Source organism: Spirosoma aerophilum, assembly GCF_054782495.1.
Genome location: NZ_BAAGSJ010000036.1, coordinates 288,358 through 344,574 on the forward strand (window position 1 = coordinate 288,358; position 56,217 = coordinate 344,574).

Sequence of the window (56,217 nt, forward strand, 5' to 3'; positions counted from 1 at the left end):
TATTATTACATACAGCATGCTATTAAAAGCAGCTACCGTTATGATGGGCAGAACCGCCTGAGCCAGCAAACAACCGGCGGTTATCGCAATGATTCGGATTATGGGCGCACTCAATCCATTCGTACACATCAGTACCAGTACAATGCAAACCAATTAACGATTCGGACGACCCTCGACTGGATAAATAGCTGGAATGGGTCGGCGTCTTTTTCCGGGCAGCAACATCTCGCCCTGAATCAGGAGAGGTTGGTTGACCGTCAACCCCAATTGGGTGATGTGTACAGTCCGGGTGACAACGGGTATTCGGGAATCAGCAGGTTATTCAGCACGTGCCTGAATCCGTTTATTCGCGATACACTACGACGCTATGATGCCCAGGGCTATCTCATGGAAGCCGCCAATGGCCTACCCTCACTGGGGGCTGATTTCTGGCAACTCAGCCAATCCATTAACGTCGGCAACGTCGTTAGTCACCAGTTACTGACCAAGCCCACCTCACTCTTTACGCCTGATGCTGAGTCGACCCGCTGGGTTGAGGAGTATGACCGAAACCGGCCAACTATTCCTAACCCACACCAGTTTCTTGGCAGTACCAGTCGTAACCTGGTGGTTCGGACACTCCAGTATTACTCAAATCAGAGTAAGCCGTCCGTATTCGTTTATCGGTATGAATACGATGCCAAAGGGCGGGTAGAGCGCTATTTCATCAGCCTCGATCAGCAGGGTGTCAGTACCCTGCAAACGGTAGGAAAACTGACTTATTTATTAGATTAAAGGAGGTAAAAGGCGTGAATCAACCCTGACAACGCGCTGCTGTACAACGTGCTTTTGCTTCGAGCGGGCTGTTTTTCTGACCGGTGGCCCGGCTCGGAGGAGAGAAGGACTGCTTAATTTACCCCATCCATAAAGTCGTTCTCTCTCCTCGTTCAAGGTGCCCACTGGATGGGTTTCCAATAATCCAGACCAATTACTGTCGAGGGTATCTGACTGAAACTAGCGTGCCGATAATGCCCTGAGAAGTAGGTCATCCCACAAATCGGCAGAGAAGAGGCTGTCAAATCTAAAAAAATGCTCCATTAAATAGATAATGGTAACAAATGATATATTTACGAGTGATTACGGCACTTTTTTTGCGAAAAAAATTAATATTAAATTCTATCTGGTAAAATAAGGTATTGATATTTATACATAAATGGGTTGGTGGCTCAAACGTGGCTTAAAGTATAAAATCGTGTTTCAATGGCTTCTGGCCTTATGGCTGTTGAGTAGCTCCTCTGGCTATGCGCAACGATTTTTTGCCCAGGGAGGAGCTATAACGGAGTACAGTGGTATTCATCGAATTGACTCCTTCCCGATTGTGGTGCGGGGATTGTCGACAATTGCTTCCGATTCGATTGGCATAACGAAGGTGTGTCTGGATATTTTTCACCCGCGCGTTTCGGACTTGAAAGTCCAATTGCTTAGTCCGGACGGTACCAGTATCTGGCTCACGAACCGGAACGGGGGCGACGTGGGGCGTCATTACCGGAATACCTGTTTTCGGCAGAATGGCTTTTCCGGTTATATCCATGAGGCCAAAGCCCCGTTTGAAGGGGAGTTCACGCCCGACGGTCGATTTAGTTTTTTGCATAACGGGCAAAATCCCAATGGAATCTGGTATTTGCTCATTGAAGACCTGAAAGCAGGAGAGGCCGGTGCCCTAAATTATGTACAGCTTGAGTTTGACAAACTCCCGTCAAACAGCCGGAATACAGAGCCCTGCGCGTTTGAGTCGGCGGCCGGATGTGGGTGCCCGGATGGTCGGCGGCAGTGTGAATTGCTGCCCGATTTAATTATTCTGCCCCGGTTTACCCAGACTCAAATCAAGGAATATGCCCGAAATGATCCGAATTACCCAGGGCAGTTACGGTTTGCCGTTTCCATTGCGAACATAGGTGATGGACCCATGGAGACATTAGGGAAACGCGAATGGTTTTGTAACGGCCATTTGGTTGACTCGGCGCTCAAATGCCCGGATGGGTCGTATGCCCGACAAAAATTGTATCAGCGCATTTACCGTAAAGCAGGCGATACCCTGACCTGGACCGACCGGACGGCGGGGACAAATTATTACGATAGCAAGCCCGGTCATGATCATTATCACGTAGATGACTGGGTGGAGTTCAGACTCGTTAAGCTAACGCCCGCCAAAGACGGGAAAACGAAGCGAACCCTTATCTCAAAAGGTCGAAAAGTGAGCTTTTGCCTGTTTGATTCGGGCATTTGCCAAAGCCGGGATAGTCTGTGTGCGTACCGGAATCAGGTTTATGGCGAAAAGACACTGATCAATTACGGCATGGGTAATTACACCGATTGCAAAGCCCAGAAGCAGGGAATCAGCGTTGGGGGGTATGACACCTACGGAATGTTGTATGAAGGCCAATTCATTAATCTGCCTAAAGGGCTGGCCTCCGGCACCTATCAGTTTGAGGTGGAGATTGATCCGGGCCGGATCTACCGGGAAAAAGACAGAACGAATAACCTGTTCACCATGCTGGTGACGATTGCTCACCAGCAATAAGCAGTAACCCGATCGAGCGTCATGTTCATGATTTATTAGCACGACAGCGTCGAAAGGAGTTGATTTAAGCGGCTCAAAATTATAGGTTTATGAGAATACGTATACGCGTATGGGCCATAATGGCTGTGGTATGGATTGTTGGCCAGAGTGTGTATGCTCAGTGTACTACGGGCTGTACCTATACGGCTGCCAGTGGTAACGGTTACAATTTAAATGGAGGACAGCTGCTTTGTATTCCGTCGAGTGTAACGAACCTGAGCCTAAATTTTAACGGCTCCAGCAATTCGATTTGTGTAGGGACCTCGGCTACCTGGACCCAGTCGAATGGGGGTAACCTGAGCGGAGTGATCATTAACGTGTATGGCAAGTTCATTATGAACGGCGGCTACAATTTTAATGGACCTGTCGTTATTAACGTGCTGGCTGGCGGCACCCTGGAAACAAACTCAACAGGATTTGGCAGCAACCTGACCATCAACAATTATGGAACCGTAACTTACACATCAACCAGTTCCATTAATAATCAGGGAACATTTGTACTGAACAACTTTGCCGGTGCGACCTTGAGTGCCCTAAATACCACGCTCTTCAAAATGGATTCGGGCACCACCCTGATCAACAATGGAACGATGTCGTTCTCGAATTTGGAAAATCAGGATGCCAATATTCAGAATACGGCCTCCGGGATAATGACGGTAGGGCGGTCATTCAATAACCACGGAAATTTTGTCAATAACGGAAGCGTCGACGTGATTTGCTCGTCGGGCACCGGCACCTGCGAATTCATTGTCGGAAATAAAGGCCCCGGTAAAGAATTTACCAACAACACCTGCTTTAAAGTGAACGGCAGTGTGACGTTTAATGGGCCTGGCTACATCAACGGGACGCTTGAGATTACGACGCCAAACATTTTGAATCTGACTTTATTCAATAACCTTACCCTCAATGCCATTGTATCGGGCACGAATGGCCGGATTATCGTGAACAACGGGATCAGTACGATTGGCGTAGCTGGCCAGTATACGGGTACGAACATGAAGTTCTGTGACAGGAATACGATTCTCGGAGCCGGATTGATCGCGAACGGATTTGATTTTAACACAGGAAATAGCCCCTCTACGTATACGGTTGATTGTAGCGCGAACACCTGCAGTGCCGTGGCTACCTGTGCCCTGGCTATGACGGCTACACCGGGAAGCTGCGCGCCCGCTACAAATCAATATGCCCTGACGGGTACCGTTTCGCTCACCAATAACACAACAGGCGGGACACTAACCATTACGGATGGCAGCCGCACAACTACCGTTTCCGTTGCCGCCAGTACCACCGCTACCAGCTTTACATTGACCGGGCTCGTGTCAAATGGCGCCAGTCATACCGTTACGGCTAGTCTGTCGGGTTGTGGTACGGCCAGCCAGACCTATACCGCCCCGGTTTCCTGTAGCTGCTCACCACCAAGTGTTACGGCTACGGCGTCCAGCAATACCATCTGTCAGGGACAGTCAGTTCAGTTAAATGCTGTTGTCAGCCCGGCCGGTAGCTATACGTATACCTGGGCGGGCAGTGGAACCATTTCCAACGGCAGTACCGCCACCGCCACGGTAACAGGACTGCCAACGGGTGTATCCACGTTTACGGTGACTGTTCGAAGTAGTGCGACCTGTTCCACAACGGCAACAACAACGGTTACGGTCAGTGCACCTCCCACCACCAACTTAACGAGTACCAGTGCCGTCATTTGTGCTGGTCAGTCAACAACACTGACGGCAACGGGAGGCACCAGTTATGTACTCAATCCCGGTGCCCTAACATCAGCGACGGGGAGTTTTACCGTTAGCCCGACAGCAGGCACAACTTACACGGTAATAACAACAAATGCCGCGGGTTGCACGGCCAGTGCGTCAACAGCTGTTACAGTCAATACGTTACCGACCGTTACGCTTTCGTCGGCGACCATCTGTGCCGGACAAACGGCCAGTTTGACGGCTACAGCGGGTTATGCGAGTTATCGCTTTTCGTCAGGGTTGACCCAGACCAGCACGCCCAACGTGGCTACCGCTACTGTTGCCGGTACCTACTCCGTGACGGCCGTGAACTCAGCGGGCTGCCCGGCCAGTGCCACAGGCACCGTTACGGTCAACCCGTCGGTAACGGCGACAATTTCGCCCGTCAATACAACTGTCTGCCAGGGACAGACGGTACTCCTAACGGCTGGTGGTGGCTCAGCTTTCCGCTGGTCGACAGGGCAAACATCGGCCGCAATCTCCGTAACGGCCAGCGGAACCTATTCCGTAACCGTCAGTAATGCGCAGGGGTGTTCGGCGGTAACGGGTACAACGGTTACGGTGAACCCGGCACCCGTTTTGACCTTGAATTCAGCAACCGTTTGTGCCGGTCAGTCGGCGGTTCTGACCGTAGGCGGGTGTTCAACAGGAACCCTCACCTGGTCTACCGGCAATCAGACGCCAACACTTACGGTTGTGCCACTGGTAACGACGCTCTATTCGGCGACTTGTGTGTTGACAACGGGTTGCTCGACATCGGTTTCGTCGACGGTGGGGGTGACGAATGCTCCCAGTTATACCGGAACCATTACGGCAACATCTGCCAGTTGCAGCGGGGGGGTGCCATTGAGTAATGGGTCGATAACCATAACGGGACTTGTCAACACAGTACGGGCCGATTTATCAACGGGTACCGTTTACAGCGGCCCTGCCTATAATGCACCGAGCAACAGAGTGGTTAGTGGTTCGTCGATTACATTTAGTGGGCTCTCTAATCCAACGACCACGCAGGCATACACCGTTCGGTTATTTGGTACGGCTGGTACCTGCACTGCCGATGTGGCTATCAGTCTGAGTCCGGCAGTTTGCCCGTGTACAGACCCCGGCTGTGTACAGGTCAACGTCAGAAAGGCAGCCAGATGAGTTTCCGCCTATTCGTCTGCAACGGCATAGGGATAGTCCCGGTTTACAAGCTGTCGAATTTCCTGACGAGTGTAATCGCGTCGTTATCGGTTTTGAAATAGAGATTTTCCTGCTTCACGAAAGCTTTCAGTTCTTCTTTTTTATCGCCGAGGGCATCAATGATCGACTTATCGGAGAGTTTGACCTTGGTTAACGTCTGATCGGGTTTCAACAGATAATACGAGAAAGTGTCCCGGAAAGCGTCGTAACGAACATCGTTGGAGTAGGGATTTTTGTAATCTGCGGGTTTAAATGATTTGGATACCCGTTTGAGCAGTGCGTTTTTTCCTTCGTAGAGGACCAGAAAATACCCATCTTTCAGGGCCTGATCGTTTGTTTTTGCGGTTGGCAGTCGCTTGAAAACATACGTTTGCCCCTCATTATTTTTTAGCGTAAATCGTTTTACCTGCTCGGCATCGACAATGATCGAGTCATTGCCAGCCCAGGTTCGCAGGAGCATCAGGTGTTGCTGATAGGCGTTGAATTTAATGAGGACATTCGTGTAGTTCTGTCCGGCGGTCATCTCGATCTGGCCCTTGTTCCATTCCGGCAAAAAATAAGGGGTTCCGCGAAGTCCCTCATACCGATGATCGATGGTGTTGACCATACTGTTTACCCCATCCCCCACAATCTGGCTTGTCGACTGATAGGTTTCGTACCCGTTTCGGCGTTCGTTTGGATTTGCCTGTTGCGCAGCATTTACTTTAGTGGAATCGCGCGTTTGTGCGAAGCCAACGGATACCGACAGGACGGTTAGCGTAGTCAGGAAGAAGAGTCTCATGAATGTGAAAGGCTAGTGGATATGATTGATCGCCTAAATAACGGAAAATCCCGCCATCTACTGATAAGCGGGATTCTCATTTTAACAAATTATAATCTTTTCAGACGGGATTAGCATTGACGTTCGGCCCGTCTGAAAAAAAACGATCAGGCTTCGGGATATTCGTGGGGCAGCGGGATGTTTACGCGCTCCTGCACGGGTAAGCCCTGCTTGTTCATTTGCTCGATAAATGGATCGGGGTCCAGCTCTTCACAGTTCCAGACGCCGGGTTTCATCCATACGCCGGTCAGCATCAGCATGGCACCAATCATGGCCGGCACGCCCGTGGTGTAGCTTACGGCCTGACCACGCACTTCACGGTAGGTTTCGGCGTGGTCACAGTTGTTCCAGATGTAACAGGTGACATCTTCGCCATCTTTCACGCCTTTGATCTGGCAGCCAATGCTGGTTTGTCCCGTATAATTCTCGCCGAGCGAATCCGGAGCCGGCAACACCGCTTTTAGGAATTCGAGCGGAACAATGTCCATACCCTGAAACTGAACCTTGTCGATACGGGTCATGCCCACATTCTGAAGAACTTCAAGGTGAGTCAGGTACGCCTGCCCGAAGGTCATCCAGAATCGAGCCCGCTTCAGTGTCGGGAAGTTCTTTACCAGCGATTCCAGCTCTTCGTGATAGAGCACATACGACTCGCGCTCACCAATTTCGGGATAAGCGATGGGCTTATGAATGCTCATGGCCGGAATCTCGATCCATTCGCCATTTTCCCAGTAGCGACCGGGCTGAGTGATCTCACGAATGTTGATCTCGGGGTTGAAGTTAGTCGCAAATGCCTTGCCGTGGTTGCCCGCGTTGCAGTCGATGATGTCCAGATAATCCATCCGGTCGAAGTAGTGCTTGTTGGCATAGGCTGTAAACACCTGCGTAGCACCCGGATCGAAACCACAGCCCAGCAGCGCCATCAGACCGGCCTGCTCAAAGCGTTCTTTGTAGGCCCACTGCCAGCTGTACTCAAACTTGGCCACGTCTTTAGGTTCGTAATTGGCCGTGTCCATGTAGTGCACACCCGCTTCCAGACAGGCATCCATAATGGGCAGATCCTGATAGGGGAGGGCCACATTAATGACCAGAACGGGCTTGAATGACCGAATCAGCTCAACCATTTCTGACACTACATCGGCATCGACCTGGGCGGTCTGAATGCTGACGCCGTGCATTTCCTGAATTTCGGCCGCAATACGGTCGCACTTTGATTTGGTGCGGCTAGCCAGCATAATCGTTGTGAAGACATTACTGTTCATCGCGCATTTGTGCGCAACGACGCTGCCAACTCCACCGGCTCCAATAATGAGCACGTTTGCCATCTATCTGAATGATTAGTTTGTGTATTCTTTCGGGCGCAAAGATAAGGAAAGTGAATAAGTCAACAGGTTAGCAGAACATGAACTTACTGTATTGGGTACTTTCCCGTTGGATAGGATAGCCTATTGCTTGATTAAATAGTTGATTTATTGGGGAAAGATCTAACAACATATTTAGTATATTTGTTAAGTAGACAACAGTTGTCTCCCTGCTCTAAATCATACGTTTATGAAATTTGTCTCTTCTTCCGGCACGCTCGACTCCTTTGAATTAGCTATTCTGGGATACGGCAAGACCACGTCAAGCTGGCGTGATCGTAATCGGCTCCAATGCCGGTTTTCAACGCACTGGCGGCAGCAGGCCGATACACAATCGGCACGATTACATACCTGGGAGGTACGGCGATTACTGACTGGTTTACGCTCACTCTGGAACAAGGCTACCAATCATGTGGCCCTGAGTTTTTCCGAACCCGGCCTGAGAATGGACGCCAAAGCACTGCCCAACGATAATTATCAGCTTCAAATTCAACTGGGTCATGATTTGACCCCCGCCTGGCATGCGTATCCTGATTTTCCGGTGGAGATGGATATTCTCCTCAGCCGAACCCAGCTTCAGGAAGCCATTCAGGAATTGTCGGGGCAGGTAGAGACATTTCCCGAAAGATAACATAACCGTCAAGGCAACATTCCGTTTGCCGTCAACCTATTAACCGATCCATCAGGCTGTAGCTTGATGGATCGTTGCTTTTATAAGCACCCCCAGGCAACCTTTATTGATACCGGTACTGGGTAGGCACATCATTTGGTGAAGAGTTGAATTTGTCGGGTTCGGCTGCTGATGCCCACGGCCAGGTAGGTAGGTTTGGCCTGCAGCACATACCGCCCCGATCCGATCAGCCCCTTAAATTGTCTGATCCAGACCTCTACATCCTCGGGTTTGTAAAACCGGGCATTTCCAAACGATCCCGATGGTTTTAAATTGAACGCATCCCGCAGTCGCTCGAAGGCAACGGGAGTAATGTTATGCTTTAAACAAATCAACTGCTTACTCAAAAGCCCCGATGTCGACGTTGGCTTCGACGGCTTGTTGAGGGCAGGATTAAACCGGGCAATGGCTTCCTTCTCCAGCCGGTCCAGTTCCGTTTCGTCGCAGGTGAAATAGCGGAAACGAACAAAGTTTACGCCCGCCACCCGGTGTTCCAGCAGCCGCGACTGGAGGTTGCGCGCCTGCCCAACAAAGACAACTTCATTTTCATCATTAATCAGGCAGTAGATGCATGGCTGCGGGTTAGAGCGTGTTCCACTCGCCAGAATTTGCCCCAAATCGATGTGTTTCTTGGCTGTTTTTTCGGTCATTTTCATGTATTAAATATACTACAAACAATACTTATATACAACCAAAAATACATATATTTTTTATCTTTGTTTTCGATTGAAAAACGTGAAAAACGATGGCTGGACGACGGGAGAAAAAGAGCAATATTCAGGGCAAATGGCTCAAGGAAGCCCTGGCCGCACAGGAAATGTCGGTCTACCGATTAGCCAAAGAATTAGGATATAGCCGGGAGAAATTTTACCGGCACATCGGCAACAAAACCTATCTCAGCAGCGAATCACTGGCCGAGATCGCCGTCAAATTTCCCACCATGAACATGCGCTTTGTGCTGACCGGGGTGGGGAAGGCAGTGAGTGAGTAAGGAGCAAGTCGGTAAGCGGCTTCGCCTAAGTCGGTAAGTCGGTAAGTCGGTAAGTCAACAAGTCGGTAAGCGGCTTCGCCTAAGTCGGTAAGTCAACAAGTGGCTTCGCCTAAGTTAGTAAGTGGCTGGCGCAAGAGTATTGCTAACGCGTCAGCCACTTACCGACTTAAGCGAAGCCGCTTACTAACTTATCGACTTACCGACTTACTAACTTAGGCGAAGCCGCTTACTAGCTTACTAACTTACTGACTTACCGACTCAATTATCCACATCCTTCACGACCGGCCTGCTATCCATCTGCCGTTTTTCGTAAGGGAGGATAAATTCGTTCAGGATGGGCGTGTGTGTGCGTTTGCGGGTCAGCTCGTGCTGGTAGATCGTTTGACCCAACTGGTACATAAACGGATTGCCTATGCTTTCGTAGTCGTACTTGTCGTCGTTCAGAATACCGTCGCTGTTTACGTAAAGCGTTGCCGTCAACATGTATTCGACTTTATTGGTGAAGTCAACGACGTAGGAGGCATCCGTCAGAAAACCATACGCCCAACCCACTTTATTGAACACCCGAACGCCTTTGGGGAGCTGGTGATGCAGGCTGTCCATGAAAAAGAACTTTACGTAGGTGTCGTAATACTGACTGGCGTCGTACTTGGGGTAATTGGTTTCGCCGGGAAGCTGGGACAGGTATTGACGCAGAAACCGGTAATCGTCGGGGGTTAAGTTGAACCGTTGTTTGGCTGGAACTGAGGTCGGAAACAGCACCGATTGCAGCACCTGCTGGAAACTTTCCAACGGAAATTTGTTGCGTTCGGTGAAGTTGAACGGCTCACGGATCAAACTGTCTTTGACGTAATACCCTTTACCAAGCCGGGCCGTTCTCGAAAAATCGAACGGGTCCTGGTTGTAGGCGGCTGGTTGACTATACATCAGTTTTCCTGATTCATCAATAAACCGAATCGGATTGGTATGTCGGTTTTCCTCGGCCGTCATCCGGACAAACCGGTGCGTAATGCGGGTGTCCAGGTATCCTTTGGCATGCATCGACCGGTTGATCTCGCCCTGCCCCACAAATTCATACATCCGGCTATACGGATCATTTTCACTCACCAGAAAGGCTTTTTTTATCAGATGAGCAATGGAAGGATACCCGTTCTGTGCCGTTTTGTCCGTCCACTCTTTGGTTTGACCGCTATATGAACTATCGAACTGCATGGCGGTAAACTTGGTCAGCTTTGGGTTTTTGAGGTTGTTCAGCTTTTCCAGCGACAGTAAGGCCAGCGGCAGCTTCACCGTTGAGGCCGGATTGAAATACTCGGTGCTGTCGACCCGGAAGTAGTAGTTGGTAAAGGAAGGTTTATTCGCTTTATCCCGGTCAATCTTTGTATAAATGATTTGCAGCCTGTACTCGTCCGGATGGCTGATGACCTTCTGAAAAACCGGCTGCCGGTTCGTTGCGAACAGGTCTTTCAGGAAAGCGTCGGTTCGTGGCTGGGCAAAGGCGGTTGTGCTCACGCCTAAAAACAGCCAGAAGTGAAGTTTTGTGAATGGGTGCATGGTATTGAATGTACCGCTTTTGTACCGCGGGTCTTCAGCCCGCGCAGCCGTCAGGCTAAAGTTAAGAATTGAAAATACAAGCCTGGCTGCTGCGCGGGCTGAAGACCCGCGGTACATAAAACTACAAAACCAACTGTTCGAACAGCTTCGTTAAGGTTTCGCCCGCGTCGGTACACAGGCCAGGGTGAACCGGCGACGATTGGACAATGGTGCTGCGCGTGGCGGTGAGCCAGCGGAAACGCTCGGCAATACCGAGTTGGCCAATGGTGCCGCCTTCCCGCCGACCCGCACAGATTTTCTCGAACGCCTGAATCCGTTCGCGGACTTCGTCGATGTCCAGGTCGGCCGATACCGCACGCAGCCGGGTTTCGTTCAGCGTGTACAGCGTTTTCAGAAAACCCAGCGAGCGGCAATAGACAATGACGCCCACATTTATAAACTCTTCCCGTTCAACGCGCGGCATGACGCGGATGACGGCATACTCAAACAAGTGCATGTCGGGCTTCGATGGCTGCGTTGACAAAAATTTCTGACGAGGCCAGTCGGGCCTCTAAAAACCGGGCATACACCTCCCGTTGCTCGTCTGGAGATTCCATAACGGATGGATTTATCAGCCAATCGTCCGGAATCAGGGCGACGATACTTCGCAATAGGTCGGGCGTTAGTATGGCGCGGTACTCAGCATTGACGGTGGCTAGTTCCGATGCGCGGGGCAGCAGTACATGGTCTTTTGCCTGCACAAACGGCCGCTGGCTCTGGGCTTCCCAGTTATCCCAGTTATGGTGAAAGTAAAGAGCCGCGCCGTGGTCGATCAGCCAGAGTTCCTTATGCCAGATGAGCATGTTGGTGTTGCGGGCGGTGCGATCGACGTTCGTTATGAAGCAGTCGAGCCACACAATCTGCGAGGCCAGTTTGGCATCGACCGTATTCACAATGGCATCGAAGGTGATGGAGCCGGACAGGTAATGAAGCGCCAGGTTCAACCCCTCGCTGGCGCGCAGCAGATCCTGGATCTCTTCGTCGGGCTCAGTGCGGCCAAAGGCTTCGTCGAGGGTGGCGAACACGATTTCGGGAATACGCAGGCCGAGGGCGCGGGCAATTTCACCCGCTACCAGTTCGGCAATAAGGGCTTTGGTTCCCTGACCGGCTCCGCGAAACTTGAGTACGTACAGGAAATCGTCGTCGGCTTCGACCAGGGCAGGCAACGAGCCGCCTTCCCGCAGGGGTTTGGCGTAACGTGTTACGTTGACAGTTCGGAGTTCAGGTTGATGAGTAGGCACGATACGTTGTTTCAAAAATAGGAAGGATTGTAGCGTGAAGGATGAACAGTGAAGAGTAGAGTTACATGACTACTCTTCACTGTTCATCCTTCACGCTACATTGTTCGAGGGTATAAAAGTATGGGGCATTCGGTAGTTTTACTACATTCGGGTTAAATCCCTAAGCCACCTTAACCCGCTAATGAAAAAAAACGCTTGTTTCAGCGCCGTACTATTCCTATTGGCTATTTCCACCACACAGGCGCAGCACTGGTACAAAGGTAATCTGCATACCCACTCGCTCTGGAGCGACGGCGACGATTATCCCGAAATGATCATGGACTGGTACAAAGCCAACGGCTATCAGTTCGTTGGGCTGTCGGACCATAACATCATTCAGGACGTTGATAAATGGATAAACGTGCCCCGCCAGCCCGATCGACGCCGAACATTCGACCGGTATCTGCGTACGTTCGGGCCGGATTGGGTGACGTACCGAAAAGGACAAAATGACTCGCTGAGTGTCCGGCTCAAACAACTGCACGAATACCGAAATTATTTTGAAGAACCCGGCAAGTTTTTGATCCTGAAGAGTGAAGAGGTATCGACGGGCTATCAGGGCAAGCCCATTCACATCAACGTGACGAATGTAAAGAATCTCATTCGGCCGTTGCCTGGTAATAGCGTGGCCGATGTCATGCAAAACAACATCGACGCGGTCGTGGCGCAGCGTCGGCAAACGGGTCAGCCCATGTTTCCGCACATTAACCACCCCAACTTTTACTACGCCATAAAGGCCGAAGACCTGATGCAGCTTCGTTACGAACGCTTTTTTGAAGTTTTCAATGGGCATCATCTGGTCAATAATTACGGCGATAGCAGCCACGAAGGCACGGAGGCCATGTGGGATAAAATCAACCTGCATTTTCTGCAACAGGCCCGCCCGCTGATGTATGGGCTGGGTACCGATGATAGCCACAATTATTACTTTTTCGGGCCTGAGTTCAGCAATTCGGGTCGGAGTTGGGTGATGGTCGATGCACCCGAATTGACCCCGAAGTCGTTGGTTGAAGCCATGGAAGCCGGGCGTTTTTACGCTACCTCGGGCGTCACACTGAAACAACTGCCGCAGGCTGGAAACAAACTCGTGGTACGGGTGAAAGCGGAACCGAATGTAACGTATCGCATTCAGTTCTTTGGGATTAAAAAGGGCAGTCAACAGGCCGAATTGATCCGCGAAGTGACCGATACGACCGCCACCTATGCCCTGACGGATGATGTGCTGCTGCTGCGGGGGAAGATCATTTCCAGCAAGCCTAAGTTCAATCCGTTTATGCCGGGCGATCTGGAAACGGCCTGGACGCAGCCGATTGCCCAAACGCTTGTGCCCAAATTGCCCGCCGGTGTGGTACCACTCGCCAACGCCCACGCGCATAACGATTACGAGCAGTCGCGCCCGCTTTGGGATGCGCTGGATAACGGCTTTACCAGCATTGAAGCCGACGTACATCTGATTGATGATACCTTGTATGTAGCGCATGACCGGCCGACCATTAAAAATCCGGCAGCTACACTCGAAAACCTTTACCTCAAGCCGCTGGCCGAACGAATCCGGCAACAGGGCGGACGGGTGTTTCCGGATTATACGGGGCCGTTTTGCCTGATGATCGATGCCAAAACGAATGCCGATAGTACGTATCAGGCCCTGACGAAGTTGCTGCAGCGGTATCGCCCGTTACTGACCGGCGATGACAAACGTAAAACGGGCGTGGTCACAATTGTGCTGACGGGTAATCGCCCAATTGAGAAAATTGTCAACGCAAAGGGACGGATGGTCTCGCTCGACGGTAGGCCGGGCGATGTCGGCAAAGGCTACAAGTATACCCTAATGCCGTACATCAGCGATGTATACCGAAACCAACTAAGCTGGCGAGGGCAGGGTGACATGCCAGCCGAAGAGTTTCAGAGACTACGCCAGTTGGTGAACCAAGTACACGCCGAAGGGAAAAAGCTGCGGTTGTGGGCGAGTCCGGAAGACCCGCTCGTCTGGGCAAAACTCCGTGAAGCGGGCGTTGATTTTATCAGTACGGATCAACAAGTGCTGGTGCGGGATTTCCTGTTGAAGACAACTGCTGATAAATAGAGTCTGGTGGGTAAGGGAGGGGAATACGCCATATCTCCAAGATATGGCGTATTCCCCTCCCTTACCCACTGTAGAAGCCCGACTATTTTGTTAAGTTTACCCTACGCTTGCTATACAACCTGCTCCCTTCATGAAAACCAGCCTGATTACCTGTTTACTGCTTACGACCTTGTTGCTTAGTTTCACCGCCAGTGCCCAATCGGGTTTATCAAGTTCAATCGGCCCCGACGTCGATAAGCTCTTTGCCAGCGTCCCCGACTTTAGTGGCGTGGTGCTCATCGCCGAAGGGGGTAAACCTGTCTACGAAAAAGCCTTCGGTTACAAACGCTTTGAGACGAAGTCGCCCCTGGCTACGTCCTCGATTTTTGAGCTGGCATCAGTCTCCAAGCAGTTTACGGCCATGACGATCATGATGCTGAAGCAGGCGGGGAAACTGAATTACGATGACCGGATTGACAAATACATTTCGGGACTGCCGTATCCGGGTATTACCATTCGACACCTGCTCAACCACACCTCCGGTCTGCCAGATTATCAGGACGTGATGGACAAGCACTGGGACAAGAGCAAAGTGGCCAACAATGCCGATAACATTGCCTATCTGATCAAGTACCACCCCGCCAAATTGTTTGAGCCGGGGGCCAAATACGCCTATAGTAACACCGGGTATATGCTGCTGGCCAGCATTGCCGAACGGGCCTCGGGGCAGGATTTTATCAGTTTCTGCCGGACGCGTATTTTCAACTCCGTCGGCATGACGCACACGGACATTCGCACCCGAGAAGCAAAGCTAAAACTGCCCGACGTGGCCTGGGGGCATATCTATGTGCCCGAGAAAAAACGCTACGTGCAGGCCGACTCCTTTCCCGAATTCAACTACGCCATCTGGCTGGGCGACCGCAAAGGGCCCGGTCGTATCAGTTCGACCGCCAACGATTTACTGAAGTGGGACCGCGCTTTGTATTCTGACCAACTGGTCAGTCAGCAAACGTTACGAGACGCCTTTACTCCGGCTAAACTCAACGATGGCTCACGCTCACAGTACGGCTTCGGGTGGGAGGTGTCACAAAGCCCGAAACTGGGCCGTCTTGTCTGGCACGACGGCGATAACCCCGGCTACAAAACCCAGATCATGCGCTACATCGACGCCGACAAAACGATTATCCTGCTCTGCAACAATGCCCACGAGAAAAAGGCCGACATTGTTAAAGCATTACAGGCGTTGATGGAAAAATAAGGCGAAAGGAGTTTAAATCTATAAGGTTTTCAAGACCTTATAGGTTTGTCATCTGGTCCGGTCACTCTATAACCATCCGCTTGATCTTATCTCCCTCGATGGTATAGATATGCTTGACCATGCCATCTGACAGAACATTTCCTTTTTTGTCGTGAATCAACTGATGAACGAGTACTTCGATTTGGCCGTCGGGTGTTGACCGAATTGATAGGGGTGTCACTGATGGGTCAATTTCCTGCCACTGCCGGGTCCAGTAGGCGCGTACGTCGTCGTGCCCGTGTACATAACCGCCCTCCCAGCCGTTGGGCCACTGCACATCCGGGAGCATAAGGGCGAGCACACCGTCAATATTTCGGGTATTGAATGCTTGGTAGGCTTGATTGATCAGGTCTTGCTTGTCCATCGCTTTGATAAGAGGCTAGGTGTTGTGGTTGAGTTTTCCTTATCAAAGGAAGCGGAACTTCTACGAATCAGGTGTCAGTATACATTGAGATTTTATCGGATCTACCCGAGATCAGCCAGTACACAAGCCTGTATGGGCACGCTGGCGTGGTTAATTGTCCACGTTAGCATGCCCATACATGATTTTTGATCACTTATTCAGGTTATCTGCACATCAGGTTAATACTTGACTTGTGCTAAACCGTCAATGTCCCTTCAATGGAATCGTCCAGTGTTTTGCCCATAATGGCACCGGCAATGGTCTTGACAAATGCCACCGCATCACCGTGTTTATTGTCCCAATAATAAGCTTCCTGCGTATTCACTTTTATGACCGTAATGCGCGGATCATCTACGCCTTCGGTGAACCATGCTTTTAAGATTGGCTCCCAAAGCTCCTTAATGAGTGCTTTGTCGGTTGAGATAGTAGCCTCCCCGTAGATACTCAGGAAATCGGAATAGTCTGATCCCTGAAACAGGAGTTGTACTTTGTTGTCGGACTGGATAGTTGCGTTTTTGTGGCTGTCGCTGGCGCTCAGAAACCAGAAATTGCCCTTTTCGTCGACTTTCTGTACCGACATGGGCCTTGTTTGCAATGGCTCGCCGGTTTTAATTTTTGTGCAGAAAAAGCAGGTACTACTTTTGTCGACAAGCTCTTTGATTTTCTTTCCGGCTTCGCTGCCAATCAGGTCTTCGTGGTTTTTTTCGGGTTGCTGTTGATTAATGCTATCCATACCGATTGAGTTAACGGGTAAATTGTTGATCTATGGTTAACAACAGGAACGGTCAAACTGCTTTTCATACACTACAGAAAATACATTTCCTTAGTATACGGTTTTAACGGCCACACCCATGACGCTTTATGCCGAAACCTTACGGCGCCTTCATCGCGACGTTTATCCGAGAGCGCATCTGACCCGGCAAATAATTGCCGCCAAACAGTTTATGGACAGGCAATATGCAGATGCCCTTGACCTCGACCTCATGGCTCGTGAGGCCGCCTACTCCCGATTTCACTTTATCCGCTGTTTCAAAGCCCTTTACGGCCGAACACCAATGCAGTATCTGATATCAATACGCATCGAAAAGGCCAAACAGCTGCTGTTGACGGATGAGCCCGTTGCCGATGTGTGTTGCCGCGTGGGATTTGAGAGCGTGACGACCTTTATTGGCCTCTTTAAAAAAATAACGGGAATGACACCGACTGCGTACCGACGAAAAAAGCAATTTTCGAGAAGTAAAACCGAATCTTAAATGGGAGATTTGCCGGACAGATTATATAATAGCCCATTTATGAAAATCAAACTGACCAGTGTCATGGTCGACGACCAGACGAAAGCCCTTGCTTTTTACACCACGATTCTGGGTTTTGTAAAAAAGACCGACCTGCCCATAGGCGAGCATAAATGGTTGACCGTAGTAGCTAAAGACGAACAGGATGGCGTTGAACTACTGCTGGAACCAATGGGCTTTGCACCGGCCCAAACTTACCAGAAAGCTCTTTTCGACGCTGGTATTCCGCTGGCTTCCTTCGATGTTGATGATGTGGATCAGGAATATGAGCGGTTGACCGGGCTAGGGGTGTCGTTCAGTGTGCCACCTACCCAGATGGGAACCGTTAAACTGGCCGTGCTGAATGATACCTGCGGCAATAATATCCAGCTGGTGCAGGTATTGTAACGCCAGACATAACGACGGAGAATGCCCTTACGCCCCGCCCCGTTATAATTATTTCTTTTCCTCCAGTAAGCCTGCGCTATAGACGACCGTTCCATTCACCATAGTCAGCACACTCTCGGTTTGCAGCAGTTTAGGGGCAGGTACGGTAAATATGTTTTGTGACAGAACGGCCAGGTCGGCTACTTTGCCGACGGTCAGGGTGCCTTTGTCCTGCTCGGCAAATTCGGCGTAGGCAGCAGTGCGGGTGTAGGCAATAACGGCCTGTTCGCGGGTGATGGCTTCCAATGGCCGACGCGGGTGGGTTGTGGCGAAAAGAATGTTGAGATACGGGTTAAATGGCCCATCGGAGCCAATAGCCAACGGAATGTGCTGATTCAGTAAGGTTTTCATGGCCATACCGTGGGTGAGGGGAGGACCCATCGGAAAACCGTCCATGGGTGCAAAATGGGTTGGGTTCTGCACGATAATGACACCCATTCGTTTTGCCTTTTCGAGATAGTCCGGCGTATAGTCGATCTCGTCGCCGTGTTCGAAACGGGGGCGTAACGCTTTCCAATCTACGTGTATACCCGCCATAAGGTCCAGGAGCCTGCCCACCGATTTACTGCCGCCGATGTGAAAATGAAGCTGGTCCTTGCGGGCGATGGCTTCCCGGCACATGGTTTCGATTTCGGAAACGGTATAGTTCATCCGACCGTACCAGTTCGGGCGATTGGGGTAAGCCTCCACCTGTTCGGCTCCTCCTTCCAGCGGGGTTCCCTCCAGCAGCCACTTGGTGCCGCTCACCGTAAGCAGGGGTAAGCCGGGTGTGGTTTTGGGGACTGTTTTTGATGGAATACTCAGGCTTCCATCGGGGTTCATGTCGGCCCAGCGAATTAACCTGAGCCGGAAGGGCAGGCCCGCCTGTTTCCAGAGTTTGGCATAGTCCTCGGCCGTGGCACCCGTACACATGTTCTGGTAGCTGGTGATGCCCGCTTTGAGCAATGCCTGGGTCATGCCTCTGAATTGGCCTATTAGCGCCTGGTCATCGCGCATGGCGGCTATCTTCGCATAATTCGTATGCGGCCAGTATGCGTTTTTCTCATACGCTTTTCCCGTAAGGGTTTTGCCGTCGGGCATGCGTTCATAAAACCCGCCTTTGGGGTCAGGTTGGGTGTTGGTGATACCCATTTCGTGCAGACCCAGCGAATTGAACACGCCCACATGCCCCCACCAGGAGAGCAATCGAACGGGGTGTTTCGGGGCTATTTTGTCCAGCACGAAGCGCGTGGCCTCGGGTGAGTTACCAATACTGATGCCAATGGTTCCCTCGATCCACTGGCCTTCCGGTACCCGTTTTACCAGGCGCTGCAACGAGTCGAGCAGCACTGACCAGGCGGGGTCCATACCGGCCAATTCCAGCCGGGTACCTTTCATACCGTTAGGCAGGTGGTTGTGCGCATCGTTGAACCCCGGCACGACCAGCATGCCGCTCAGGTCAAGGCGTTTGGTGTTTTTTGTCGCTAGTTTTTCGATAGCGGCTGTGCTTCCCGTAGCTACAATGCGCCCCGCCCGAATGGCCACAGCCTCTACATATAGCTGGTTGGTATCTGACGTGAAAATTTTGCCATGCGTCAGGATTAAGTCTGGTGTTTGTGCCGTGGCAGGTCGGGCGAGGAGCCCGATGAGCAGTGCCAGATGGATTACTTTCATGTGTGCTGCTGTAAGATTGTCACACAAAAGTAGACTGGCCGAAGGGGGGATCAGGTGTAAAAAAACGACATCATGGTGCGAGGATAGTGTATCCCGGAGAGGCTAGTTCCTCCGCAATGAGCATCGAGGGGGTTACTTCGGCGAAGTGCCGGAAATCGCGTACCAGGTGGGAGAAATCGAAGTAGCCGCAACTATAGGCCACATCGAGCCAGTCGAGCTGCGGGTTTTTGGTTTTCAGTTTGTACGCCCGATCGAAACGGGCGATGCGGGCGTAGAACTTGGGGCTCATGCCCATGCGCTCAATGAACTTTCGTTCAAATTGCCGGGAGCTTAAGCAGGCCTGATCGGCCAGCCAATCGAGAGAGAGTGGCCGGTCAGCGTTTTTTATGGCTGCAATGGCTTTGTCGATCGGTAGCGTTTCGGTGTGTATTTTACTAATTCTCTTAAGTAAGTAATCGTCTATCAACCGAAACATTTGTTGATAATCGGACTCTTCCTGTAACTGCTCATTCAAGTCTTTCATGGCCTGGTCGGTCAGCTCTTCGGCATTGATCTCTTTTCCCTGAAAGGCAGTAATGGGCATTCTCCCAAGAAACTGGTGGAGAAAACCGGGCCGAAAACTAACCATAATGATGAGGTGGTCTTCGCCGAAAAGCAGGTTGACGCGGGAGGTTTGCTGGCCAACAAAAATACTCGATGCGTTGACCCGGCTTTCAGCCGTGTTGTTAACAATCGTCTTTACTTCACTGCGCGGGTAAAAATAGAGTACCTGATCCGCATCGGGCGGAAAGGGCTTGATGCGTTGTGCTTCGGGAACTCCTTTCAGCTTTACATGGAGCAAAAAGTAGTGTTTCACATAAGGCCGTAGGGCAGGGTGAGGCAGAACGTTGGGCAGAATAACCATAACTAAAGCTACTAACTATTGGGCGTCGACTCAACAAGCTTTGAGTTTTCGGTTCGCTTTACCGTTTAATCGGCGACGCAGTAAATAGTACGGTTCACGCAATAATTCGTGTCATTCACACAGAAGTAAGTGCAAAGGTGTTGACGAACTCACAGGTTTGTACGACTAACGAGAACCAACCTTTTAGTTCGTCAACGCGGCCTGAAGCCATGCCAACTAGATGAATATGGCGGTTTTTTACCACTGAAGCCTTTAACCTTCCCGGTAACTTGTACCTGTTAAAACGCTCCATTCTAACACACCAACTCAAACCATGACTTCTCAAACAACGTCCACTTATCTCGCCAACCTGACCCCACTGCGGGGCATCGCGGCTCTGATCGTCCTGTTTTTTCACTTTGACCTGTATTGGAGTGGTCCTTTTGCCGGTGCCCTCCTGAACCCAACCCAATCACATTTTGCCCAAAAAGGATATATTGAAGTCGACTTCTTTTTCGTACTAAGCGGCTTTATTATGTGTCACGTATACGGGGACTCGTTCAGCGCTTCTGTAACAAGAGCCGGATTCTGGCAATTTATGAAAGCCCGCTTCGCCCGGATTTATCCGCTTCATTTGTTCACGTTGATCTGGTCCATTCTGCTCTTTATCGCCATTCTCTCAATTAATTTTCCCCTCGATGAGCGTGAAAAATCAGTGTTCAACCTCTGGACTATTCCGGCTCATCTGGCCATGTTGCAGGGGTTTGGCGTTCCGATCGGCTACACCTGGAACGGCCCCGCCTGGACCATCGGCGTAGAATGGTGGATGTATATCGCTTTTCCATTTCTGTACGGCCCGGTATCGAGGCTACCCCGCTGGGGACAAGTAGCGGTATTGGCCGGGCTTTTAGGGGGCTATGTCGTGCTGATTTATGTATTCAATACCTTCCCGCAGTTTCCCTGGCCTAATTCGCTGAACGTACTTCCGATCCTGGGCCTGCCTTTTCTGCGGTGTGTGCTGAGCTTCAGCGTTGGGATGGTATTTTATAGTTTGTTTCGGCAGCAGTGGGGACGGGCCTGGCTCGCCAATGGATACGCCACGCTGGGTTTCGCAGCACTTATGGGCCTGTCCATGCACCTCGGCTGGTCTGACCTCGTTACCGTCAGTACATTTCCTTTTATTATCCTGTCGGCGGCTTATGGCTCCACGCGTCTTAATAAAGTGCTGACTACTAAACCCATGCAACAGCTTGGCGACTTGTCGTTCTCCATTTACCTGACCAATGAGCTGGTGTTTCAGACCGGACGAGTGGTCCGTCATGCGTGGGGATTACCCATCGCGCCCGAAGGCGTGTCGTATGCCGGTATATGGCTTTGGTTTTTTGGCTGGCTGACCGTTGTAATTCTGGTTTCGGCCCTGACCTACCATTTCATCGAACTGCCCGCCCGCAAGGCCCTGAACATACGGTTCAAAAAGGCATACGTTTCGGCTCCAAACTTACAACCCGCTTAACGGGATCGCTCTGACTGACCCATCATCATGGAAAAAGCCTACCGACACATCAGCTTCCAGTTTATAGCGCTGCTGCTGATCAGCATGGCTGGTTTTTGGAAAACATACCTTATCCGGTTTCCTGCTTTCTACGGCTTTGTCACGGCTCACCATCTGCACGGGTTACTTATGTTGCTTTGGGTGGTGTTGCTCATTGCACAGCCCCTGCTGATTCGGGCAAAGAACATCGAATTACATCGAATTCTGGGTAAGGCTTCGTACGTTCTCATGCCCCTCATGGTTCTTTCGATGCTGATGGTGACGTGGGTACAATATCAGCGCGGCCGTATCGCATCTACCTTTACTCACTGACCTTTCTCCTGTTCTGCCATAGTTCACTCCTGTACGCACCTTTTTCTGAAAGCTGGCATACATTGACAACACACGTGGTGAAACTGTCTTTTTGATAATCGTTAATCATCTTAAACCAAACCAATAGCCCCCATGACAACCACTACACAGCTCGGTCCGGCTTTTACGGCACCCGGCCAGAATGCGCATAACGCTCCCATGCTCAACGTATTAGGGATGCCCGTTGGCGTAAAACTGCAACACGCCCAAACCGGCGGTCAATTTTCATGTGTAGAGACGCATATGGCTCCTTTCCAGTTTGGGCCACCTCCCCACGTCCATTATGAACTGGATGAAATTATGCTCGTCCTCGACGGAACCATAACCGTTCTGGAGGGCGATCAGCCACGCGAAATTCCGACGGGCGGTTATCATTTCCGGCCGCGGGGCGTAGTCCATACGTTCTGGAACGCCCACGGCGAGCCCGCTCGGTTTCTGGATATGTATCCCGGAACACAGGATTTTGCGCATTATTTGGAAGAGCTTTCGGAGCTTGGGGCGGCTCTCCACGCCGAAGGGGCCAACCCGTTTGCTTCCGAAAGTCTGGTCCGGTTCAAAGCGTTGGATGCCCGCTACAATCATGAGGTTTTTTACGAACAAATGCCCGAACACATGGCCAAATATGGTCCGAAAGGGTAAACATTTACAACAAGGTGACAAATACTGATGAATGAGCCGCTTGAGGTCTGACCGGACCTCAAGCGGCTCTGTTAGTAGAATTTCCCGAGAGTCAGAAACGAAACCGTTTGCTGAAACCAGTTATAGTGTTCCAGCAAACGGTCTTTCTGCTGGCGGGCACTCGGAAGATTAAACTCATTCGACATCAGCAGCCAGGGCCCTTCCCCTTTGACTAATTTTTGAATATGTTCAAGAGTAAGTGTGTCAGGTAGTGCCGTTTCCAGGGTCGATCCATGATAACGCAGGTGTGCAGACGATTCATGAATGGATGATTGCTTTGGGGCTGAGCGCATGCCAAAGGTCGTTAGATTCCAGATAATCATGATAAAAGCAAAGAACCATAGGCCCATAAAAAAGCCAATGCCCAGATGCATGCCGATGATGGCGGCCAGACCATAAGATCGCCATTTCGAAGGGTATACCCACAGCGGATAGCCTGCTTCAAGCGCCAGTGTTCCCCATCCTAAGAGCAGCGATACAACAGGCCAGTTGGCTAGCCAGGCGGCATTATGATTGTCGAAGGGCGGTTGCATGACAGCCCGCCAGATGGCCTCGCCGTTCCACCATTGCTCCCCCAGCATTTTGTGTATACCCGAGAAAATATAAACAATGCACAGATGTAATTGAAGAATTCGACAGGCCATGGTAGCCTCTTCAGATACGGTCGTGCTGGAGTGTCGCCAACCGGTATGGATGGAAAAAGAGTGGCCTACGGGGAGCAACCAGCAATACAGCAGCGCGTTGTTGGTAAACGTATCATAGCCATAGGAAAAAAGAAGGGAGCTGTTGATCATCATCAGATTGATTCCCCAGGCCAGAAAGCCACTCACTCGGGTCTGAAAACCCAGCACCAGACTCAGTAGTGCCCCACTGTAGAAAAGTAAGATGGCTTTTAGTGCCGTCACTTCATCGACGCCCACAAAACGAAGCGAATTGGTTATCCAGGATAAACGGGGAAAATCTGGCATCAGTAACGCTTCGTTAAGTTCTCCTCTGATGAGTCCGTATTGCCCGTATACGTCCAGAAACTCGGATTCATGGTAGAGCACGGCGGTATGGACAAGGGTAAGCAAGCCAACACCCATACGAAAAAAGGCCAGTGGCGCGGCCGTCTGAGGCTGGTTCCAGAAAGTAGTCCAGATGGATTGAAAACGGGCGGGTAGCATAATCAGTGCAGGTAGAAAGGGTAGGAAGCGAAAAGGGTTGACTCTAACGACTTGCCCTGGCGATACTCGGCCTGGGTTGGCAGGAAATACATATACAGGTTCACGCGTACGCCCATCGCCTGGGGGTATCGTTCGAACATACGCGTAGCCAGCGACCGAGAAATCCACTCACGGGAAGCCGAATCATTGGCGAAATGCGTATAGATCGGAAAGACTTTGTTCTGGGTTTCGAAGCCGTAGTGAAGTTTGGTCCGCGTCCGCGAGCTATCGGCAAATGTCAGCGTAAAGTCGGCATCGACCGAATTGGATATGTCGGGTGAAAAAAAATCGTAGGCCGCTACGTTAAACCACCGGCAATAGTGATTGATCAGCCATTGCTGCTGAAGGTCGACCGAAAAAACAGACGCGACGTTTACCAGCAGGACGACACTTAGGTGGCCAATGGTCAGGTACAACAGGCTTTTGTACAAACGTTTTTTCATGGTCGTACGATGTAGCCCACGCTCCGTCCGGACGGAGCGTGGGTTAAGCTGATGAATCTACTGACGTTTGACAATCAGGCGATCAAGCCCTTTTATTCGTTCGAGGGCTTCCTGTAAGTTTTTCGACCAGATAATGTCGAAACAGCCGGGACCGATGATCTGGAGCCTATTGAGACGGATTTTGTTTAAATTAATATATGGAGTCAGCAATATACCTGAAGCAGCTTTACCGGCTTCAATCGTTTTCCAATCCATTTTTCCGTACGTTTTTTCAATAGCTCCTCCTTTCCCATCTGCTTCGATCAGCTTTATATGGTACTGACTTGCCGGGATTCCTTTTAACGATTCTTTTACCAGAGCCACTTCGTCCCGATTAAGGCCGGGTTTAGGCTGAGCAAAACTGCTGGCCAGGCCAACGACTACAATTAGTATGAGTGAATAGGCAATACGCAGGTAAGTTTTCATGATGATTTTCATTGGTTTAAAAAGTTGACGTGTAGATAGCGAAGGCTTCTCCGGAGAGGCCGATGACTATGATGAGTTAGTCGTAAACTGAATAAGCCGGGGAAACAGATCCGGTCATCGTGAAACGGGTGAGGGTAGACCATACACGTCCGCTCATCACATAAGCGCTCCATTCACCGGGTAAAGTGTCTTACCTTGGACTGTCTTCAATACCGTTAACGAGTAAGGCTATACCAGTTATGGGAAAGAAAATCTTGGTTTCGTTTGCAACGGCTTTCGAAAATATTCGGACTCGCTTTTTCCATACCATTTTGTCGATCCTGGGTATTGTCATTGGGGTGGCAGCCCTGGTGGCTATGCTGTCGTTAATTGATGGAATGGAGCAATATGCCCAGGAGCAAATCACGAAAACGACCTCGTTGAAAGCGATTTTGATCCAGCCCAATCTTGTTAAATCGGTGAATGGGGTGGGGGTGAAGAAACAGACCTATGACTTTCTGACCTACAATTCGTTCGGAAAGCTGCGTTCGTCCCTGACAAAACCCGCAACGGGGTACCTTTATAGTCGGCAGCCCGCTGAAATTACAGCAAGGGTAACCAAGCGAGATATCGGTACAATCGTGACTGGCATGAGCCTTCCGATGCACCCGGACATAGCCATATTGTATGGCAAGGCGTTTAGCGAAACGGACCTGAAAAACAAGCATACGGTTGCCGTTATCAACCAACAGCTGGCGAAACAGCTAGTGGGCAGGAAGCCAGAAAAAACGGCTATTCACCAGCAAATCGTGTACAAAGGTATTGCGCTGACCGTAATCGGGATTTCGGCCGATAAAGACGCCAAAGTTGGGCAGTTGATGATGCCTGTTACTCTGTTCCCGGATAGTGCCCTGAAAGCCGTACCGCCCATGTGTGTTATCGAAGCTGCGAGCGTAGAAGACGTGCCCGAACTGAAACAGCAGATCGAGCGCTGGCTGACCACCCATATGAAAACTAAACTGGCTGATTTTTCCATTATTACCAATGAGCAGCGTGTGAGTCAGGTAGCCAAAGGATTTCTCCTGTTTCGCCTGATTATGGGGATGATTGTGGGTATTTCGGTACTGGTGGGCGGGATCGGTGTGATGAACGTACTCCTCATTTCAGTATCGGAGCGGACGGTTGAAATTGGCGTTCGGAAAGCCCTTGGCGCAAAACGGCAGGATATACTGTGGCAGTTCCTCTCCGAATCCATCACCATCTCTACCTTCGGTAGTTTACTTGGATTGGGGCTTGGGCTGTTGAGCACACTGGCGTTCGTGCCCATTGTGAAAGCGCTCACAGACATCCCGTTTCAGATGGCGTACACCTGGAATACGTTCATTATCATCATGATCGTTGCGATGCTGATCGGTGTTATTTTCGGCACCTACCCGGCCATGCGAGCCGCCCGACTTGACCCCGTAGAAGCCATTCGACGGGAATAAGGGTAAAACGCCGATTTTATGATGCTGAGCCGTTGATGCGGATTAAGGGGAAGTATAATTTCCTGAATCTTTGGGAAAATCAGTAAATAATTCACCATCACAGGCTAACGATTTTAGATGTATTTCAACTGATTAAATCGTTAGTTGAGACAGGTGGGCCTTAAAAGAAGACGCGGGTAAACGTTTTGACAAACCCTAGCTACCAGCCCGAGGTCTGAAATAACCAGCAGACAGGTTCAGCCCGATGATGAGGGAATGACCAGAAGCCTTTTCTATTGTGAAGTCAGGGTGTGGATAGGTTCAAGTTGTCGCGATCAATGTATCGAGCGCAAATTACAGGGTGCCAGCGGGCTCCAGTGGCAAAAAACGTCATTTCGACTGAACCGGCTGAAAGCCAGTAGACAACGCAGTGTAAACGCAATTGTATATTGTTGCACTTGTAAGCTATGTTTATACCGATGCACCCCTATTTCACGTCGATTAAACTGCCCGGTTTATAGGATTGCCCCGAAAAGGCCGTGATCTTCCAGATACCGGCTATTTTTTCCAGTGCTACCAAATGCAGGCTTAAGTCGCCGTTTACATCGTTACCCTCGGTTACCAGGGCGGTGTCTCCGCTGATGCGAATCCGGGAGTCGGTGGTTTTATAGGGACTCGGTGTGGCGGCTACCGGAACACTCTGGAAATAGCCGCCGATCATCTTTTTCATATTGTCATACCCATACGCCTGAATCACCTGATGGTCGATGGTGATGATCTGGTAGTATAAATCCGGCGATTTTTTGAAGAACCCGCTAAACGCGTTCAGATCGTGTTTTTCGAAAACGAGTCGTATCCCATCCAGCGTTTTACGGATAGCGATCTCATCCGATGATTGAGCGCGAACGGTGGTAGTGAGCGAAATAACTGATAGAAACAGGACAACAACGAGATTGATTTTCATTCGTTTGTACGATTAGATTGATAAATCATTAGCTTAGTCGCAACTAACAGCCGGATTGGTAGCGACCTAAGTCGTTATTCTGCCGATGGTAGATACGTATGGCTTCAAACATAGGCGTCCTTAAGAAGCTGGGCAACATCCATTGAGGGAGGCTCGCTTACTATTGAGTGAGTAGGCTGAAAAGGCGGATGACCCAGGAAACGGTAGTTACGATGTTCTCCCTCAAAATAAAGGGCGCTTACGCAGAAAAAGCGGCTGTTCGCTCAACTCGCTTAGTGAGGATGCTCTTCATATTGGTAGCTTGCTTTCCTGGAAACCTGATCCTATACCTATGAACTACTGGCTGTTGCTTTTACTGGGGTGTTCCCTGATGGCCAAAGCGCAGCCGCCTGAATCAGAAAAGCTCGTCAAGGTCGTTCCGCCTGTGTCGCTGGTAGAACTTCGGGCTATTCAGCTCAAGGGCACACCCGACTGGTTAAAACCGCTGGATATTGCCAGTTATGCCTGGTTTTACGATGACCTGTCGGGATTGCCTGAACCATTCCAGGTCATTCATCAGCAACGGTTTCGGCCGTTTGTCCAAAGGCAGCAGACCTACGCAAAGCCCTCGCAATCGAAGGTGACGACCATTGTTACCTGGCTGGCCTTTCGGATTCAGAATACCAGTCCGAATCAATCAGCAGAAACCCTGCTTGATGTCGGCGGACACGGGCAGGTTGACTTATATACGGAGCAGGGGATGCCTGTACAGCAAATGGGTATCTATTTTACACCCTATAATCTTGACCAGTGGCGCCCTATTCGTTTACACGTTGGTCCGATGCAGACGACCACTTTTTTTGTGAAGATCACCGATCTGGTGCGTGTTGTTAGCCCCATCGTGCCTGCGCTGCACACGTCGCTGAGCCTGAAACTGGCCTTCGCCGACCGGGCGCATGTAGTCCGCTGGTTATTTCTGTCCATGGCGATGATCGTTGCCGGCTTGTTTATTATGAGTCTGTTTGCGATTACGCAGTATTATTTCAATCGGGATCTGGTTTTTCTATACTATGCCATTTTCTGTTTTGCCGCTTCCTTTTTAGCGCTGTGGAACATGAATTTTGCATTAGGGCTCGGCTTGCCGCTTCAGATGCGGTCGACAAACCAAAGCTTTACCTTTATTATCTCGTTCTTTTACATCCTGTTTGTTGCCCGGTTTATCGGCATACCTGCGCATTTTCCTAAAACCTGGGTGTTTCTGAAGGTAATGCTGGTTGTGTTTGCCAGCCAGGAAATTCTGGCTATTTATGAGTATGTCAACGGGCTTGTCTTTCGAACGAGCTGGGTGTATGTGGCGCAGGAGTTACCCTTTTTACTGACGGGTATCGTGGTCTTTGTTACGTTGTTGCGCAGTAAAAGTCCATTTCGAGGCTACCTGCTGGTTGGTATTAGCTGCCTGTGGGTCATCTCCTATTTTGTTGTATTTCTGGATGTTCGGTTTATGACGGGTAACCCATCTATTCTGGTGTTTGCCAACTTTCTTCCGTTCTTTTTCAGCCTGGGGATGTTGTTCGAGAATTTCTTTTTCCTGCTCGCCCTGGCCTATCGAAATCGGTTAGTCGAAGTAGAGAAGAACCAGATAAAGAGCCGATACACGCAGCAACTTGAAGAGCAGCTCGCCAAACGAACGCAGGAAATTGGAACCAAGAATTAACTCCTTGAAGAGAAACGAATTCAGCAACTGCAAACCGAATTTGATCATAAACTGGCCGATACCGAAATGACGGCCCTGCGGGCGCAGATGAATCCACACTTTATTTTCAACTGCCTGAATTCCATCAAATTATATACCCTTCAGAATGATACCGATAAAGCGTCGGACTACCTCACCAAGTTCTCGCAACTGATTCGGCTCGTACTGGAAAACTCCCGCGCCGACCGGATTTTACTACACCATGAACTGGCGGCTCTCCGGCTCTACTGCGATCTGGAAGCCATGCGCTTCAAAAACAAAGTAGTCGTAACGATTCGGATTGACCCCGGTATTGACCAGCAGTCGGTCAGTATTCCGCCCCTGCTCCTCCAACCCTACGTCGAAAATGCCATTTGGCACGGGCTCATGCATAAACTGGAAGGGGGCACCGTAGTGGTTGAGGTAACCCAGCCCACCGATGAGTACCTACACATTGAAGTAACGGACGATGGCATTGGCCGCGTCCGCGCCGGAATTCTGAAAAGTAAGTCGGCGGGTACCGGCAAGTCGTTTGGTATGCAGGTAACGGCCGATCGTATTCGCCTGATCAATGAACGTTACAATACTCATACCCAAGCCAGTATTTTCGATTTAGCCGCCCCCAACGGCGAACCCCTCGGTACGAAAGTCGTGCTGGATATACCAATTTAAAGGTGAAATCGGACCGCCGAAGCGGAGTGAAAGAGTGAAAGGGCGGCTACAGCACAACCTCTCTTCACTCTTTCGCTCTTTCACTCTTTCACTCTTTCGCTCCGCTTCGGCGGTCCGATTTCGCTCATTATGACGGCACTTATCATCGACGACGAACCCGACAATGTGCAGTTGCTGGCGCTGCAACTGGCCCGGCACTGCCCGCAGGTGGCTATTGTTGGGCAGTTTACCGACAGTCCGTCGGCGTTGCTTGCCTTGCGGACGTTGCGGCCTTCGCTGGTTTTTCTGGATATTGAGATGCCCATGATGAACGGCTTTCAATTGCTTGAACAACTGGGTGAGGTGTCGTTTCAGGTGGTTTTCGTAACCGCTTACAACCAGTATGCTGTTCGGGCCTTTCGGTTTGCTGCGCTCGATTACCTGCTCAAGCCCGTCGATACCGTTGATCTGGTGAATACTGTCCGTCGGGCTGAGCAGGCTAGTCTTTCGGCTTTGGGTGTGTTGGGTACGGCGCAACTGGACTTGTTACGGGCCTGGTATCCGGCCACACCGGGCAGTGGCTCTGCCCCAACATTACCGACAAAAATAGCGCTGCCCCATGCCAACGGATTGACGTTTGTGGAAACCAGCCAAATTCTGTACGCTGAATCGGACAGTAACTACACGCATTTTGTGCTGGAAACTGGGGAGAAATACCTTGTCTCCAAAACCCTCGGCGATGTTCAGGAGATGCTGGAAACCCGAAATTTCCTGCGCGTACACCGGCAATACGTGGTGAATTTAGACTGCATCAAACGCCTTGTGAAAGGGGAGGGTACGTACCTGATTTTGACGAATGGAGCCACAATCCCCGTATCGCGACAGCATAAGGACAAGTTACTGGAACGGTTTGGCTGGGTGTAGGTAACTGCTACGTTTCCACCAAGCCAAAAGCCCGTTCGGGGGCCTGGCTTTCGTGCTGGGCAAACTGGTTGGGCGTTAGATTGGTGAACTCCCTGAAATCACGTACCATGTGTTGATAATCGTGGTAGCCTAACTCCAGAGCAATGCTCAGCCAGTCTTTAGTAGGTTGGGCATTGCTGATCTTCATGGCGTTATCGAAACGGATAATTCGGTCATAGAGTTTTGGACTAACCCCTATGCGCTCAATGGCTTTCCGGTAAAATTGCTTGGTACTCAAACAGGCTTCTTTGGCCAGCCAGTCTACCGATCGGCTGGCTGGATGCATGAACCCGGATGCGTTTAGCATCAACTGGCTTACCTTATCAATGGGTAGGCTATCTTTTTTGGTTTTTCGAATGAGGTAGTGCAAAAACGTTTCGACGATGGCCGTCATGTCGTCGTACCGGTCCGTACTGCTCAGCCGTTCGTTGACAAGTCGGATTTCGGGCGAGAAGACAGTTTCGGCGTCGATAAAGGTGTTCGTGAACTCATGCAGGGGCAGACCCGTCAGCCGGAATAGGGCTCCCGGCTGAAAGACGACCTGAAAAATAAGGCAATGCCTCCCGATGTGCCGGTTCGTAACCACCGTGGGCTGACCAATCAGCGCCGAGCGTGACTTCTGTTCCCGACGGCCACTGTCGGCGTAGATTACCGTTTCGGGGTCGCGGGGGTAAAACGCCAGGCAGTGTTCCGGTCGTGGCCAGTAGGGTTTGACCGGAACAACAGACGCCGTAGAGAAATCGAGGTGAATGAGTTGAAAAAGCCTCACGTATTCGCGCAGGGCGGGGCTGGGCAGAAAGTAGTGAAGCAGCATATCACTTGAGCGATAAAGGTGGACCGAGTACTTTCATGCCATGTTCCAGATGAATCTTCTGAATTTCTTCTTCTGTCGGCTGCCCTTTGAATTGGCTCATTTTCGAGAAGAATTCCTCCATCTTACCGGCAGGTTGCACCTGATAAACCAGTTTGCCGGTGTCTGACAATTGAATCCAGGTGTGGGGCACGTTGCGGGGACCAAAAATGGTATCGCCGGACCGTGCCGTCATTTTCTCGTCGCCTATCTGAAACAGGTATTCACCCTCAAGTACGTAAAAAATCTCATCCTGGTCAAAATGAACATGATAGGATGGGCCGGTTTTCTGTTTGCCCACGTATTCAAAGATGGCCAGTGCCCCGCCGGTATCTTTTGAAGATACCTTGAGGTCGTTGGGATTGACACCCCGAAAGGGTGTTCGTTCACCAAACCGGCTTTCCCCGGCTTTTACTATAAAGCCCTTACCAGAAACGGGATGGCTTATCGGGCTGGCCGGAGTGCTGGCCAGGGTCTTTGTGGCTGTGATCGGTAAGGCCGACGCGACGGCGGCTGCGGTTATAAATTTTCGGCGTTGCATAATGGGCTATGATTAGCGGTGTTATGCAAATGTTGTCATTGAGTCGGGGATGACGGTGGTAAAAATCGGGCATTTTTCGGTACAACGAACTGGTAGATAAATATATGTCAAGTGGTTGATTATCTGAATGTATCGTACGGCGTCGTCAAAAAATAGCGATGGAAACTGACAGCTCGGCCAATTTCTCTAGCCTTAGTAGGCTCTATTTGACTAATGAACTGTTAATAAATTACCCTATTCACTGGTTAAAGTCCGCTTTTTGGTGGGGATAAATGGCGTAATTTGTTAGCGCATATTAGTTTATTCTTTCTCCTTAATGAATTCTCTACGAGTATACTTTACTATTTTTATTACGCTTGTTGTTACTATTGCAAAGGCCCAGAAGATTACTGTTAACTACTTGCCGGGGCCTGTCTGCATCCAAACACCGGCTATTATCCCATTTACTGTCTCTGGGCGATTCGGCACGGATAACCTATTTAAGGTGCAGATTCAGAGCGCCTACAACGGTCAGTTGCTGTATACCTCACCGGGGGTATCAGCCAGCCCGGCACGCCTACAGATACCCACTGATTTGCCGTATTACTATGATTCGGGCCGGTATCAGGTACGGGTTATCAGCAGTAACCCGTATGCTGAAAGTGCCTGGACAAGTTTGCCGGCCGTTCAGGAGACGGCCGTCGTAACCCTTGCCCCGCTGTCGTTTTCGATCGTTAACCCAAATCAGGCCGTGGCATTACGGTATCTGGTCAAGGGGAGTAGCCCGGTGAGTGTTACGCTAACGGATGGCACCCAACATGAATTGGCGGGTTGCTGTAACAATCAGTTTGAGAACCAAAGCTTCATTTATCCCGAAAAAACGACTACCTACGCCATTGCTTCGGTGCGGAATGTCTGTGGCGTTGGAAAAGGTCAGGGTTCATCAACGCTGACCGTCAATCCGATTGCAACAAAAACTATGTCCGTCACGCCTTCCCGGATTTGCTCCGGAAATTATGTCTATGTCGCTTACAGTAAGTCTGGCGGAGCATTTGCGGCCGATAACAAATTCAAGGTTCGGCTTATTACCTACAATCCCTTTGCTTACGATCAGCCGGGGGGTAAGTATTATGATTTTGACGGAGAAGAGTCAAACGGAACGGTTCGGGCTTTCATCCCCGCTTCATTCGAGGGAGGATACTCTTTTTACGTACAGGTAGTGACAACCAATCCGGTAACGGTCAGTGATCCGTCGACGGGTGGGGTTAGTATCAATCCGCCCGCTACGGCTGAGCTGGTGACCGCCAGCCCAGTCATCAATTATGGGCAGCAACAGACACTGGCGGTGCAGGTAACCGGACGAGGGCCGTATCAGGTCGTACTAAACGACAGTTTACAGATTCCAGTCGATGATTACAGCGAAGGAAGTGGTTTTGGTAGTATTCAGGTAAAGCCCCGCCAGACCACAACGTACCGAATTACCGGCTTTCAGACTACCTGTGGTCTGTCGCCTGTTAAAACATCCAGTACGATTGTAACTGTACGCCCGGGTGTAGCGATCGACTCATTGCCGGGAAGTGGCTTTACCCGCGGCCCGGTCTGCGAAGGGGCGTTATTAAAGTTACCTGTAAGCATGAACTTCGCTCCGCAGGCTGCCACCCGGTTTTTTGTCGACTTTCGCTACGGGGAGAAAACGCTGGCTTCGGCACCGGCAACCTGGCAAAATGGGAATATGCTCGCGCTGACCGTACCGGTGTTACCTACCGATACATCCAACTTTAACGGAATACGTCAGTATTCGGTACGGGTTCGTACAACAGCCCCGGATACGGAAGGAGGAATCGAGTTGAACCAGGTGTTGATCGTTGTCCGGAAACCCAACCCCATCTTTGCCACCTATACCCGTCAAATCACTCTCGATAAACCAGGCCTGGCCGCCGTAACGATTCGGAATCTGGGAGGAGGCCCCACCGAGATTAATTTTTCGAACGGGACGGTAATGTCTGCAAGCTGCTTTTATTGCGACGATGTCTCCACCGCACTATATGCCAGCCAGACAACTACGTTCCGGATCAACTACGCCCAAAACGCGTGCGGTCGGGTTGATAATCCACCCACGGAAGCGAAGGTAACGGTAAACAGCGCGTATCCGGTTGCTATTGAGATTGATTCGGTGCAGCAAAACCGGTGTAACAGCGATAGCATTCTGGTTTACTTTCGGACAAAGGGCACATTCGATGCGGGTAATGAGTTCCGGATTCAGGCGGCATCGCCCTCGCTGGGCGAGGGTTGGGGCTGGATCGACGGCCCGGTTGTAGGACGTGGCACGCGTAGTCCAATCCGAATAAAGCTGGGCGAGGATAGTAAAATTCGAATCAATGCAACGAGCCCGGTCGTGGTCAGTAATGAAATCCGGGTAGCCGTAAACCAGAAGCCAACGGCAGACCTCAATACCCCTGAAGGTATCAATTATTACCATTTGTACGGGTCTGAGCCCAATACCATACCGGCGGGTAGCTCGGTAACGCTGGATGTGAACTACCTGCGGGGAACCGGGCCGTTCCGTACGGTTTACACGGACGGGAAGACGGATTTTGTGAATTCATCCGGAACACGTGTTGTGGTTAAACCCGTTGGCCCGACTACGTACCGACTGAAGGCGATTGCCAATGCCTGTGGACAGGGAGAGGTAAACACGCGTGGTGTAACGTTTGTGCCGATGCCCTACCGGATTGAAGTCGCTGTGCGGCCGAGCAGCAACCCTTACTATTTCAGTTTCTGCGCAGGAAGCACCTGGAGTTTGCCATTTATAACCAACCCTGCCGCTCCTGCGGGTACCGTGTTTACGCTCCAGCTGGCTTCCCGGAAAGATTCCGTGTTTACCGACATTGCTACCACGACAACCCCGACGATGGTTGTTTCAGTACCCGCTTCATTGACGCCGGGGGATTATTACCTACGCATTATTGCCAAGTCTACCGGTTCCCGCACGGCTTCATTACCCGTACAGGTGTTCCAGCCGCCTACCGCCACATTGCTGCCCGTTGAACCCGTTTCGGCCACCCTGTCATCCGGTAATACCGCTTCGTTGAAAGTCAACCTCACGGGCTCATCACCCTGGCAGGTATTTTTCAGCGACAAAGCCTGGTCGTCTTTTTATGGATCACCGGGTATCCGTGAAATCCAGCCTCAGTCCGGGCGAAAATATACGCTGCAAACCGTGGCCAATGTGTGCGGCTACGGAACGGCGTCGGGCGAAGCCACCGTTTGGGTAAAGCCGCAGCTCCGTCTGGCACTCGATGCTAACGGAGGAGGTGTATGCGTGGGTAGTTCTGTTCCGTTTCAAGTGTTGACAACCGGCGATTTTCCCCCGAATACCAACCTTGATTTCTCCCTGATCAACACAGAATCGATGACTGAAACTGGCCTTGGAACCAACCTGATTGGGGTGACCCGTGTATCCTTGAAAATGCCCGCCGATCTGCCTCCGGGGACTTATCTGGTTCGGGTAACAGCCTCGGATGGGTCACAGGCGAGCAGTATGCCGTTTACGGTTAGTGTTCCGCCAAAGTACACGCTGATGGGTAGCACGACCATCAATGCCGGTCAGTCAACGTACTTGACCCTACGGCGTACCGCTCCGGCAGGGGGAACGGACGTGGTGCGCTACGTTCTGTCTGATGGCTACCAGGAAACGGTTATAGTGGATGGGCCCAGAGCGTCAATTCTGGTAGCACCCACCGAAACAACTACCTATACGCTGACAACCCTGGACAATGGATGCGGTGTTGGGCAGGGAACGGGAAGTGCGGTCGTTGTGGTCAATCCGGTACAGGACAAAATGGTCAGCGTGACCAACATGTGGGCCGGCCAGCTCTGTACCGGCACGTCCTTTTCGGTGACCTATAATACAACGGGGGCGTTTTCGGCGTCGAACAAATTCAGCGTGCAGCTATCCGACTCGACAGGGGGGAATTTTCAATCCCTGCCAACCACAGGCGTCGCAAGTCCGCTTGTAGTCATTATCCCTGCCAGCACACCCGTCGGTTTCGGGTATCGTTTACGCGTCGTGGCCAGTGATGCAAACACGGCCAGCGGTGCCAGCCCTTTTGCCTACCGGGTAGCAACCGGTGCAACCGCTGCGTTTGATTCGACTACGTATTACCTGCGTCCTAACACGGCTGTGCAACTCAAGGTACGTTTTACGGGCGATGGCCCCTGGTATTATACCGTCAGTTCAAATCAGAATTCGAGTATTTTCTATGCCACAAGAAATCCCGCTATTGTGGATTTTCGGCCCGTGCAGCCAACGACTTATCAACTTATTAACGTATCGAATGGCTGCGGACTGGGGCGGGTGGTAGATCCTTCTACGGCTCGGGTCGAATTAGTGACGGCCACCGAAACGGGTGAGCTACCTGAAGTAACGTTTTATCCGAACCCGGCCGCAGATCGAATCTGGGTAAACCTTAAAAACATACCTAAGCCCGTAACCCTTAGTCTAATCGACCTGAATGGGCGGTTGCTGAAGCAGGTTGTCGCGCGTCAGGCCATTACCGAGTTGTCAATAAGCGATCTGTCGAACAGCAGTCTGTTTCTGCGAGTGCAAGTAAACGAGACAAGCAAGCCGCTCATGTACCACGTTATTCGCCATCCGTAAGAACAGAGACTTGCTAACGGCATCTAGGGGAGAGTCGTTATGTGTCGTTTGATTGCTTGAGTCAAGATCGTCAGGCTACCGTCCGTCAAACCAACCAGCGATGTTGCTCATAGGCGTCATTCCAGAAATACCATTCCAGCCGACTCGACATCCGGAATGCTTCGCGCATTTGGGCTAACTCCAGCGGACCAGCGGTCTCGGCGTAAGCGTCTGTGAGAGCCAGCATCTGATTCACCGACTGGTCGAAGGCGTCGCCTGCGTAGGTGTCGATCCAGCTTCGGTATGGATTTTCCTGGATGGCCCGTTCGTAAATGTGTTTGCCTACCTGCCGGTAAATCCAGAAGCAGGGCAAAACGGCTGCTACACCAACAGCTATCGACTGAAGCGAGGTTGTCGCCAGCAGATAGTTGGTATAGGCAAAACAGGCAGGCATTTTCGCCGTTTCGGGCTGGATGTCGTAAAGCGAAAAGTAGGTTTCGTGCAACGCCCGCTCAACGAGAATAGCGTTCTGGGCAAACTGCGTGAAGGCCAGCATATCGTCGGGCGAAGTGGCTCGCGCGGCCAGTTGATTCAAGGCCCGGCTGAAGTCCGTCAGATAGAGAGCATCCTGCTGGATGTAGTATTGGAACGTTGGTGATGGAAGGCTACCCGCCATTAATTCATTGACAAATCCATGTTCGAGTATGGAGTTGTAGATTGGGCTGATGTCCTGCCAGAGTTGATCGGTGAATGTCATAGTAGCTTATTGCCAAACGTTGAAAAAATGGTGAACGGGGCCATGCCCATGTCCGAGTTTATACACAGCTCCCATCCGAAGGGCCTGGGTTAAATAATCTTTGGCAGCAGCTACCGCATCCACTACCGACAACCCTTTTGCCAGCCCGGCCGCAATGGCCGACGAGAGCGTACAACCCGTTCCGTGGGAGTTACCCGTCTGGATTCGTGTGGTTGGAAAGGCATGCTGTTCGGTGGCCGATAGATATAGTAAATCGGTACTTTCGTCCGTTGTCAGGTGGCCTCCTTTCACCAGAATAGCCCCCGGACAAAGCGTTGCCAGATCAACGGCGGCCTGCTGCATGTCGACCATCGTCTCGACCGGTCGGCCCAGCAGTACGCTGGCTTCGGGCAGGTTGGGTGTGATGACGGACGCAAGGGGCAATAAGTATGTTTTGAGTGCGTCGACGGCTTCATCCTGCAACAGTTTGTCGCCACTTTTAGCCACCATAACGGGATCTAGCACAATCGTTTTAACGTCAAACTCGACCAGCGTTTTCGCCACCTGTTCAATGACTTCGGCGGAGTGGAGCATGCCGATCTTCACCGCATCGGTACCAATGTCGCTCAACACCGCTTTCATCTGTTCGGCAATGAACGCCGGAGGCACCGGCATAATGCCCGTTACGGCTTTGGTATTTTGGGCGGTCAGGGCCGTAATCACCGACATGCCGTAGCAGCCCAGGGCGGCAAACGTTTTCAGGTCGGCCTGGATACCGGCGCCCCCGCCACTATCCGACCCGGCAATGGTGAGGGCTCGTGCGTATGTTTTCATGGGTTTATAAGCAAAAGAGTGACGCTCCGACGTATCGGAGTGTGAAAGCGTACTTTTGGTCGTAATTATCTGTAGTTCTTAAAGAAACTTTCTGTGGTGTCAGGTTCTTCAACCTGACTGATGCGGTTTCTCAAAACCGTATAGATGCATTTGATTAGGTTTTGAGAAACCTGGCGCGTGTCCGGTTCAAAACCCGACACCACTTCAATGGCCCTGAACCCCCTGTGCATCATCCAGCAGCTTTATCAACTCAAGACTAGCTTCATACGGTGACAGTTGCCCGCAAATGGCTGATACCACAGCGGCCCCCTACGCACCAGCCTGAAGAATGGATTGAATATTAGTCGCATTGATGCCGCCAATGGCAAAGGTGGGCAGGCTGGTTAGCTGGCAAATAGCCCGAAGTCCATCTAACCCAAGCAGGCTTGACGTATCCTGTTTCGTGCCCGTCGGAAAAATGGTGGCGATGCCGAGGTAGTCCAGATTGGCACCCCGAGCCGCTTCCAGTTCCGCCATATTATTAATTGACAGGCCAATGATTTTGTCCGGTCCAATGAGTGACCGAACGAGTTCATGCGGCATATCGTCCTGCCCGACGTGAATGCCATCGGCATCAACGGCCAGGGCAATGTCGACCCGGTCGTTGATAATGAGCTTGGCACTGTAGGCTTGCGTAACACGTTTCAGGGCCATGCCCAGTTCCACAAAGGCGCGGGTGGGTAAGTCTTTCTCGCGAAGCTGCACCCAGCGAACACCCGCCCGGCAAGCCTCTTCGACCACGAAAGGCAACGTATGGCCCGCCTGCTGCGCGATGCCGCTATCGGTCACTAAATAGAGCCCGTTCACGCGTGTGTCAGTTGGAGTCTTTCGGTGATGGCCGTTTCAGTCAGTTCGTAGAGGGCGTCGAGGAAATTGAGTTGCAGGCTGCCGGGAGCCGCTTTTTTCTCCACGGCCAGTTCGCCCGCAATACCCATAACGGCCATGGCGTATGTGGCAGCCTGGAAATAATCGGAATTGACGGCGGCAAAGGCACCCGTCAGGGCCGTGGCGGTGCAGCCCATGCCGGTTACTTTGGTCATGAGCGCATGGCCGTTACCGATGGCTGCCGTTTTATCGCCCTGAATGATGTAATCGGTTTCGCCACTGATCACTACTACACCACCGGTTAAGGCACTCAACCGCCGGGCCGCGTCGATGGCGGCTTCGGAGCCGTACAGACTGTCGACGCCTTTTGTTTGGGCATTCAGACCCGCCAGTGCCATAATTTCGGAGGCATTTCCACGAATCACATCGGGGGCCGCCAGGGCCAGTAACTCCGCACTTACCTGATTTCGGTAGGCCGTAGCGCCAATGCCAACCGGATCGAAAACAATAGGTTTGCCCAATGCCTTCGCCTTTAGCATAGCCAGCCGCATACCGGCTACAAACGTAGCATCGAGCGTACCGATATTGACGACAAGCGCATTGGAAATGGAGACAAAATCTTCCACTTCTTCGGGGGCATGAACCATAGCGGGCGAGGCTCCTAACGCCAGCAGAGCGTTAGCGGTGTTGTTCATCACCACGAAGTTGGTAATGTTATGGACAAGCGGTGCCTGAGCGCGAATGCGTTCGACGTCGGTCCAGATGGATGGAGCAGATTGGGGCATAGTTGCTGCAAATGAGTTCAGAAAACAGCAACTTTAGGAGAGCGGTGGGCTTCTCGGTAACTTTTCCCTACGGCAGTACCAGCTGCATCAGGTAATGAGGGTATCCTCTCAGTCAGTCCGGTTTGGCACTGACACCCCTAAAGTTGTGGGGCAAAGGTAGGGGATAATGAATTACGAAATTGTAAAAAATACACGCCCATCGGCTGACTTTAGAAAGTTTACGATAGCTTTACAGCCAACATTCCTACTTCTCGAAATTCGTGAAATCGACCTCTGTTCGTTACCTGATTCTCCTCTTGTTTACGCTGGGAGTAGCCCGGCAAACCATCGCCCAAGCCCCTGACAATACGTTCGTCATTGGTGATATGCTTCCCAACGCCCCCGAGCTGTCGGCTCGGGGAGCTTATGCTGTTGGCGTGCGATCCCTCACCGTCGTTCACAAAGATCAGGTCGATGTGCTGCACCAGAAAGATGGTAAGCATCCGTTGTATGACCGCTCCCTTACTCTGGAAGTTTGGTATCCGGCTCGTATTCCCGCCGACAAGCCAGCTACGGTAACGTATGAATCCGTTTTTGGCGTCGCCAACAACCCCAACCGCCCGCTGGTTCCGTTTACATTTACCGGCCGCGCCAGCCGTGATGCCGAACCCGACGTCACCAGTGGAGCCTATCCGCTGGTGATTGTGTCGCATGGGTACCTTGGGTCTCGGCTCCTGATGACCTACCTGACCGAAAACCTGGCGTCTAAAGGATATGTGGTTGTTGCTATCGACCACATGGAATCCACGTATCGCGATGCGGCCGGATTTCCCAGCACGTTGGTGAATCGGGCTATCGATGATTTGTTCGTGCTGAACGAAATGGCCCGGCTGAGTGCCAAAGGCAGTCAATCGTTCCTGTCTGGTTTGCTCAACGCCGACAATACGGCCCTGATTGGGTATTCGATGGGTGGCTATGGAGCTCTGAATGCTACTGGGGCGGGGTTCAGCCCTCAGGCCATGAAGGCATTCGGGCAACTGGCGCAGGGCAGTACGGCCCTCGAAGTCCGTACGATGGATTCGCCAGCCTACAAAGCGTCACTCGATCCTCGTATTAAAGCCGTTGTTGCCTTTGCGCCCTGGGGTATGGAACGGGGTATGTGGGATGCCAAAGGGCTGGCGGGGCTGACTCTGCCAACGCTGTTCGTAGCTGGTAGCAAAGATGATATATCGGGTTACGAAAAAGGTATAAAAGCCATTTATGAGGGGGCCGTCAACGCCGACCGGTATATGCTCACCTACCTGAACGCCCGGCACAATGTGGCCCCCAATCCGCCACCGGCTTCGCTGATCCCCGGCGTATCACCCGATGAGTACATGCATTACGCCGAACCCGCCTGGAACGAGCGCCGACTCAATAACATCAACCAGCACTTCGTCACGGCTTTTCTGGGCATTCACCTCAAGAAAATGGATTACGCCAAATACCTGAACATCCCCGAAACCGATGCCGCCGGACCGTGGACGGGCTTCAAACCCCGGATGTCGGTTGGTATGGAAATGCGCCATGCCAAGCCGTAGAACTGTATAATTTTAGTGAGTTCTTTTACTGGCTGTTATGGCGCAAAAAAGGCGTTAGGGCAACGAGCACAAAACTGACAATGGAAAACAACTCCCGTTTCTGAAAATTGGCGATTACGGTTGGGTGAATCGTATTGATTTTCCTGATCTGCTTGGCGGTTAGGTGGTCGAAATTCAGTGTCTGGATATACTGATTAATTGGTACTTGGTTCTGGATGGTGAAAAACAAATCAAAAAAGAACAGAAAGAGTGCTGAAGCAAACAATTACAAAATAGGTTTTCGCCACTGCCCAATGAATACTAGTAGTGTTAGGACGTAAACGATCAGTATAAAGGGACTAAAAAATTGCATGCGTGCGCCCATAAACCCATCGGTAATCTGCCACGATTCGGCCCATCGTACTGATGGCATGAGGTCGCCCGCTGGGTTGATGATACCAAAAATGGATGGGTTCATCATGCTTGAAAAATGAATTCCTGCATGTAACCCCGTGACGATAATCAGCAAAATTAGTAAAACCGTTTGGGCGATGGTTATGAATTTGCCTTTCGCTGTTGATTGATTAACAGGTGAAGCCGAAACAAGCTGAATGGGATTTTCCATGCGTTAGAGAGGCTTCGTTGCGGGTATTTCGACACTTACTTCTTGCGCCCGTTGCCAGGCCGTCCAAGCGAGTAACAACCAGGGAAATCCCCAGAGACCAATTAACTGAGCCGGTCTTGCACCCGTAATAATGAGTATCGGAAACATGAAAACAAAAGGGAAACCACCCACAACAAGTGGTACATAGCGTTTCCAGCCCGTCCAGATGTTGGCGTTCAAACTGGCAAGGCCAACCACCACCATGCCAATGCCGCTCAGGAAAGCGCCCATTGGGGCAAAAGGTAAAGGCAACCATTGCCCCAATATATAAGCAGCGGCTCCGGCCACAGGGATGAATAATAAGGATTGTTTTTTGCCGAAGCCGGTGGGTTCCCCTGCTTTCCAGAGCGATAATGCACCCACAAACATGCCCACTTTGGAAATAAGCCCGATCCAGCCTCCCTGTTCGGTTGGAACGAAGGCGTCATCGGATAGGAAAATGAATGGTGCCAGCAAACGACCTTTTGTTTCTGCTTCGACGGCTCCCAAAAACCAAAACTGGAACCCAAAGGCCAAAAGGCCTATGCCAGCCAATAAATAAGCGACTGCTGCCCGGCGGAGGTGTGTGCTTGAATGGTCCATACTTGTGCGATTGATGAGCAAAATTGAACAAAGCACGAACGGAGAGCATAGTAAAAAAACGACAACCTCATAAATGAGCGTCTCAGTGCGGTGAGTATCGCCTGAAGAAATCCCGGTGAGCCAGCTCTTCCTCAAACAACTGACTGGGGTTGGTGCCCGCAAACTGCTGAAAGTCTTTTATCAAATGATTTGGGTCATAATAATGACAGTCGTAGGCAATATCGAGCCAAGAGCGGGCCGGGTTGATTTCGCGGAGTTTATAGGCCTCCCGGAAGCGGGCAATGCGAGTGAATAGCTTGGGACTGACGCCCAGCCGCTCCCGAAACTTACGCTCAAATTGACGTGTACTCAAACAGGCATCATGCGCCAGCTGATCAAGCTGGTGATACCCCGCTGGCTGGAGCATCTGTCGGGCAACAATATCAATGGGTAACATCGTTTGGCGACACTGAGCCGCTTTTCGTAACAGAAACGCTTCAACAAGCTGGATCATGGCCGCGTAGTCGGCGGCTTCCGGTAATCGTTCATGCACTTCCCGCACCGCTTTGCCGGTGACAGCTTCCAAATCCGCGTGGCCATCGACTAACAGGTTCATGGGAACACCCAGCAATCGAAACAGACTCCCCGGCTGAAAACTGACTTTCAGCATCAGGTAATTTGGATTAATGGTGATATTCATTCGGGTAAGTGGCTGCCCTACTACGATACCTGGTGTTGCACCCTCAGGTGTTTTATTGCCCGTTTTAGTGCTGCTGGGTAAATCGAAGGGGTAGAAATATAGGCACTGCTCCGTACTGGGTGGGTAGGGTTTTACGGGTAACTGCTCGCGTGAGATTCTCGGATCAAGCTGGACGTGAATAATATAATAATGCCGAACAAATGATGTCAACGCTGGATGGGGAACGTACTCTCGAAAAAAAACCATACGTGCTTTTGGGAAATAAACTGGCATCTGTTAGTGTAAACGATCTGCCAAATGCCAGTTAGTGCAAGCTTAATCAACATTTGATTCGTAACGAAATTGATTACGCCTGGTTTTATGCCGCTTCGTCGTGGATCAGGCTTTTTATGCCAGCGGCAAGCTCCGGGGTGACGGTGACGCCATGCACATGTTGCGCGTGTTCGGCGGCCTGGGTCAGAACTTCTTCGTCAGTTTCGGCCCGTACAATGGCCTCGCAATCAAAACCGGCGTCTCTACAGTGTAATGTCTTCATGAATCAAGTAGGTTTTAGTAGATTATGAGTTGGCTACCAATCAATAAGTTATGTGGTTTGCTCGTGCAGACTTTTAACTATTGAGTGAGTGGTCAAAGACTTATTCTGCAGTTTTGATACGACGGCATATGATTTGTTAACCCGGAATACAGGTTAACATTTTAAAGTAGAAACGTTAACCTGTATTCCTTATAGATGCGTTAGCCATTCTAGCTAACAGGCTGAATAGAGGAGTGACATAGGCTATTCCGCTGATTTTACACGCTTTGTTTTTGCTACATGAAACGCACAATTCCATTCTTAATTCTATTGCTGGCAGGCAGCCTGACCAGCCAGGCTCAGTCGTTTGGTAAACTCGTGAAGAAAACACCGGGTATGGTGTCATACACCCTGCGCGAGAGTTTTTCGAAAGACGTTCCCGGTACGCTGGATAAAGTAAAAGCCTGGGGCATCACCGATATTGAGTTCTCAAGTCTGTTCGGAAAAACCGCTCCCGAACTGCGGGCCCTGCTCGATCAGCGCGGACTGACGTGTAGCAGCTATGGCGTGAGCTACGATGCCATTGCCAATAAACCGGATTCGATTCTGCAAAATGCCAAAGCGCTGGGTGTTAAGTTCGTACGGATTGGGTCAATCCCCCACAAGAGCGCAGCTACGCTGGAGATGATGCAGCAGGCGGCAGACGTGTTCAACCGATTCGGGAAGCAGGCGCACGATCAGGGGATTATGTTCTGCTACCACAACCACGGCTTCGAGTTTCAGCCCTACGAGAACGGAACCTTATTCGATTACCTGGTTGCTAAAACCAATCCCGACCATGTCGGCTACGAAATGGACGTTACCTGGACCTATCTGCCCGGTCAGGATCCGGCTGCGTTGCTGATGAAATACCCCAAGCGGTTCCGGCTTATTCACCTCAAGGACGTGGAGAAAGGCGTGGCTAAAAGCGATAAGGGAAGCATGGCTAACGAGCAGTCGGTGGTGTTGGGTACCGGCCAAATTGACTGGCCTGCTGTTCTGAAGGCCGTAAATAAATCATCTATCGCGCATCTCTATATTGAAGATGAAAGCAAAGCCGCTGAACAACAGGTGCCCCAAAGCTTGAAATACCTGAAGAGTTTATAAACGACAGCAGTAATAATAAACGCCAGAGGTCGTCTGCTTTAGCCGATCTCTGGCGTTTATTGCTTCACAGCGTGTATATTTAATCCTGATTTCTGTATGATTTTGGGCGTGATTTCGTTAGATACCAGCGGCCCTGTCTGTTGTTGAATGTACTGATGGCTACGCATACGCTATGAAATGGACGATTACTGCTGGTCTACTGGTCACCATAATTGTGGGTTTGGTCGTCGGTTCCTGTCATGAACCCGACGTTACCCCGACGGGACGGATGCGAATTGCCTTCGATAATGTCGTAGGTACGTCAGACCTTAAACTGGGCACCGGCAGCTATCAGAATGCGGTTGGTGAGTCGTTCTCGGTAACCAAGTTCAACTACTTTGTAAGCAACATCCGGCTTCGGAGGGAGGATGGGAGCGAGTTCGTCGTGCCGCAGGACAGCAGTTATTTTCTTATTCAGGAAGAAAAAGCAGCGTCTCAGACAGTCAACCTGTCAAACATCCCCACGGGAAATTATACGGGCATCACTTTCGTCGTTGGCGTCGATAGCTTACGGAGTCTGGCCGATATCAGCAAACGGACTGGCGCACTCGATCCGGGATTGAACGATGGCATGTACTGGGAGTGGAACTCGGGCTATATATTCTTGAAACTCGAAGGCCAGTCGGCGGTAGCACCTGCCGCTCAGAATAATACCTTCTTCTTTCACATTGGCGGGTTTGGAGGAGGCTATAATGGTAAGAAAACCATCAATAATTTGCGGACCGTCACTATTCCGTTTAAAACGGATATGGCGAAGGTGCAAGCGGCCTCTGTACCCACGGTCCAACTCAACGTCGATGTGTTGTCGATCTTTAACGGATCAACGAAACTGAGTATCGCTCAGCATTCATCAGTTATGTTTGATACCTACTCAACGAACATTGCTGATAATTACGCACAGATGTTTAAGTACGACCGTATTCTGGCCAACCAATGAGATCGCTGAAGACGATATCGACAACGCGTGCCGGATTAGTCGTCAGCATTTTTCTGTTTGCGCTGGCTGTTTCGTGCCAAACCAGCAAAAGCGTCGATCCAACGCCTGAGCCGCCTGCACCGGGTGGGGGTATTCAATACCAGACAACGCCGGTGACCCTCCGGAAGCCGGCCAATTTCCCGGACGTTATTTACGATTTGAGTAAGAATCCACTGACGGTGGAGGGCGTAGCCCTGGGTAAGACGTTGTTTTATGATCCGCTCCTGTCGCGCGATACCACCATTAGCTGCGGGTTTTGCCACCAGCAGTTTGCCGGTTTTGGTCACTCCGACCACCCTTTGAGTCACGGCATTGGAGGTAAGTTCGGCACACGTAATGTACCGGGTCTGGATAATCTGGCCTGGGGGCGGGAGTTCTTCTGGGATGGTGGCGTAACGAATCTCGACGAGCTACCCATTTCGCCCATTCAGAATCCGGTGGAAATGGACCTTAAATTTTCGGAAGCGCTGAACCGGGTACAGAAAAATCCCCGGTATCCGGCTCTCTTCAAAGCTGCCTTCGGCTCCGATACGGTTACGACGGCCCGTTTCCTGAAAGCTATCTCACAATTTCTCCTGACAATGGTATCCGCCGATTCGCGCTATGATAAGTATGTCCGGAAAGAGGCTGGGGGCGAGTTAACGTCCGATGAACTGGTCGGTATGAAGTTATTTCAGCAGAAGTGCACGACCTGTCATGCGACTGATTTGTTCACCGACCGGAGTTACCGCAACAATGGCCTTGCCGCGGGAGCGATCAATGATCAGGGTCGGTATACCATCACACTGAACGAAGCCGACCGGTATAAATTCAGAGTACCAAGCCTTCGGAACGTTGAGAAGACGTTTCCTTACATGCACGACGGTCGGTTCGCTACACTGGAACAGGTACTTAATCATTACACCAGCGGCATAAAAGATAACCCCACCCTCGACCCGGCTCTGAAAGCCAGCGGGCAACTCGGTATTGCCTTGACCGACACCGAAAAGAAACAGGTGATCGCCTTTCTGAAAACGTTAACGGACAATACGTTTATTAACAACCGGGCATTTAGCGCCAACTAATGCGTGTGACTGACCCGGTGTTGCCGGATGTTGAGGAGGTGGGTAATAACCAGTCCCGCTGAGGCTGTGTAGGCAATGTATTCAAAAATGGGGTCGGCGTCTTCCAGAAGGAGTGCAATACTGAACAGAGTCAGAAATCCCCAAAGACTTCGCTTGATAGCCACAGGAGCGTAATGACGCGTTGCGAAATAAACGGCTACGATATTCACGCAAATGAACACATAATCAAGGCTCAGATAACCGACACGGAGCGTTGAATTCTGAAAAACCGAACTCGTCAGCAATAACACGGGGGTAACCAGGCAGTGAATAATGCACAGCACGGAGCCGGTTATACCGATGTAGTCAGCTTTGCGGGAGAAACTATCTGTTTTCATGAGCACGCACAAAAATACGATGCTTTGGGCAAACGTACCTCTCCTTAACTCACTTTTTTGCAACAAAGTTGCGTAAATCAATTCACTTTTGTGAGAAGGGTGTAACCCATGAGTTTCCCGCTTTTATTGTAGGTTTCTGATTTGATATCGAATAATTGATTATCAGTGCGGTAACTTACCACGCGCATGGTACTTCGAATGGGCATACCCATAACTCTGTTTTCAAAATTTACATCCGACGAAATTTTATAGGTATCAAACGTACCGGCTGGCGTGGTGATTGGGTCTTTGCTCTCCACTTGTCGGTTTGCCATGACCATGTTCATGGTCATCATGGTGCTGCCGTTTGAAATCATTTCGACCTCCATCTGGCCATCGCTCAGCTTTTGACCAACGCTAAGTTTACCGGGAAATATGAGCTTGTTTGTCTTGAGTTTCATTTCCATGTCTTTCATGGTACTCGCCTGCGTCGCCTGCATCATCCCCGACATATCCGCTATCAGTTCATTGCCGGTGCAGGTATACCGAATGGCGTAAGGAGGACGTTGATTTCCTTTCTCGTCCTGAACCTGTGCCGTAATATCCAGAATGGTTGAGCCGCCTTCTTTATGGACATCCTTAACCTGGTAGTTGATTTTGCCCATCGGCTTATCTTTGGCACTAAACTGACTTAATTCAAAGCTCGTACCGGATTTAAAAGCCATGCCCAGACAGTCTTGCGCCAGACTGTTTGTTCGAATAACAATGGCAAGAAGTGCGGAAAGAATAAGTGTTTTCATATGAATATGAAATCGTTTCGTATCAGCCAAAGGTAAGCTCTACCACGAGCCGGCAGCTAAACCTTTGAGTAAACGGAACAGGATGTGTGAGGTAGGAGGTAGGATATGTGATGAAGCCATGTTCCGGCAATACATCCTACATCCTATATCATACATCTCTTACGCCCATATCATGCTGATGACACCCATGAGCATGATCAGTTTGCAGAGGTTGCTGAGGTAACCGAAATCGCGTCGGGTATCGGCTATGATGAGCCGGTAGATCATCCAGGCGATGGGCAAAAGCAGGAGGCCAAAAATAAATGTAAGACGTACGTTATTCAGGGAGTTGGCAATAACGAAAAGGCTGATGAGGAAAGCGCTGATCAGGCCATAAAGTAGATATTTTGTTCGGCGGAGCCCCCAGACGATAGGCAGCGTTCGGCAACCGAAACGGGCATCTCCACGAATGTCCTGCATATCTTTGATGATTTCGCGGATGAGTGAGATACCAAAGGAAAACAGGGCGTAAATAAGGATCATACCAGTGTTATGCCGGTAATAAATCGCCAGAACAATGAGGGAAAGGGCCGTTAACAGCGAAATAACCACATTGCCGATCAATGGCTGACGTTTGAACTGCGCGGAGTAAAACCACAAAAGGGATACTGATATGACATCGGCCAGAAAAACCCATCGGCTCAGATACAGGCCTATCAAACAACCAATGACATTGAGCACCTGATGTACGCCCATAGCTACCCGTCGTTTCAGGTACCGACCGATAATTACCCGTTCGGGTTTGTTGACCAGATCAATTTTTATATCAAAATAATCATTGATGATGTAACCAGCTGCTGCGATACAAACGGTCGACAGGGAAAGAAGCCATAAGGTAGGGTCGGTGAGGGAATGGATCATCTCCGACTTTGGGCCTGCCAGAAACACCCGGGCCAGGAACTGGGTCAGCACAACAATCAGCAAATTCCGCACCCGTATGAGTCGCAGAAAACCGATGATAAAGGCTGAGGAGGGAATGGACTGGCGGGCCACCATGACTAATTTTTATCAAAAATAGGGATTTTGACCCGCTAAGAAAAGGGAAATGGTACGGACGGGAAATTGTGGGTGTAAGTAATCCGATTCAGGCATCACCGTTTTTGACCGGTTGTCTTTATGACAAGTCAACTCTTTGTGCTTTTATTGCCGCTCAGGCATACAACCGTGATTAATTTGAAAAGCCTGAAGGTAAAGGCAATTTAAATAATGTGCATCCGGAAGGCAGAAAGTTGAGGGTTACCCAATGCGAGGTTACATAGCTTTCATATAACCTTTACACTATACGGGATTCTTTTTGCTCGTATTTGTTGTTGAGAGACAAACTCGTTCTCTCACGCATGAAAATTGGCATTGTGTGCTACCCAACCTTTGGGGGCAGTGGTGTTGTCGCCACTGAACTTGGCAAAGCGTTGGCCAAAAATGGCCACCAGATACATTTCATTACCTATCAGCAACCGCCCCGGCTCGATTTTTTTAACGAAAACGTATTTTATCACGAAGTAAATATACCGTCGTACCCCCTGTTTCAATATGCGCCCTATGAGTCGGCCTTAGCGAGCGAAATGGTCAACGTCGTTACGAACGAAAACGTTGACCTGCTGCATGTTCACTACGCCATTCCGCACGCATCTGCTGCGTACATGGCTAAAATGATCCTGCGTTCGCAGGGGCGTAATGTACCGGTTGTGACAACACTGCATGGTACCGATATTACGCTTGTCGGGAAGGATGCCTCCTATGAACCCGTAGTTACGTTCAGTATCAACGAATCGGATGGGGTCACGTCGGTGTCGGAGGATTTGCGCAAGGATACCTACAAACATTTCAACGTTCACCGCGAAATCGAAGTTATCCCCAACTTCATCGATTTGAGCCGGTTCAAGCGTCAGCAGAAAGAACATTTCAAAAAGGCGATCTGTCCCAACGGCGAAAAACTGATTGTGCATACCTCCAATTTTCGGCGGGTAAAGCGCATCGATGATGCCGTAATGATGTTTTACCATGTCCAGCAGCAAACACCGGCCAAACTCCTGCTCGTGGGCGATGGCCCCGAACGGGCTCGCATCGAACGACTTGTACGCGACCTGGGTATCTATGATCAGGTACGGTTTTTGGGAAAAATGGATGCCGTGGAGGAAGTCCTTTCCGTAGCCGATTTGTTTGTGATGCCTTCTGAAAATGAGAGCTTTGGTCTGGCCGCCCTCGAAGCGCTGGCTTGCGAAGTTCCCCTGATTACGTCGAACGCAGGTGGTCTTCCTGAACTGAATATACAGGGCGTTACGGGTTTCCTGAGTCCGGTTGGTGATGTGGCAGACATGGTGAAAAATGCGCTTTACGTGCTGGATGATGCTAATCTGCCCACCTTCAAAGAAAACGCGCTGGCACGGGCCAAGGAGTTCGAATTATCTCGTATACTGCCTCTGTACGAAGCCCACTACGAGCGGGTGCTACAGGCGACTCAGCCCTTGGTGTCCTGAGTAAATTTGAACATCCTGGTTTCGTAATCAGTTTTTCTATGAGTTCGCTGGCTGTAAGCTTACGTTCGTCTGGAAAAAAAAGTGCTTTTCATCGCCGACTGTCAACGGCCTGGTACAAATCATACATCTGAATGAATCCAAACATACCGCAAACAGACCGCAAGCGTATTGTCATCGTTGGGGCAGGTTTTGGTGGACTGAAACTGGCCCGCTATCTGTCCCGACGGAAAGAGTTTCAGGTGGTCTTGCTGAACAAGCACAATTACCACGAGTTCCAACCGCTTTATTATCAGGTAGCTACGGCTGGTTTGGAAGCCAATTCCATTCTGTTTCCATTACGGGCCGTTTTTGGCGATTGTAAGAACGTTCATATCCGGGTTACGAATGTTACCGGCGTTCGTCCGGCCGATAAGGTCGTGGATACGGATCTGGGACCAGTGCCTTACGACTACCTGGTGATGGCCACCGGTGCCGATACCAATTTCTTCAATCAACAGAATATTATTGAGAAGGCGTTGCCCATGAAGTCGGTAGCCGAGGCCATTGCCTTACGCAATCGGATGCTGCAAAATTTCGAAGATGCACTAAGCGTTGAAACCCTCGATGAGCGGGAAGGTCTGATGGATGTGGTAGTGGTGGGCGGTGGACCAACGGGTGTTGAGCTTTGCGGTACACTGGCCGAAATGCGTAAAACTGTGCTGCCGAGCGACTATCCCGAATTGGATTTTAAGATGATGGATATATTCCTGATCGAGTCGGGTGGCGAGTTGCTGGGGCCAATGTCTGTAGAGTCGCAGGCGCATTCGCTGGCCTATCTGCAGAAGTTGGGCGTACAGGTTCGCCTGAACACACGCGTCAAGGACTTCGACGGACGTGTGGTAACTATGAATGATGGCACGACATTACGGACCAACAATTTGATCTGGGCCGCCGGTGTTAAGGCCAACCCGCTGGCTGGCCTGCCGCCGGAGGTGATTGGTCGGGGAGGTCGTATATTGGTGAACCGCTTTAGCCAGGTCCAGGGGTTTACGGATGTGTTCGCTATCGGGGATGTGGCACTGATGACGGAGGAGAAATGGCCCAATGGTCACCCCCAAATTGCACAGCCTGCTATTCAGCAGGGGCGACATCTGGCAAAGAATATGATTCGCTGGGCTAACAAGCAAGAGCCTCAGGAGTTTATCTATAAAGACCTTGGTACAATGGCCACCATTGGCCGCGGATTAGCGGTAGTGGATTTGCCCTTTTTTAAATTTCAGGGATTTTTTGCCTGGATTACGTGGTTATTTGTCCACTTAATGTCAATCGTTGGCGTTAAGAATCGTCTGGCTATATTTCTCAACTGGATGTTTAACTACCTGACGTATAACAATTCACTGCGTCTGATAATCCGGCAAAAGCTACCGAAAGGGAACATGGCAGCCATGCAGGAAAAGCTATCCGATCAGTTAGAAGTTAGTAAGACATAAGTCATATAGTAAATTTGGTTTACTATAATTAATCGAAGAATTCGATTTCGTTTTATTTTTGTGCCAGTATACTCTTTGTTAACGTTCTTTCTCTATGGAATCAACTACTGAAAAGCTGCAAACGATGGCCGGTCATGGCAAGACCCGACCCAAGAATAGCGGTACCAAAAAAATGTTTGAAAACCCCATACTTGAGGCTCTTTCGAGAACTCATATTATGGTGCCTATTTCGATGTGGCTTGTTTTATCTGCGTTTTTGGGGTGGTACGCCTTTACGTACACGGACATGAGCACCAGCACAATTGCTACCTTGTTTGCAACGGGCTTGCTGGTATTTTCCTTATTTGAATATGTACTGCACCGGTATCTTTATCACTTGACGCCATCAACGCCCAAGCGTGCCAAGATCCAGTACACGTTTCACGGCATCCACCACGAATATCCAAAAGATAAGACGCGTCTGGCTATGCCTCCTGCGCTGGCCATATTCGTTGCGGGTGGTTTCTTCGGCTTATTTTTCCTGTTGATAGGCGAAGCCGCCTATGCGTTCTTCCCCGGCTTTTTGGTGGGTTATTCGGGTTATCTGGCCGTGCACTTTATTGTTCATGCCTACGCGCCCCCGAAGAACTTCTTTAAGGTATTGTGGATCAATCACAGCGTTCACCACTACAAAAACCCGGAAAGCAATTACGGTGTATCCTCGCCATTCTGGGACCATATCTTCGGCTCTTTTCAGAAGTAAGCTGAAACATAGTTCAAACAAAAATCCCCTGAAGTCTGGCTTCAGGGGATTTTTATTGTACCCACGGTTTTCAGCCCGTGTTTTCTTTTTATGTACCAGGCTTATTAGTCAAAACAAAAACACGGGCTGAAGACCGTGCGTGGTACAGGCTATTTCAACTTCTCATTATCCAGATGCCTTGTGGCGTCCCTGACATTTTTCTTGTCCAGATTCTTCTGAAAAGCTTCGGTCAGGTCTACGCCGGTCTGGTTGGCCAGGCAAATGAGCACCCAAAGGACATCGGCAAGTTCGTCGCCCAGGTCTTTATTTTTATCCGACTCTTTCTCCGATTGCTCGCCGTATCGCCGGGCAATAATGCGGGCGACTTCACCAACTTCCTCGGTTAGCTGAGCCATATTGGTCAGCTCGTTAAAATACCGCACTCCAACGGTTTTGATCCAGTCATCAACGGTAGTCTGGGCGTCTTTTATTGTCATGATTTTGTAGGACTGACAAAAATTACTTTTCCGGCACAAAGGTCAGAAAGCTGAACTGGTCTTCGTGGAAAACTTCCAGCGCCAGGTCTTGTAGTTGCTCAGCAGTTACGGCTTTTATATCGCTGAAAATGTCGTTCAGTGCTTCGACCCGATCAATATCAAGAAGGCTCTTGGCCATCATCAGCATAAAGCTGTTATTACTTTCTTCGGCCATGGCCAGTTGACCAATCAGCTGCTCTTTGGTCTGGTGAAGCTGAAGCGTCGTAAGCGGCTGTTCCCGTAGCCGTTTCAACTCTTTGATGATAAGTGCCTGTGCTTTATCAACTTTTTTGGGGTCAGTGCCAAAATAGATTCCCAGAAAACCCGTGTCCAGATACGGCGTGTAGCTGGCGTCGATCGAATAGACCAGACCGTATTTTTCGCGCAGGTTCATGTTGAGCCGGGAGTTCATACCGGGGCCACCCAATAGATTGACGAGCATAAAGAACGGGAGTCGTCTTGGATCGGTGAGGCCGTAGGCGGGTCTGCCCAGCGCACATTGAGCCTGTGTGATGGGCCGCTCTACGCGGGTATGGCGAGGTACATAATCGGTCGGTTGCTTACGCTTCCGGGCCGAGTGCTGCACAGGTACATCCCGAAAATATTTTTCCGCTACGTTCACTACCTGTTTAAAAGATAGCTTGCTGACCGAGGCAAAGACAATCCGGCTAGTGTCGTAATTCTCGGCGATAAACTGCTGAAGATCTTCCCGCTTGAATGAGCTGACAGTATCAATTGTGCCGAGGATATTACCACCCAGCGCATGATTTGGAAAGACCAGTTCATCGAAATCGTCCTGGATGGCATCTTCCGGCGAATCATAATACATCGCCATCTCTTCGAGGATGACCCCCCGTTCCCGTTCGATCTGTTTTTCCGGAAAAATCGAGTGAAATGTGATATCTGCCAATAACTCCGTAGCTTTCTCAAAATGAGCGTCCAGCACAGATGCGTGGAAGCACACTTTTTCTTTCGTGGTGTAGGCATTCAGTTCGCCACCTACGGTTTCTAAGCGAGTAATTATATGGTAGGATTTTCGTTTCTCCGTACCTTTGAAGGCCATGTGTTCCCAGAAGTGGGCCAATCCCTGCTGGTGTGGTTGTTCGTCGCGGCTACCGATGTCGAGCATGATGCCACAGTGGGCAATCTGCGTATGCGGTATTTGTTTGTGCGCAATCCGAATTCCGTTAGGCAGCGTGTGTACTTCGTAATCTTCCATTCTTAGCTTTTACGCATTGAGCGTACTAATGATAACCGCTACCAATCCGCCCCGGTTCCTGATTATTCAAACCGCCTTCATCGGTGATGTGATTTTGGCTACGGCCATGCTCGAACAACTGCACGAGGCATACCCTACCGCGATACTGGACATACTGGTGCGCAAAGGTAACGAGGGTTTGCTGGCGAATCACCCCTTTTTGAACGAAGTCCTTATCTGGCACAAAAAGGACGCTAAGTACCGGGATGTTTATCGGTTACTGAACACGATTCGACCCCGCCGGTATACAGCTGTTTTCAATCTCCAGCGATTTGGCACCATGGGGCTACTGACTGCTTTATCGCGCGCCGGAGCAACCGTAGGCTTCGATAAAAATCCGTTTGCCCGCTTCTTTACGCACCGGGTTGAACATCGATTTGAGCCGGGTGTGCATGAAGTAGACCGAAATGAAGGCCTTTTAAGGGCCATGGGCATAACCGTCGAATCGACTGGCCGACCTAAACTGTATCCCTCCGTTGCTGATTATGAAGCCGTTGAGGCCTATAAAGGCCGCCCATATGTCTGTATCGCACCCATGTCGGTATGGTTTACGAAGCAGTACCCCGCCGATCGGTGGGCGGAGCTAATCCTGGCGTTGCCCGATAAGATGACAGTGTACTTGCTGGGAGCGCCTACCGATTCGGCTGCCTGCGAGGCCATTCGGGTTATGACAGGTTCCCGCAAAGGAGTAGTTAATCTGGCGGGCGGGCTGAGCCTGCTACAATCGGCTGCTCTACAGCAGGGAGCGGCCATGAATTACGTCAATGATTCCGCCCCTCTCCACTTGTGCTCGGCGATGAACGCCCCTACAACGGCTGTTTTCTGCTCGACAGTTCCGGAGTTTGGATTTGGTCCGCTGGCCGATCAATCCCGTGTTGTACAAACACCTGAACCGCTTGATTGCAAACCCTGCAACTTACACGGTCGTTCGCGCTGCCCATTGGGCCACTTCCGGTGTGCCTGGGGAATTCAGGTTGATGAACTGGCCCATTTTCCCAAGTAATGTCTTCTTTTTGAGCTGGTTGCCTTCCGAAGTGTATTTTGAATTGTATTTATTTGTAAACTATTTGGAAAATATTTATTTGTAGAATTTATTTAGTAGTTATAAGACTGTTTTGCAGAATATTATTTGAGAAACGAAACGAAAGGGCATATATTTGGTCTGTCAGCTGCTTTAGTGCAACAAAACAGACAGATTGTGGCTCAATACATTGTTCCGGTGAGCCATTGACAAGTCAATAATCTCTTCTTAACTCATTTATTGATACGGTAAGCCCCCTTTGTTATGTCTATCAATCGTCGTGACTGGCTTCGGGCCAGTATGTTATCTGGCTTAAGTCTGGCTGCTGCTCCAGCCGCCTTCTGTGAACCGGAGCCCGAAATGCCTAAAGGCTATAAGGTGCCTAAAGTGGGTATTAAGGCCCGGCTATCGGCCAACGAAAATCC

At 50.6% G+C, this 56,217-nt stretch carries 56 protein-coding genes and 1 riboswitch (2 of these 57 cut by a window edge); of the genes, 26 read left to right on the plus strand and 30 right to left on the minus strand.

Annotated features, from left to right (window positions below; genetic code table 11):
• The 3 genes from ACYVK4_RS29065 to ACYVK4_RS29075 all read left to right on the plus strand — a co-directional run.
• Window positions 1–774, plus strand: partial view of a hypothetical protein gene (locus tag ACYVK4_RS29065; protein ID WP_461131092.1) — the 3' portion only. Its footprint begins 279 nt before the window's first position; only the last 774 of its 1,053 coding nucleotides appear in the window; its start codon lies beyond the left edge, outside the window; it ends in the stop codon at window positions 772–774.
• A 457-nt stretch (window positions 775–1,231) separates the two neighbouring features.
• Window positions 1,232–2,560, plus strand: coding sequence for a proprotein convertase P-domain-containing protein (locus ACYVK4_RS29070; protein WP_461131093.1), 1,329 nt, complete (start codon window positions 1,232–1,234; stop codon window positions 2,558–2,560).
• A gap of 89 nt (window positions 2,561–2,649) precedes the next feature.
• Complete coding sequence (locus ACYVK4_RS29075) at window positions 2,650–5,487, plus strand: beta strand repeat-containing protein (protein WP_461131094.1); 2,838 nt, start codon at window positions 2,650–2,652, stop codon at window positions 5,485–5,487.
• Window positions 5,488–5,530: 43 nt separating this feature from the next.
• Here the strand turns inward: ACYVK4_RS29075 and ACYVK4_RS29080 are convergent, their stop codons facing one another.
• Window positions 5,531–6,307: a hypothetical protein gene (locus tag ACYVK4_RS29080; RefSeq protein WP_461131095.1), complete on the minus strand. Its 777-nt coding sequence runs from the start codon at window positions 6,305–6,307 to the stop codon at window positions 5,531–5,533.
• A 146-nt stretch (window positions 6,308–6,453) separates the two neighbouring features.
• Complete coding sequence (locus tag ACYVK4_RS29085) at window positions 6,454–7,671, minus strand: saccharopine dehydrogenase family protein (RefSeq protein WP_461131096.1); 1,218 nt, start codon at window positions 7,669–7,671, stop codon at window positions 6,454–6,456.
• A gap of 226 nt (window positions 7,672–7,897) precedes the next feature.
• Here ACYVK4_RS29085 and ACYVK4_RS29090 point away from each other — a divergent pair, with 226 nt between their 5' ends.
• A complete protein-coding gene (locus ACYVK4_RS29090; protein WP_461131097.1) occupies window positions 7,898–8,338 on the plus strand; it encodes a WapI family immunity protein in 441 nt (146 codons plus the stop codon).
• A 131-nt stretch (window positions 8,339–8,469) separates the two neighbouring features.
• On the opposite strand, the gene ACYVK4_RS29095 is transcribed toward ACYVK4_RS29090, so the two are convergent.
• Window positions 8,470–9,033 carry a GIY-YIG nuclease family protein gene (locus tag ACYVK4_RS29095; protein ID WP_461131098.1) on the minus strand — a complete coding sequence of 188 codons (564 nt, stop codon included), beginning with the start codon at window positions 9,031–9,033 and terminating at the stop codon, window positions 8,470–8,472.
• An 89-nt stretch (window positions 9,034–9,122) separates the two neighbouring features.
• Here ACYVK4_RS29095 and ACYVK4_RS29100 point away from each other — a divergent pair, with 89 nt between their 5' ends.
• Window positions 9,123–9,368 (plus strand): helix-turn-helix domain-containing protein, encoded by a 246-nt coding sequence (locus ACYVK4_RS29100; protein WP_461131099.1) that lies wholly within the window; start codon window positions 9,123–9,125, stop codon window positions 9,366–9,368.
• A gap of 258 nt (window positions 9,369–9,626) precedes the next feature.
• Here the strand turns inward: ACYVK4_RS29100 and ACYVK4_RS29105 are convergent, their stop codons facing one another.
• The 3 genes from ACYVK4_RS29105 to ACYVK4_RS29115 all read right to left on the minus strand — a co-directional run bounded on the left by ACYVK4_RS29105 (window position 9,627) and on the right by ACYVK4_RS29115 (window position 12,202).
• On the minus strand, window positions 9,627–10,922 hold the full coding sequence (locus tag ACYVK4_RS29105) for a serine hydrolase (protein ID WP_461131100.1): 1,296 nt from the start codon (window positions 10,920–10,922) through the stop codon (window positions 9,627–9,629).
• A 121-nt stretch (window positions 10,923–11,043) separates the two neighbouring features.
• Window positions 11,044–11,418: a DUF3037 domain-containing protein gene (locus tag ACYVK4_RS29110; protein WP_461131101.1), complete on the minus strand. Its 375-nt coding sequence runs from the start codon at window positions 11,416–11,418 to the stop codon at window positions 11,044–11,046.
• Entirely contained in the window at window positions 11,405–12,202 is a 798-nt protein-coding gene (locus ACYVK4_RS29115) for a HipA family kinase (RefSeq protein WP_461131219.1), read from the minus strand. The genes ACYVK4_RS29110 and ACYVK4_RS29115 overlap by 14 nt, the downstream gene beginning before the upstream one ends.
• A 181-nt stretch (window positions 12,203–12,383) precedes the next feature.
• Between ACYVK4_RS29115 and ACYVK4_RS29120 the strand changes: the two genes are divergently transcribed.
• Together ACYVK4_RS29120 and ACYVK4_RS29125 are read left to right on the plus strand one after the other, a co-directional pair.
• Window positions 12,384–14,324, plus strand: coding sequence for a histidinol-phosphatase (locus ACYVK4_RS29120; protein WP_461131102.1), 1,941 nt, complete (start codon window positions 12,384–12,386; stop codon window positions 14,322–14,324).
• Between the two features lie 130 nt (window positions 14,325–14,454).
• Window positions 14,455–15,561, plus strand: coding sequence for a serine hydrolase domain-containing protein (locus ACYVK4_RS29125; RefSeq protein ID WP_461131103.1), 1,107 nt, complete (start codon window positions 14,455–14,457; stop codon window positions 15,559–15,561).
• 61 nt (window positions 15,562–15,622) lie between these two features.
• On the opposite strand, the gene ACYVK4_RS29130 is transcribed toward ACYVK4_RS29125, so the two are convergent.
• Together ACYVK4_RS29130 and ACYVK4_RS29135 are read right to left on the minus strand one after the other, a co-directional pair.
• Window positions 15,623–15,964: a nuclear transport factor 2 family protein gene (locus tag ACYVK4_RS29130; RefSeq protein WP_461131104.1), complete on the minus strand. Its 342-nt coding sequence runs from the start codon at window positions 15,962–15,964 to the stop codon at window positions 15,623–15,625.
• A 235-nt stretch (window positions 15,965–16,199) separates the two neighbouring features.
• Entirely contained in the window at window positions 16,200–16,736 is a 537-nt protein-coding gene (locus tag ACYVK4_RS29135) for a pyridoxamine 5'-phosphate oxidase family protein (protein ID WP_461131105.1), read from the minus strand.
• Between the two features lie 118 nt (window positions 16,737–16,854).
• Here ACYVK4_RS29135 and ACYVK4_RS29140 point away from each other — a divergent pair, with 118 nt between their 5' ends.
• Both ACYVK4_RS29140 and ACYVK4_RS29145 read left to right on the plus strand, forming a co-directional pair.
• Window positions 16,855–17,256 carry a helix-turn-helix domain-containing protein gene (locus ACYVK4_RS29140; RefSeq protein ID WP_461131106.1) on the plus strand — a complete coding sequence of 134 codons (402 nt, stop codon included), beginning with the start codon at window positions 16,855–16,857 and terminating at the stop codon, window positions 17,254–17,256.
• Window positions 17,257–17,295: 39 nt separating this feature from the next.
• Window positions 17,296–17,682 (plus strand): VOC family protein, encoded by a 387-nt coding sequence (locus tag ACYVK4_RS29145; RefSeq protein WP_461131107.1) that lies wholly within the window; start codon window positions 17,296–17,298, stop codon window positions 17,680–17,682.
• Window positions 17,683–17,730: 48 nt separating this feature from the next.
• Here the strand turns inward: ACYVK4_RS29145 and ACYVK4_RS29150 are convergent, their stop codons facing one another.
• Both ACYVK4_RS29150 and ACYVK4_RS29155 read right to left on the minus strand, forming a co-directional pair.
• Window positions 17,731–19,374: an amidohydrolase gene (locus ACYVK4_RS29150; RefSeq protein ID WP_461131108.1), complete on the minus strand. Its 1,644-nt coding sequence runs from the start codon at window positions 19,372–19,374 to the stop codon at window positions 17,731–17,733.
• A 70-nt stretch (window positions 19,375–19,444) separates the two neighbouring features.
• Window positions 19,445–20,278: a helix-turn-helix domain-containing protein gene (locus ACYVK4_RS29155; RefSeq protein WP_461131109.1), complete on the minus strand. Its 834-nt coding sequence runs from the start codon at window positions 20,276–20,278 to the stop codon at window positions 19,445–19,447.
• Window positions 20,279–20,591: 313 nt separating this feature from the next.
• On the opposite strand from ACYVK4_RS29155, the gene ACYVK4_RS29160 reads away from it, so the two are divergent.
• The 3 genes from ACYVK4_RS29160 to ACYVK4_RS29170 all read left to right on the plus strand — a co-directional run bounded on the left by ACYVK4_RS29160 (window position 20,592) and on the right by ACYVK4_RS29170 (window position 22,799).
• Window positions 20,592–21,770 carry an acyltransferase family protein gene (locus ACYVK4_RS29160; protein ID WP_461131110.1) on the plus strand — a complete coding sequence of 393 codons (1,179 nt, stop codon included), beginning with the start codon at window positions 20,592–20,594 and terminating at the stop codon, window positions 21,768–21,770.
• Between the two features lie 27 nt (window positions 21,771–21,797).
• Window positions 21,798–22,121, plus strand: coding sequence for a hypothetical protein (locus tag ACYVK4_RS29165; RefSeq protein WP_461131111.1), 324 nt, complete (start codon window positions 21,798–21,800; stop codon window positions 22,119–22,121).
• Between the two features lie 132 nt (window positions 22,122–22,253).
• Complete coding sequence (locus ACYVK4_RS29170) at window positions 22,254–22,799, plus strand: cupin domain-containing protein (RefSeq protein ID WP_461131112.1); 546 nt, start codon at window positions 22,254–22,256, stop codon at window positions 22,797–22,799.
• Window positions 22,800–22,870: 71 nt separating this feature from the next.
• Here ACYVK4_RS29170 and ACYVK4_RS29175 read toward each other — a convergent pair whose 3' ends face one another.
• Genes ACYVK4_RS29175 through ACYVK4_RS29185 form a run of 3 tightly spaced genes read right to left on the minus strand, consistent with a single transcriptional unit; the run spans window position 22,871 to window position 24,963 of the window.
• A complete protein-coding gene (locus ACYVK4_RS29175; RefSeq protein ID WP_461131113.1) occupies window positions 22,871–24,004 on the minus strand; it encodes a hypothetical protein in 1,134 nt (377 codons plus the stop codon).
• Between the two features lie 2 nt (window positions 24,005–24,006).
• The gene (locus ACYVK4_RS29180; protein ID WP_461131114.1) at window positions 24,007–24,486 is read right to left on the minus strand and encodes a hypothetical protein; all 480 of its coding nucleotides are present in this window, start codon (window positions 24,484–24,486) and stop codon (window positions 24,007–24,009) included.
• Window positions 24,487–24,543: 57 nt separating this feature from the next.
• Complete coding sequence (locus ACYVK4_RS29185) at window positions 24,544–24,963, minus strand: hypothetical protein (protein ID WP_461131115.1); 420 nt, start codon at window positions 24,961–24,963, stop codon at window positions 24,544–24,546.
• A 227-nt stretch (window positions 24,964–25,190) separates the two neighbouring features.
• Here ACYVK4_RS29185 and ACYVK4_RS29190 point away from each other — a divergent pair, with 227 nt between their 5' ends.
• The gene (locus tag ACYVK4_RS29190; protein WP_461131116.1) at window positions 25,191–26,417 is read left to right on the plus strand and encodes an ABC transporter permease; all 1,227 of its coding nucleotides are present in this window, start codon (window positions 25,191–25,193) and stop codon (window positions 26,415–26,417) included.
• Window positions 26,418–26,883: 466 nt separating this feature from the next.
• On the opposite strand, the gene ACYVK4_RS29195 is transcribed toward ACYVK4_RS29190, so the two are convergent.
• Complete coding sequence (locus tag ACYVK4_RS29195; RefSeq protein ID WP_461131117.1) at window positions 26,884–27,360, minus strand: nuclear transport factor 2 family protein; 477 nt, start codon at window positions 27,358–27,360, stop codon at window positions 26,884–26,886.
• A 331-nt stretch (window positions 27,361–27,691) separates the two neighbouring features.
• Here ACYVK4_RS29195 and ACYVK4_RS29200 point away from each other — a divergent pair, with 331 nt between their 5' ends.
• From ACYVK4_RS29200 to ACYVK4_RS29210, 3 genes are all read left to right on the plus strand, one after another.
• A complete protein-coding gene (locus ACYVK4_RS29200; protein ID WP_461131118.1) occupies window positions 27,692–29,053 on the plus strand; it encodes a 7TM-DISM domain-containing protein in 1,362 nt (453 codons plus the stop codon).
• Window positions 29,054–29,119: 66 nt separating this feature from the next.
• Complete coding sequence (locus ACYVK4_RS29205) at window positions 29,120–29,743, plus strand: sensor histidine kinase (RefSeq protein WP_461131119.1); 624 nt, start codon at window positions 29,120–29,122, stop codon at window positions 29,741–29,743.
• Window positions 29,744–29,872: 129 nt separating this feature from the next.
• Window positions 29,873–30,646, plus strand: coding sequence for a LytR/AlgR family response regulator transcription factor (locus tag ACYVK4_RS29210; protein ID WP_461131120.1), 774 nt, complete (start codon window positions 29,873–29,875; stop codon window positions 30,644–30,646).
• A 7-nt stretch (window positions 30,647–30,653) separates the two neighbouring features.
• On the opposite strand, the gene ACYVK4_RS29215 is transcribed toward ACYVK4_RS29210, so the two are convergent.
• Together ACYVK4_RS29215 and ACYVK4_RS29220 are read right to left on the minus strand one after the other, a co-directional pair.
• A complete protein-coding gene (locus tag ACYVK4_RS29215; protein WP_461131121.1) occupies window positions 30,654–31,499 on the minus strand; it encodes an AraC family transcriptional regulator in 846 nt (281 codons plus the stop codon).
• Between the two features lies 1 nt (window position 31,500).
• Window positions 31,501–32,076, minus strand: coding sequence for a cupin domain-containing protein (locus ACYVK4_RS29220; RefSeq protein WP_461131122.1), 576 nt, complete (start codon window positions 32,074–32,076; stop codon window positions 31,501–31,503).
• Window positions 32,077–32,392: 316 nt separating this feature from the next.
• Here ACYVK4_RS29220 and ACYVK4_RS29225 point away from each other — a divergent pair, with 316 nt between their 5' ends.
• The gene (locus tag ACYVK4_RS29225) at window positions 32,393–36,715 is read left to right on the plus strand and encodes a T9SS type A sorting domain-containing protein (RefSeq protein WP_461131123.1); all 4,323 of its coding nucleotides are present in this window, start codon (window positions 32,393–32,395) and stop codon (window positions 36,713–36,715) included.
• Between the two features lie 85 nt (window positions 36,716–36,800).
• Here ACYVK4_RS29225 and tenA read toward each other — a convergent pair whose 3' ends face one another.
• From tenA to thiM, 4 genes are all read right to left on the minus strand, one after another.
• Window positions 36,801–37,451: a thiaminase II gene (gene tenA / locus ACYVK4_RS29230; protein WP_461131124.1), complete on the minus strand. Its 651-nt coding sequence runs from the start codon at window positions 37,449–37,451 to the stop codon at window positions 36,801–36,803.
• Window positions 37,452–37,457: 6 nt separating this feature from the next.
• Window positions 37,458–38,264 carry a bifunctional hydroxymethylpyrimidine kinase/phosphomethylpyrimidine kinase gene (gene thiD, locus ACYVK4_RS29235; protein WP_461131125.1) on the minus strand — a complete coding sequence of 269 codons (807 nt, stop codon included), beginning with the start codon at window positions 38,262–38,264 and terminating at the stop codon, window positions 37,458–37,460.
• Between the two features lie 309 nt (window positions 38,265–38,573).
• Window positions 38,574–39,110 carry a thiamine phosphate synthase gene (gene thiE / locus ACYVK4_RS29240; protein ID WP_461131126.1) on the minus strand — a complete coding sequence of 179 codons (537 nt, stop codon included), beginning with the start codon at window positions 39,108–39,110 and terminating at the stop codon, window positions 38,574–38,576.
• Window positions 39,107–39,913 carry a hydroxyethylthiazole kinase gene (thiM, locus tag ACYVK4_RS29245; protein ID WP_461131127.1) on the minus strand — a complete coding sequence of 269 codons (807 nt, stop codon included), beginning with the start codon at window positions 39,911–39,913 and terminating at the stop codon, window positions 39,107–39,109. Before thiM ends, thiE begins: the two co-directional genes overlap by 4 nt.
• Before the next feature lie 47 nt (window positions 39,914–39,960).
• Window positions 39,961–40,062: riboswitch (TPP riboswitch) on the minus strand.
• 111 nt (window positions 40,063–40,173) lie between these two features.
• On the opposite strand from thiM, the gene ACYVK4_RS29250 reads away from it, so the two are divergent.
• A complete protein-coding gene (locus ACYVK4_RS29250; protein WP_461131128.1) occupies window positions 40,174–41,472 on the plus strand; it encodes an alpha/beta hydrolase family protein in 1,299 nt (432 codons plus the stop codon).
• Window positions 41,473–41,497: 25 nt separating this feature from the next.
• Here ACYVK4_RS29250 and ACYVK4_RS29255 read toward each other — a convergent pair whose 3' ends face one another.
• The 5 genes from ACYVK4_RS29255 to ACYVK4_RS29275 form a co-directional block, all read right to left on the minus strand.
• Window positions 41,498–41,737, minus strand: coding sequence for a hypothetical protein (locus ACYVK4_RS29255; protein WP_461131129.1), 240 nt, complete (start codon window positions 41,735–41,737; stop codon window positions 41,498–41,500).
• Entirely contained in the window at window positions 41,738–42,076 is a 339-nt protein-coding gene (locus tag ACYVK4_RS29260; RefSeq protein WP_461131130.1) for a hypothetical protein, read from the minus strand.
• Window positions 42,077–42,079: 3 nt separating this feature from the next.
• Window positions 42,080–42,697, minus strand: a complete 618-nt coding sequence (locus ACYVK4_RS29265; protein ID WP_461131131.1) for a hypothetical protein — start codon at window positions 42,695–42,697, stop codon at window positions 42,080–42,082.
• 82 nt (window positions 42,698–42,779) lie between these two features.
• Window positions 42,780–43,622 (minus strand): helix-turn-helix domain-containing protein, encoded by an 843-nt coding sequence (locus tag ACYVK4_RS29270; RefSeq protein ID WP_461131132.1) that lies wholly within the window; start codon window positions 43,620–43,622, stop codon window positions 42,780–42,782.
• A gap of 112 nt (window positions 43,623–43,734) precedes the next feature.
• The gene (locus ACYVK4_RS29275) at window positions 43,735–43,911 is read right to left on the minus strand and encodes a DUF1059 domain-containing protein (protein ID WP_461131133.1); all 177 of its coding nucleotides are present in this window, start codon (window positions 43,909–43,911) and stop codon (window positions 43,735–43,737) included.
• Window positions 43,912–44,190: 279 nt separating this feature from the next.
• On the opposite strand from ACYVK4_RS29275, the gene ACYVK4_RS29280 reads away from it, so the two are divergent.
• The 3 genes from ACYVK4_RS29280 to ACYVK4_RS29290 all read left to right on the plus strand — a co-directional run bounded on the left by ACYVK4_RS29280 (window position 44,191) and on the right by ACYVK4_RS29290 (window position 47,115).
• On the plus strand, window positions 44,191–45,036 hold the full coding sequence (locus tag ACYVK4_RS29280; RefSeq protein WP_461131134.1) for a sugar phosphate isomerase/epimerase family protein: 846 nt from the start codon (window positions 44,191–44,193) through the stop codon (window positions 45,034–45,036).
• Between the two features lie 172 nt (window positions 45,037–45,208).
• Complete coding sequence (locus ACYVK4_RS29285; RefSeq protein ID WP_461131135.1) at window positions 45,209–46,012, plus strand: MbnP family protein; 804 nt, start codon at window positions 45,209–45,211, stop codon at window positions 46,010–46,012.
• Window positions 46,009–47,115, plus strand: a complete 1,107-nt coding sequence (locus tag ACYVK4_RS29290; RefSeq protein WP_461131136.1) for a cytochrome-c peroxidase — start codon at window positions 46,009–46,011, stop codon at window positions 47,113–47,115. The genes ACYVK4_RS29285 and ACYVK4_RS29290 overlap by 4 nt, the downstream gene beginning before the upstream one ends.
• Here the strand turns inward: ACYVK4_RS29290 and ACYVK4_RS29295 are convergent.
• The 3 genes from ACYVK4_RS29295 to ACYVK4_RS29305 form a co-directional block, all read right to left on the minus strand.
• A complete protein-coding gene (locus ACYVK4_RS29295; RefSeq protein ID WP_461131137.1) occupies window positions 47,112–47,492 on the minus strand; it encodes a MerC domain-containing protein in 381 nt (126 codons plus the stop codon). The genes ACYVK4_RS29290 and ACYVK4_RS29295 overlap by 4 nt on opposite strands.
• Window positions 47,493–47,569: 77 nt before the next feature.
• Window positions 47,570–48,271, minus strand: a complete 702-nt coding sequence (locus ACYVK4_RS29300; RefSeq protein ID WP_461131138.1) for a TapB family protein — start codon at window positions 48,269–48,271, stop codon at window positions 47,570–47,572.
• 159 nt (window positions 48,272–48,430) lie between these two features.
• Complete coding sequence (locus ACYVK4_RS29305; RefSeq protein ID WP_461131139.1) at window positions 48,431–49,306, minus strand: geranylgeranylglycerol-phosphate geranylgeranyltransferase; 876 nt, start codon at window positions 49,304–49,306, stop codon at window positions 48,431–48,433.
• 341 nt (window positions 49,307–49,647) lie between these two features.
• Between ACYVK4_RS29305 and bshA the strand changes: the two genes are divergently transcribed.
• The 3 genes from bshA to ACYVK4_RS29320 all read left to right on the plus strand — a co-directional run bounded on the left by bshA (window position 49,648) and on the right by ACYVK4_RS29320 (window position 52,998).
• Window positions 49,648–50,787, plus strand: a complete 1,140-nt coding sequence (gene bshA / locus ACYVK4_RS29310) for an N-acetyl-alpha-D-glucosaminyl L-malate synthase BshA (RefSeq protein WP_461131140.1) — start codon at window positions 49,648–49,650, stop codon at window positions 50,785–50,787.
• A 131-nt stretch (window positions 50,788–50,918) separates the two neighbouring features.
• A complete protein-coding gene (locus tag ACYVK4_RS29315; protein WP_461131141.1) occupies window positions 50,919–52,256 on the plus strand; it encodes an NAD(P)/FAD-dependent oxidoreductase in 1,338 nt (445 codons plus the stop codon).
• A 94-nt stretch (window positions 52,257–52,350) separates the two neighbouring features.
• On the plus strand, window positions 52,351–52,998 hold the full coding sequence (locus ACYVK4_RS29320; RefSeq protein ID WP_461131142.1) for a sterol desaturase family protein: 648 nt from the start codon (window positions 52,351–52,353) through the stop codon (window positions 52,996–52,998).
• Window positions 52,999–53,147: 149 nt separating this feature from the next.
• Here the strand turns inward: ACYVK4_RS29320 and ACYVK4_RS29325 are convergent, their stop codons facing one another.
• Window positions 53,148–53,474 (minus strand): nucleotide pyrophosphohydrolase, encoded by a 327-nt coding sequence (locus tag ACYVK4_RS29325; protein WP_461131143.1) that lies wholly within the window; start codon window positions 53,472–53,474, stop codon window positions 53,148–53,150.
• 22 nt (window positions 53,475–53,496) lie between these two features.
• Window positions 53,497–54,732, minus strand: coding sequence for a M16 family metallopeptidase (locus ACYVK4_RS29330; RefSeq protein WP_461131144.1), 1,236 nt, complete (start codon window positions 54,730–54,732; stop codon window positions 53,497–53,499).
• A 28-nt stretch (window positions 54,733–54,760) separates the two neighbouring features.
• Between ACYVK4_RS29330 and ACYVK4_RS29335 the strand changes: the two genes are divergently transcribed.
• Together ACYVK4_RS29335 and ACYVK4_RS29340 are read left to right on the plus strand one after the other, a co-directional pair.
• A complete protein-coding gene (locus tag ACYVK4_RS29335; RefSeq protein WP_461131145.1) occupies window positions 54,761–55,774 on the plus strand; it encodes a glycosyltransferase family 9 protein in 1,014 nt (337 codons plus the stop codon).
• A gap of 282 nt (window positions 55,775–56,056) precedes the next feature.
• Window positions 56,057–56,217, plus strand: the 5' end (the start) of a protein-coding gene (locus ACYVK4_RS29340; RefSeq protein WP_461131146.1) for a pyridoxal phosphate-dependent aminotransferase. It continues 979 nt past the right edge of the window; 161 of the gene's 1,140 nt are visible here — the first part of the coding sequence; the start codon lies at window positions 56,057–56,059; its stop codon lies beyond the right edge, outside the window.

What these genes read in the sequence shown, in the direction of transcription:
- ACYVK4_RS29320 (WP_461131142.1), top strand. Translation starts at nt 52,351, where the DNA reads ATGGAATCAACTACTGAAAAGCTGCAAACGATGGCCGGTCATGGCAAG.
- ACYVK4_RS29330 (WP_461131144.1), bottom strand. Translation starts at nt 54,732, where the DNA reads ATGGAAGATTACGAAGTACACACGCTGCCTAACGGAATTCGGATTGCG.
- tenA (WP_461131124.1), bottom strand. Translation starts at nt 37,451, where the DNA reads ATGACATTCACCGATCAACTCTGGCAGGACATCAGCCCAATCTACAAC.
- ACYVK4_RS29205 (WP_461131119.1), top strand. Translation starts at nt 29,120, where the DNA reads ATGACGGCCCTGCGGGCGCAGATGAATCCACACTTTATTTTCAACTGC.
- ACYVK4_RS29150 (WP_461131108.1), bottom strand. Translation starts at nt 19,374, where the DNA reads ATGAAAGTAATCCATCTGGCACTGCTCATCGGGCTCCTCGCCCGACCT.
- ACYVK4_RS29080 (WP_461131095.1), bottom strand. Translation starts at nt 6,307, where the DNA reads ATGAGACTCTTCTTCCTGACTACGCTAACCGTCCTGTCGGTATCCGTT.
- ACYVK4_RS29120 (WP_461131102.1), top strand. Translation starts at nt 12,384, where the DNA reads ATGAAAAAAAACGCTTGTTTCAGCGCCGTACTATTCCTATTGGCTATT.
- ACYVK4_RS29265 (WP_461131131.1), bottom strand. Translation starts at nt 42,697, where the DNA reads ATGGACCATTCAAGCACACACCTCCGCCGGGCAGCAGTCGCTTATTTA.
- ACYVK4_RS29280 (WP_461131134.1), top strand. Translation starts at nt 44,191, where the DNA reads ATGAAACGCACAATTCCATTCTTAATTCTATTGCTGGCAGGCAGCCTG.
- ACYVK4_RS29075 (WP_461131094.1), top strand. Translation starts at nt 2,650, where the DNA reads ATGAGAATACGTATACGCGTATGGGCCATAATGGCTGTGGTATGGATT.
- ACYVK4_RS29145 (WP_461131107.1), top strand. Translation starts at nt 17,296, where the DNA reads ATGAAAATCAAACTGACCAGTGTCATGGTCGACGACCAGACGAAAGCC.
- ACYVK4_RS29155 (WP_461131109.1), bottom strand. Translation starts at nt 20,278, where the DNA reads ATGGTTATTCTGCCCAACGTTCTGCCTCACCCTGCCCTACGGCCTTAT.
- ACYVK4_RS29210 (WP_461131120.1), top strand. Translation starts at nt 29,873, where the DNA reads ATGACGGCACTTATCATCGACGACGAACCCGACAATGTGCAGTTGCTG.
- ACYVK4_RS29135 (WP_461131105.1), bottom strand. Translation starts at nt 16,736, where the DNA reads ATGGATAGCATTAATCAACAGCAACCCGAAAAAAACCACGAAGACCTG.
- ACYVK4_RS29285 (WP_461131135.1), top strand. Translation starts at nt 45,209, where the DNA reads ATGAAATGGACGATTACTGCTGGTCTACTGGTCACCATAATTGTGGGT.
- ACYVK4_RS29110 (WP_461131101.1), bottom strand. Translation starts at nt 11,418, where the DNA reads ATGCACTTGTTTGAGTATGCCGTCATCCGCGTCATGCCGCGCGTTGAA.
- ACYVK4_RS29225 (WP_461131123.1), top strand. Translation starts at nt 32,393, where the DNA reads ATGAATTCTCTACGAGTATACTTTACTATTTTTATTACGCTTGTTGTT.
- ACYVK4_RS29125 (WP_461131103.1), top strand. Translation starts at nt 14,455, where the DNA reads ATGAAAACCAGCCTGATTACCTGTTTACTGCTTACGACCTTGTTGCTT.
- ACYVK4_RS29315 (WP_461131141.1), top strand. Translation starts at nt 50,919, where the DNA reads ATGAATCCAAACATACCGCAAACAGACCGCAAGCGTATTGTCATCGTT.
- ACYVK4_RS29335 (WP_461131145.1), top strand. Translation starts at nt 54,761, where the DNA reads ATGATAACCGCTACCAATCCGCCCCGGTTCCTGATTATTCAAACCGCC.
- ACYVK4_RS29140 (WP_461131106.1), top strand. Translation starts at nt 16,855, where the DNA reads ATGACGCTTTATGCCGAAACCTTACGGCGCCTTCATCGCGACGTTTAT.
- ACYVK4_RS29170 (WP_461131112.1), top strand. Translation starts at nt 22,254, where the DNA reads ATGACAACCACTACACAGCTCGGTCCGGCTTTTACGGCACCCGGCCAG.
- ACYVK4_RS29275 (WP_461131133.1), bottom strand. Translation starts at nt 43,911, where the DNA reads ATGAAGACATTACACTGTAGAGACGCCGGTTTTGATTGCGAGGCCATT.
- bshA (WP_461131140.1), top strand. Translation starts at nt 49,648, where the DNA reads ATGAAAATTGGCATTGTGTGCTACCCAACCTTTGGGGGCAGTGGTGTT.
- ACYVK4_RS29290 (WP_461131136.1), top strand. Translation starts at nt 46,009, where the DNA reads ATGAGATCGCTGAAGACGATATCGACAACGCGTGCCGGATTAGTCGTC.
- ACYVK4_RS29105 (WP_461131100.1), bottom strand. Translation starts at nt 10,922, where the DNA reads ATGCACCCATTCACAAAACTTCACTTCTGGCTGTTTTTAGGCGTGAGC.
- thiM (WP_461131127.1), bottom strand. Translation starts at nt 39,913, where the DNA reads ATGCCCCAATCTGCTCCATCCATCTGGACCGACGTCGAACGCATTCGC.
- ACYVK4_RS29180 (WP_461131114.1), bottom strand. Translation starts at nt 24,486, where the DNA reads ATGAAAAAACGTTTGTACAAAAGCCTGTTGTACCTGACCATTGGCCAC.
- ACYVK4_RS29200 (WP_461131118.1), top strand. Translation starts at nt 27,692, where the DNA reads ATGAACTACTGGCTGTTGCTTTTACTGGGGTGTTCCCTGATGGCCAAA.
- ACYVK4_RS29220 (WP_461131122.1), bottom strand. Translation starts at nt 32,076, where the DNA reads ATGCAACGCCGAAAATTTATAACCGCAGCCGCCGTCGCGTCGGCCTTA.
- thiD (WP_461131125.1), bottom strand. Translation starts at nt 38,264, where the DNA reads ATGAAAACATACGCACGAGCCCTCACCATTGCCGGGTCGGATAGTGGC.
- ACYVK4_RS29095 (WP_461131098.1), bottom strand. Translation starts at nt 9,033, where the DNA reads ATGAAAATGACCGAAAAAACAGCCAAGAAACACATCGATTTGGGGCAA.
- ACYVK4_RS29300 (WP_461131138.1), bottom strand. Translation starts at nt 48,271, where the DNA reads ATGAAAACACTTATTCTTTCCGCACTTCTTGCCATTGTTATTCGAACA.
- ACYVK4_RS29215 (WP_461131121.1), bottom strand. Translation starts at nt 31,499, where the DNA reads ATGCTGCTTCACTACTTTCTGCCCAGCCCCGCCCTGCGCGAATACGTG.
- ACYVK4_RS29260 (WP_461131130.1), bottom strand. Translation starts at nt 42,076, where the DNA reads ATGGAAAATCCCATTCAGCTTGTTTCGGCTTCACCTGTTAATCAATCA.
- ACYVK4_RS29085 (WP_461131096.1), bottom strand. Translation starts at nt 7,671, where the DNA reads ATGGCAAACGTGCTCATTATTGGAGCCGGTGGAGTTGGCAGCGTCGTT.
- ACYVK4_RS29305 (WP_461131139.1), bottom strand. Translation starts at nt 49,306, where the DNA reads ATGGTGGCCCGCCAGTCCATTCCCTCCTCAGCCTTTATCATCGGTTTT.
- ACYVK4_RS29295 (WP_461131137.1), bottom strand. Translation starts at nt 47,492, where the DNA reads ATGAAAACAGATAGTTTCTCCCGCAAAGCTGACTACATCGGTATAACC.
- ACYVK4_RS29160 (WP_461131110.1), top strand. Translation starts at nt 20,592, where the DNA reads ATGACTTCTCAAACAACGTCCACTTATCTCGCCAACCTGACCCCACTG.
- ACYVK4_RS29165 (WP_461131111.1), top strand. Translation starts at nt 21,798, where the DNA reads ATGGAAAAAGCCTACCGACACATCAGCTTCCAGTTTATAGCGCTGCTG.
- ACYVK4_RS29270 (WP_461131132.1), bottom strand. Translation starts at nt 43,622, where the DNA reads ATGGTTTTTTTTCGAGAGTACGTTCCCCATCCAGCGTTGACATCATTT.
- ACYVK4_RS29195 (WP_461131117.1), bottom strand. Translation starts at nt 27,360, where the DNA reads ATGAAAATCAATCTCGTTGTTGTCCTGTTTCTATCAGTTATTTCGCTC.
- ACYVK4_RS29185 (WP_461131115.1), bottom strand. Translation starts at nt 24,963, where the DNA reads ATGAAAATCATCATGAAAACTTACCTGCGTATTGCCTATTCACTCATA.
- ACYVK4_RS29130 (WP_461131104.1), bottom strand. Translation starts at nt 15,964, where the DNA reads ATGGACAAGCAAGACCTGATCAATCAAGCCTACCAAGCATTCAATACC.
- ACYVK4_RS29325 (WP_461131143.1), bottom strand. Translation starts at nt 53,474, where the DNA reads ATGACAATAAAAGACGCCCAGACTACCGTTGATGACTGGATCAAAACC.
- ACYVK4_RS29100 (WP_461131099.1), top strand. Translation starts at nt 9,123, where the DNA reads ATGGCTGGACGACGGGAGAAAAAGAGCAATATTCAGGGCAAATGGCTC.
- ACYVK4_RS29175 (WP_461131113.1), bottom strand. Translation starts at nt 24,004, where the DNA reads ATGCTACCCGCCCGTTTTCAATCCATCTGGACTACTTTCTGGAACCAG.
- ACYVK4_RS29090 (WP_461131097.1), top strand. Translation starts at nt 7,898, where the DNA reads ATGAAATTTGTCTCTTCTTCCGGCACGCTCGACTCCTTTGAATTAGCT.
- ACYVK4_RS29190 (WP_461131116.1), top strand. Translation starts at nt 25,191, where the DNA reads ATGGGAAAGAAAATCTTGGTTTCGTTTGCAACGGCTTTCGAAAATATT.